Genomic DNA, 57671 nt, shown 5'->3' with positions numbered 1-57671 from the left:
AATTTGGATGTATTAAAGAGGTTACTACATCTTGTTTTTTTGCAATCGATAAATAGCTTGCTACTAAATCATTAAGCAATTTTTGTTTTACAGTAGGACTAGATTTCGGATTGATTGACTCATTTAATATAGCAGATAACATACTATCATTTTTTACCATAGAGTAATCCAACAGTCTTTGAACTGCTCTTCGTTTCAAATCAATCGGAATATGTTGATTTAATGCGAATTCAATCGCTTGTAATTTCGAAAAGTTAGGATCGAATCTTCCCTCATCTAAGCCTTCTCCTTTAAACCATGTTGGCGATAAGATGAAAACGAACTTTTTGTCTTTTAAATAAGGCTGTACTGAAGAAAGGCTTAAAAAATGAATAAGTGATTGAGTTCCTCCACGTCCAATTAAATAAGGAGTATATTGACTATTTTGACTTTTGAAATAAACTGACGGATGAAACTCGTCAAAACGTGACAATTCGGATGAACCGTAAATTGGTAAAATGTTCTTATCTTGCATAATCTTTTTTTGAATAGCAACACCCTGGAATATCGTAGGGTTTAAAGATGCCTCAGTCTGAGAGACTGTTTTTTTCGTGACCAGATTTGATAGCTTGTTGTTAGGTAAAAATAAAAGGATGACTGCAAGTACAATAGCTAAAATAATCGGGCCGAATTTTGGGTTTTTCATGTTTACACCCCTAAAAACGTATAATTGTTGTCTCTAAATTACAAAAAAAATTAAAATAATCTACCTGAGAAAATTAAAAATCCGAAACAAATAAAATGGAATGTTATTAAAATTGCAAGAGCATCAGTAAACACTGAACTTTTAATCCATTTTTTTGATTTTATTTTTCGTTCATATAAATCGTAGCTAATGATTAAAACAGCTTGGTAAAGTCCATAAACAATATAATGTAACGCTAATCCATGCCAAATTCCCATTAGTAAAAAAAGTGAAAGATAACCTATGTAAGAGATAGTATAACGATTTTGAATCCATTTCTTTTTTCGTATTAAAAATACTAATCGCATGAACACATAGTCTCTAAACCAAAAGGATAAAGTCATATGCCATCTATTCCAAAAATCTTTAATATTTTTACTTAGGAAAGGTTTATTAAAGTTTGGTGGCGTTTTAATACCAAGTAGATAGCTAACTCCGATTGCGAATGCACTGTATCCTGCAAAATCAAAAAATAAATAAAAACTGTAAGCATACATATAGATTAATTTGTAAATAAAAAGATTTTCATTTAAATACACATTTGAAATCACATACACATCCAGTATATGTGCAATGATATATTTATAAAAAAAGCCTCTAAAAATTAACTGGATAGCTGTATATAAAAGCTCTTTATACTCACCCTCTACATAGTGTTTCTCCACATCTTTTTCAAACCTTCTAAAGCGATCAATCGGTCCAGAAGTAAAAGTTGGAAAAAATAAAAAGAATCTTAGGAACTGTAAAGGGGTCATGTCTTTAATCTGGCCATCTCTCATCTCAATCAAAATTTGAACCGTTTTAAACGTCACATAGGAAATACCTAAAAATCCAAATAATGTAAAGGAAAATAAGTAAGGTTGAATTTTTGTTAATATAAGAGGAAGTAGGGCTAACAATATGACAGAGTAGAAAGTAACGGACTGATTCTTATGTACGCGGTATTTTTGATAAAATAAGACTAAACCTAATTGAAAAACCGTAAAACATAAAAAGAAAATTAGTTGTGTAGTTTGATTTACAAATATAAGTATTATAAGAGCCCAGCCAACGATTGTACTATATATTGGTAATTTCTTTCCTTTTAAACCATAAATAACAATCGGTAAAAATAAAACTGCTAACATTAAAAAATATAATAAATTTCCATACGGTGTCATAAATGTACCTCGATTAATAAAATCTACAAATTTTAAAATTCATTGTAAATAAAGGTTGATGAATTTCCAGTATTGCACACATAAAAATAAATCAGTAAAAGGATAACCAATAAATAATAGCTCGTTTTTGTAATCCATTGGGTTATTGGATGTTGAAAAAATTTACGAACTTTTCCTATTAACACACATGCCCCCTCCTTTATAAAAGACTTAAGAGTCCCAATCATCTAAATTATAGTAAAATGATACATAAGTAAATATAAAATAATATGAGAACAATATGAAAAGCTCTTAATGTAATTGAATTTCATCTGCTATAGTTTAGAACGCTTAATAGACTCTGTAATTTAGTTTGCTCAAGATTACTTTGTTAAAATAGAGTATCATGAAAAAAGTTGCAAAATTATTTTATAATTCTAACTCAATTTAGTATAATAAAATTAGTTATGATATACAATGGTTGGATTACCAACTATTGCATTTTAGTTAACATATTGATTAATTAGAGAATCGTAATTGTCGAATTTTGTCGTATCCTAAATGATAAATTTCAGATTAGCTTATGATAAAATGATTAGGTAGAAAGTGGTGATTAAATGAAAAAATTTTATACATATCCTAAATGTGGAACTTGTCGTAAAGCGACTACTTGGTTAAAAGACCATAATGTTGATGTACAAGCTATCGATATTACATTAAACCCACCTTCTAAGGAAGAATTAAAAGAGATTTTAAAAGATAGCGGTTTAAGCATTAAAAAACTTTTTAATACAAGCGGTGTAAAATATCGTGAGCTTGGATTAAAAGAAGTTATACCAACTAAATCAGAGGATGAGTTATTAGAGCTTTTAGCATCTGATGGAAAGTTAATTAAAAGACCATTATTAACAGATGGAAAAAATGCTACAGTTGGTTTTAATGACGAAGTGTTTGAAGAAGTTTGGTTACAAAAATAACCTAAATATATAACTATACATAGGAGGAACTACAAATGGCAATTCCAAAAGAATTACGTTATTCAGAAGAACATGAATGGGTGAAAGTTGAAGGAAATAAGTATTATATTGGTATTACTCATTTCGCTCAATCAGAATTAGGTGACATTGTGTTTGTTGAGCTTCCAGAAGTTGGAGATGAACTAACTGTAAATGAGCCTTTCGGTAGTGTTGAATCTGTAAAAACAGTTTCTGAATTATATGCTCCAATTAGTGGTAAAGTTATTGAAGTAAATGCTGATTTAGATGAAAATCCAGAATTTGTTAATGAATCACCTTATGAAAAAGCTTGGATGGTTGTTGTTGAAGCAACTAATGCATCAGAGTTAGACGAATTAATGACAGCTGATAAATATGAAGAAATGATCAAACAAGACTAATAAAAATGAAACAGAAAAGTGTCCTTTTTGGGCACTTTTTTTACAAAAGCTGATTTATTAAAGGCTCTTTTCTTAAAGATTGTTGTTATTGAAAAGATTTTGATAAAGAATATATAGTTGATTGGAACGGAAGGTGCGAGACTCCTGTGGGAGCAGCGGGACAGGTGAGACCCCGCAGGAGCGATAGCGACGAGGAGGCTCACCGCCCGCCCCACGGAAAGCGAGCATCCTGAAGTGGAAATCAACTTATCACTTTCTTAAATAGCGACAAAGTATACGGAAAATGTCTAAATTGACGATTATTTTTATAGAAAAGGAAATTACAACGTAAAATAGAATATACTATCTATAATATAAAGTGTTTCATAGTCCATTACTATTAGGTGATGTCCAGTGAATATAGATGAGCAAAAGAAAGTTATAATTGTTGAAGGTACAACTGATAAAAGAAAAATTCAATCCATTATTAACGAACCAATTGATATTATCTGTACAAATGGAACAGTTGGAACGACAAAACTCGATGAGCTTGCAGAGTTACTTGATTATCGTGATGTGTACGTCCTTGTTGATGCAGATGATGCAGGTGAAAAGTTACGAAAACAACTTAAGAGAGAGTTTCCACGAGCTGAACACTTGTATATAGATCGTAGTTACAGAGAAGTTGCTACGGCACCAAGCCAGCACTTAGCAAGTGTCCTTTTAGGGGCAGATATATCTGTATTTTCTACGTTTTTGCGTTCGAATTAATGAGGTAAAATATGCAACAGTGGACAAGAGAAGAACTGACAAAACAAATGAGTTTAAATCAAACAACAATTGTATACATTTACACTTCTTTGTGTGGTACATGCCAAGTAGCATCTAAAATGCTAACAATAATAGAAGAGTTATTACCAAATCTTCCAATTGGTCAAATAAATGTAAATGATATTAAAAATGAAGTGCATAACTGGGAAGTTGAAAGTGTTCCTTGTTTATTGTTTTTAGAGAATGGGGAAATGATAAATAAGATTTACGCGTTTCATTCAGTTCCATATTTAATGGAATTACTTAAACCATTTGAAATTAAAAATTCTTAAACATAGCCTTGGGTGGCTATGTTTTTTTGTTTTAAAACAAAACTGTTTGGTTTTATTTACCATTTAAAAGTGTGCTGTAAAAAGGTTCTTTTCTACAAAGTTAGTGTTTGACGGACAAATTTCTCAGGAAATAAATTTGTGAAATGGAGCATTGTTAGATAATTTGTCAAACAATCAATTGAATTGTCGATAATCAATTAAAGGATGAATATCTCTTTTATGGAATAGGTTAGAAAGATGAAATAAAGAGGTGTTTATTCATGCAAATGATGGAGTGGATTGATAAAGCGAACTATTTTTTTAATAAAAAAGATCACATAAATTTTATTTTGCCGATCGAAGAACGATTTGTTGAAATACGTATGTTAGATGAGCAAATGAAGCTTAAAATTTCGAACCACTATCCTTTTTTCACTCCTATACTAGGAGAATTTAACCCTCAGTTAAGCATTCAGTTTAGAGAGAATGCTTGGGAATCAATCATAAATGGGACAAGAAGATTGAGTTTGCTTCATAAATTGAATGATGTAGTTTATCAAGGGAATTATCGCTTGTTTTTACTACTTGAAACAATTTTTCAATATACTAGTGTAGAAAAAAATGAAATTTGTTGTTGACAGTTTGAAATTATGAATGTAATATCGTAACTATATTAACTGAATATAAACGTTTTTTATAAACGGCTCTTATCAAGAGAGGTGGAGGGACTGTGCCCTGTGAAGCCCAGCAACCGTCAACGTCAATGTTGAAATGGTGCTAATTCCTGCAAAGCGTATGCTTTGAAAGATGAGAGAGAGGTCACTTCGATATGTAAACCTTTCTGCTCATCATGCAGAAAGGTTTTTTTGTGTTAATAGGGCTTACTTTAGGAAGCTCATGATCATTACAAAAGAATTAAACTAAGTGGGAGTTTATATAAAAACAGGAAAAGAAAGGAAGAGGCCCGTGATTGAAATACAACAGATTAGTAAAACTTATAATGGGAAGAATGGTCAAGTTCATGCAGTGAAAAATGTATCATTAACAATCAGAAAAGGCGAAATATTCGGTATGATTGGCTATAGTGGTGCTGGGAAAAGCACACTACTACGAATGCTGAATGGATTAGAGACACCAACTGATGGTGAGATTGTGATTGATGGAGTTTCAATCAGTAAAAGTAAAGCATCTCATTTGCGAAAAGAAAGACAAAAAATCGGAATGATTTTTCAACATTTCAATTTATTGTGGTCAAGAACGGTATTAGAAAATATCTTATTTCCATTAGAAATTGCTGGTGTTCCAAAAAAACAGCGTGTTGATCGAGCAAAAGAGTTAGTACGTTTAGTTGGATTAGAAGGAAGAGAAAATGCGTATCCATCTGAATTAAGTGGTGGACAAAAGCAGCGTGTAGGTATTGCAAGAGCATTAGCTAATGAACCAAAAGTGTTGTTATGTGACGAAGCAACATCTGCGTTAGATCCTGAAACGACTGATTCGATTTTAAGTTTATTAACGGATATTAATCGCGGGCTAGGTATTACGATTGTTTTAATCACTCATGAAATGCATGTGATTCAAAAGATTTGTCAGCGTGTAGCAGTTATGGAAAATGGCGAAGTAGTTGAGCTTGGAGCAGTTCTAGATGTGTTTACAAATCCTCAGCAAGATATAACGAAAAAATTTGTTAAACAAATTAAAGGGTCAGAAGAATTTGTTACTGAGTTGACTCGCGATGCAAGTTCGAATGGCAATACAAAGAAACTGACATTTACACAATCTCATGTACAACAGCCACATATTTCCGAAGCAGTAAAACTGTTTAATATTGAAATAAATATTTTAAACGGAAAAATTGTTCAAACTTCTGAAGGATCATATGGTACGTTACTTGTCCAAATGATTGGTAAAACAGAGAATATAGAAAATGCAGTAAGCTACTTGCAATCACAGCAAGTAGAAGTAGAGGTGGTTTAATATGACAAATCTTTTTCCAAATGTAGATTGGGATATGATGTTTACCGCAACAAAGGAAACGTTATATATGACAATTATTTCTCTCATAGCGACATTTGTTTTAGGTTTAATTCTAGGTCTATTACTCTTTTTAACTGGTAAAGATGGATTGTTAGAAAATAAGTTTTCAAATACTTTTTTAGCAGCATTTATTAATATATTTCGTTCCATTCCATTTATGATTTTAATTATTTTATTAATTCCTTTTACAACGATTATCGTAGGATCAATGCTTGGTTCAAATGCGGCATTACCGGCGTTAATTATTGGGGCAGCTCCTTTTTATGCACGTATGGTTGAAATTGGATTACGTGAAATAGATAAAGGAGTTATTGAGGCAGCAAGAGCAATGGGAGCAAATACTTTTACAATTATTCTTAAAGTATTAATTCCAGAAGCGCTTCCAGCAATTCTATCAGGCATTACGGTAACAACCATTGCGATTGTAGGTTACACGGCAATGGCTGGAACAATTGGTGGTGGTGGACTTGGTAACCTTGCTTTTATGGAAGGTTATGAACGCGGAAATAATGAGGTTACATTTGTGGCAACTGTCATCATATTAGTCATCGTGTTCGCCATTCAAATTGTTGGTGACATTTTCACAAGAAAAATAGATAAAAGAGGATAAAGAAAAGGGAGGAAATCAAAATGAAATTCAAAAAAATTGCCGCGATTATCACTGCAGGAGTTGTTGCATTATCTTTAGCAGCATGTAATGCAGCAAACAAAGCTGACGCTAAAAACAACAAACAATTAGTAGTAGGTGCATCAAATGTACCCCATGCAGAAATTTTAGAACAAGTTAAACCGATTTTAGCTAAAGAAGGTATTAACTTAAAAATTGAAAAATTCCAAGATTACGTTTTACCAAATAAAGCTCTTGCTTCAAAAGAGTTAGATGCTAACTACTTCCAGCACATTCCATATTTAAAAGCACAAATGAAACAATTCGGCTACAAATTTGAAAATGCTGGTGGTATTCACATCGAACCAATCGGCGTGTACTCTAAAAAATATAAAAGCTTAAAACAATTACCGAATAAAGCAACGATTATTATGAGTAATTCAGTAGCTGACCATGGTCGTATGCTTACTTTATTACAACAAGAAGGTTTAATTAAATTAAAACCTGGTATTGATACAACAACTGCAACAATTAAAGATATTGTAAGTAATCCAAAACACATACAATTCCAAGCTAATGTAGATGCAGCTCTTCTGCCAAAAGTTTACAAAAATGGTGAAGGTGACGCAGTTTTAATTAACACAAACTATGCAATCGATGCTGGTTTAAACCCATTAAAAGACGCAATTGCTCTAGAAGGTAAAAACTCTCCATACGTTAACATTATAACAGTACGTAAAGGTGACAAAAACAAACCAGAAATCAAAGCACTAGTTAATGCATTACATTCTAAGCAAATTCAAGATTGGATCATTAAAAAATACAAAGGTGCAGTTGTACCTGTGAAGTAATTGGGTGCCTGTCAAATTTCAAAATGTGAATATATTGTGAATAAAGTCGTGGATAAAACCTCGGCTTTATTTTTTTGTCAAAAAGGAAGATACTAATTAAATTACATTAACTCATATAAACCGGGATACTCATCCATACTATTCATGAAATAATTATTATTTATATTCAATCATATGTATATATTTATGACGTACATATAACTTAATAATTCATATAGTCTTGGAGGTATTTACTTGAAAAAAATAGTATTGTTCATCTTGATGTTAATGTTAAGTATTAGCCCATTTTTTTCTAATGAAGTAAAAGCAAAAGCTCACCAAACAACCAAACTTTCTCAATTAGCACTTACTAAAAAAGCTGTCATTTACGAAAAACGGATAAAAAATTCACCAATTTTTTATCCTCAAATAAAAGGACTAGCAAATCAAAAAGCACAAAGAAAAATAAACGCTACCCTTTTAAAGGAAGCTCAATCAGCAAATAAAAACCGTTTAAAACTACTTGAAGATGAAAGAATTGCTAAGAAAGATTGGAAATCAAGTCTGGGGCCATGGCGTCCTTATGAGTATAAATTTACTTATAAGATACCTTACAACGATAATAATCATTTGTCTGTCATCTATTATCAATATATTTATACAGGTGGGGCACATGGGAATACGAAAGGTAGAGCGATTAATTTTAATACATCGACAGGAGAGGTAATTCCTTTATCAAAAGTGATAAATGGAAAGCAGAAAGTAATTCAAAACTATGCATACAACATTTTGCAAAAGAAATATAAGGGATACACACTAATTCATTCAGCAAATGAAATTGCACTTTCTGATCAAGATAGATTATGGGTTTTTGATAAAAGTGGAATTAAGTTAATCTTTAATGAATATGAAGTAGCTGCTTATGCAGCAGGAATGCCTGAGGTTGTAATTCCTTCTCCTATATATAAATAGCAAAAAAAGACATGATTAGTTGAAAAATCATGTCTTTTTTACTGTAAATTTTATTAGTCAATTGCGACTTTTACATTTGAAGGAACTACATTTTTATGAAACCATTCATTTGAAACGCCATCATAAATATAGTCTTGTTTCCATTCATCTATGTTTTCACATATAGAGCGAATTGCTTCTACAATTGTTTCTACTTCTTCATCTGTTGTTGTTGGGTGAAGAGAGATGCGAATCCAGCCTGGTTTTTGTGATAAATCACCACTATTTAATTGGTCAGTTATAGATTTGGATACTTCTCGTTCAATTTGAAGTAAGTAGTGACCATATGTACCTGCACAAGAACATCCTCCGCGTACTTGGATACCGAATCGCTCATCCAACAAACGAACAACTAAGTTATGATGAATATTTTGTAGATAAAGAGAAATGATTGGTAATCTTTCAAGGTGACGATTATCTAAAATGACGACTTGATCAATCGATGATAATCCGTTCCATAATTGGTCAAGTAATACTTGTTCTCTTTCGTGAATTGATTTAACAGTCATTTTTTCTTTCAATTGAATAGCTAAAGATGTACGGATGGTTTGAAGGAATCCTGGTGTTCCACCGTCTTCACGGATTTCAATATTTGAGATATAGTTTTTCTCGCCCCATGGATTCGTCCATAAGACTGTTCCACCACCTGGATGATCAGGTACAGTATTTTGATACAATGCTGAATCAAATAGTAAGATTCCATTTGTTCCTGGTCCACCTAAAAATTTGTGTGGAGAGAAGAAAATAGCATCTAATTTTTCAAGTGGATCAGTAGGGCGCATATTAATTTCGACATATGGAGCAGAAGCTGCAAAGTCTATAAAACAAAGTCCATCATTTTCATGCATGACACGAGCTAATTTATGAAAAGGAGTCATTACACCTGTCACATTGGAACAAGCGGTAAATGAACCAATTTTTATAGGGCGATCGGAATACTTACGAACTTCTTTTTCCAATTGAATCGGACAAACTAGACCTTGCTCATTTGGTGGCACAATAACGACATCCACTAAACATTCGCTCCAGCTAATATGATTGGAATGATGTTCCATGTGAGTGATAAATACGACAGGGCGTTCGTTAGTATCAAACTTTATTAATTTTTGAAGTCGTTCAGGAGCACGAAGTCCGAGTAAACGTTGTAATTTGTTAATTGCACCTGTTGCGCCTGTTCCAACAGATAAGATGACATCTTCTTTGGAGGCGTTTACATGTTTCTTAATATGAGAAAGGGCTTCATGATACAATTTCGTCATTTTAGCACCTGTTGTATTGGATTCTGTATGTGTATTCGCCACATAAGGGCCAATTTCGTTCATCATTTTTTCTTCAATCGGACGATACAAGCGTCCACTTGCAGTCCAATCAGCATATAAGATAGGCTTTTGGCCATAAGGCGTTTCAATAGTATGGTCAATACCAATGATTCCTTTTCGAATAGAAGTTAAACAATCAATAGTCAATCTAACCACTCCTTAAAATAAAAACTAATTTATTAGAAATGTGTCTAATTTCTGAAAAATATACCCCTATAAGTATTTTAAACCATTACTAATAAAAAAACTATTCAAATTAAAATGAAGTGGTCGATTTTGGGTAAAAATGGTTCTATTTTAATAGATTGTTGAGTTGTAGAGATAATTTTGTCTTATTAATAGGCCGTTTTCTAAAAGATTTTTGTTTTTATTAAGGTTTTTTAAGGAACTTGATAATGAAAAAGATTGGAACGGAAGGTGCGAGACTCCTGTGGGAGCAGCGGGACAGGTGAGACCCCGCAGGAGCGATAGCAACGAGGAGGCTCACCCCCCCCTAAGGAAAGCGAGTATCCTGGAGTGGAAATCAACGAATCTTTTTATATAGCAACAAGGTCGCTCAGGGAACTTGATTGGCTCGTTTTACGTAGAAGTCTCACAGATTTTATTTCAAAACGCACTTATCTTCTCCCAGTACTCTCTTTCAAGATAAGAGCATAAAGATCCTCTACTCGTTCTCCCATGAAGCGTTGTGCATCTGAGATACCTTTGTTGTAAAACATTGGCCCAATTTTCTCAGTAATGAAATCTAGTAACAGCATGCCAGCAAGATCAGTTAATTCTTCATCACGCTCCTGCTCGAAATAGTGCTGTAGTTCAGCTATAGCATCCTTTTGTTGTTCAGGTGAAAGTTGAAGTGTTTTTTTCATAAAAATTCTCTCCTTTTTAGTATCATTTACCATAAAAAATACATCTTAATATAATGTAAGGGAAAGCACGTCTGCTGTAAATCACACTTAATATAAGTTTACTTAGCAAATGTAAAATGTAACATGTATTTTTAAGAAAGGCTCTTTTAAAAGATTTTTGTTTTTTTAAAGTAATAAAGTTGATAATGAAGTTGAATGGAACGGAAGGGTGCTCGACTCCTGTGGGAGATGCGGGAAAGCTGAGACCCCACAGGAGCGTATGCGACGAGGAGGCTCAGCTCACGCCCCTAGGAAAGCGAGCATCCTGGAGAGGAAATCAACTTACACATACTAAAATAGCAACAATGTATACCCAAACAGCTTAAATAAAAAATTTAAAGTAAAATTGTACAAAAAAATTAGTTTCTACCTATTAATATGTATTTCAAGAATCTCGAATTGAAAATGTGTCTAAAAATTGTCGGCTTGAAAATACTTTTTAATTGCTTTAAGATTAGAATGAGAATAAAATGAGAATGAGTGAAAATAGCTAGTTCTTTTCATATAATATCATTTTTACTGAATATGGAGGGTATAGAATGGGAGCTTCTAAATTAACGATAAAAGACCTTGAAGTTGCAATTGATGGTAAACAAATTTTAAAAGGTGTAAACCTTGAAGTAAAAGGTGGAGAAATCCACGCAATCATGGGACCAAATGGTACAGGTAAATCAACTTTATCTTCTGCTATTATGGGACATCCAAAATATGAAGTAATTGGCGGAAGCATCGAGCTTGATGGTAACGACGTTCTTGAAATGGAAGTTGATGAGCGCGCTCAAGCAGGTTTATTCTTAGCTATGCAATATCCAAGTGAAATTAGTGGGGTAACAAACGCTGACTTCTTACGTTCTGCTATGAATGCACGTCGTGAAGAAGGCGATGAAATTTCTTTAATGAAATTTATCCGTACATTAGATAAAAACATGGAATTCCTTGAAATGGATCCAGCAATGGCACAACGTTACTTAAACGAAGGCTTCTCTGGTGGGGAGAAAAAACGTAACGAAATTCTTCAAATGATGATGATTCAACCAAAAATTGCGATCTTAGATGAGATTGACTCTGGTCTTGATATTGACGCATTAAAAGTTGTTTCAAAAGGTGTTAACGAAATGCGCGGCGAAGAGTTTGGCTGCCTAATCATCACTCACTACCAACGCTTATTAAACTACATTACTCCTGACTTCATCCACGTTATGATGAACGGTCGCATTGTAAAATCTGGCGGACCAGAATTAGCACAACGCTTAGAAGCAGAAGGATATGACTGGATTAAAAAAGAGTTAGGTATTGAAGACGAGACAGTTGAGCAAGAAGCTTAATCGGACAGGAGGGTTATGAATGACAACTGGTACGACAATTCCATTTAGTCAAGAAACAGTAAAGCAGCTTTCAGCTCTACGTAACGAGCCAGCTTGGTTCGAACAATTCCGTTTAGATGCACTTGCGAAAGCTGAATCACTTTCACTTCCGAAGCCTGATAAAACGAATATCTCAAAATGGGATTTCTTCGGAAAAGAATTTGATGCAACAACTGGTAACGTTCCAACAAAAGAACAATTACCAGCTTCTGTTACTTCATTAGTAAATGAAGAAGCAGATCAAACAGTATATGTACAATATAATGGCTCACCTGTATTCTATGCTTTATCAACCGAAGCGAAAGAAAATGGTGTCATTTTTACAGATCTACACACTGCAGTAAAAGAACATGCTGAACTTGTTAAAAAGTACTTCATGACTGAAGCTGTAAAAGTAGATGAGCATAAATTAACAGCACTTCATGCAGCATTAGTAAACGGTGGCGCATTCTTATATGTTCCTAAAAATGTTGTACTAACTAAGCCAATTCAAGCTATTTTTGTAATTGATGGCGAAAAAGTACCTGCATACAACCACGTTTTAGTTGTAGCAGATGCAAACAGTGAAGTTACATACGTTGAAAACTACGTATCTACTTCTGCTGATCTTGAAGGTGCAGTTGCAAATATCGTAACAGAAGTTATTACATTAGATAATGCAAAAGTTCGTTACGGTGCAGTTGATACACTTGCGAAAGGTGTAACAGCTTATGTGAACCGTCGTGGGATTGCTGGCCGCGATAGTAAAATTGAGTGGGCTCTTGGTTTAATGAACGATGGTAACTCTGTATTTGAAAACATTACACACTTAGTGGGTGATGGTTCATTTGGAGACATGAAAATGGTAACTGTTGGTCGTGGTGAGCAAACTCAGAACTTTACGACAAGCATTATCCATCATGGAAAAGGATCTGAAGGATGGATCTTAAAACATGGTGTAGCGAAAGATGCTGCAACATCAATCTTTAATGGTATTGGTAAAATCGAACACGGTGCTTCTAAATCAAATGCACAACAAACTTCACGTGTGTTAATGCTAAGTGAAAAAGCTCGTGGTGACGCTAACCCAATTCTATTAATTGATGAAAATGATGTTATGGCTGGTCACGCAGCGTCAGTAGGTAAAGTGGATCCAAATACACTTTACTACTTAATGAGTAGAGGTATTCCGAAGAAAGAGGCAGAGCGCTTAGTTATTCACGGGTTCTTAGCGCCAGTCGTTGCGGAATTACCGATTGAAGAAGTTAAAAAACAGCTTGTTGACGTGATCGAAAGGAAAGTTAAGTAATGGATATCAAATCAATCCGTGAAGCCTTTCCGATTCTACATCAGCAGGTAAATGGACATCCTTTAGTCTATCTTGATAGTGCAGCTACTTCTCAAAAACCTATTCAGGTGATTGAGGCATTAGACAAGTACTATCGCGAATATAACTCTAACGTTCACCGTGGTGTGCATACACTAGGAACAAAAGCGACAGATGCATATGAAGGAGCGCGCGAAAAAGTTCGCAAATTTATCAATGCATCATCAATTGAAGAGGTTATTTTTACTAGAGGAACAACAACAGCAATTAATACAGTTGCAGCTAGCTATGGTCTTACGAACGTAAAAGCTGGTGATGAAATTGTGATTTCTTACATGGAGCATCACAGTAACATCATTCCTTGGCAGCAAGTTGCGAAAGCGACAGGGGCAACACTTAAATATATTCCATTAGAAGAAGATGGAACAATTAGCATTGAAAGAGCAAAAGAAACAATCACTTCAAACACAAAAATAGTTGCGATTATGTATGTATCAAACGTACTAGGCTCTATTAATCCTGTTAAAGAGATTGCAGCGATTGCTCATCAAAATGGTGCAGTAATGTTAGTTGACGGTGCACAAAGTACACCACATATGAAAGTGGATGTACGAGACTTAGATTGTGATTTCTATGCATTCTCTGGTCATAAAATGTGTGCTCCAACTGGAATCGGTGTACTTTACGGTAAAAAAGAACTTCTTGAAAACATGGAACCAATTGAATTCGGTGGGGAAATGATTGATTTCGTTGACTTACAAGAATCTACTTGGAAAGAGTTACCATGGAAGTTTGAAGGTGGTACACCAATTATTGCAGGTGCGGTTGGACTTGGTGCTGCAATTGATTTCTTAACGGAAATTGGTCTTGAAAACATTGAAAAGCATGAGCATGAGCTTGTGAATTATGCAATGGAACAGCTTTCTACAGTAGAAGGCATTACAATATATGGTCCAAAGCATCGTGCGGGCTTAGTTACGTTTAATGTGGAAGATGTTCATCCACACGATGTAGCAACAGTTTTAGATGTTGAGGGCATTGCGGTTCGTGCAGGCCATCATTGTGCACAACCGTTAATGAGATGGTTGAAAGTGTCTGCTACTGCTCGAGCAAGTTTTTATCTGTATAATACAAAAGAAGATGTAGATGCTTTTGTTAAAGGACTAGTAAAAACGAAGGAGTATTTTAGCAATGTCTTTTGATCGTAATATAGATTTAGATGCGCTATATCGTCGCGTTATAATGGATCATTATAAAAACCCTCGTAATAAAGGTGTTGGAAAATTATCCGATCATGACTTGACGATTAATATGAATAATCCTACTTGTGGAGATCGCATTGAGCTAAGAATAAAAGTTGAAGATGGCAAAGTAGCTGAAGCTCGTTTTGATGGCGAAGGTTGTTCAATCTCAATGAGTTCAGCATCAATGATGACACAAGCAATTAAAGGGTTAGAAGTTGAAAAAGCATTACAAATGGCAACAATTTTTTCTAACATGATGCTTGGAAAAGAATACGACGATTCATTAGATTTAGGTGATATCGAAGCACTACAAGGTGTAGCGAAGTTTCCAGCACGTATTAAATGTGCAACATTAGCGTGGAAAGCGATGGAGAAGGGCTTGAAATCAGAGGAGTAATTCTCGGATAGAAGGCCCCACTCTTCTAAGAGAAGGGAGAATGAAGGATGTCTACGAATTTGCCAGATATTGGTGATTACAAATATGGCTTTAAAGACCGCGACGTATCAATCTTCCGTTCAGAGCGTGGTTTAACGAGAGAAATCGTTGAAGAAATTTCAAACATGAAAAACGAACCACAATGGATGTTAGATTTCCGTTTAAAATCTTTACAGCATTTTTATGATATGCCAATGCCACAATGGGGTGGCGACATGTCAAGCTTAAAGTTTGATGAAATCACTTACTATGTTAAGCCTTCTGAGAAAACAGAAAAGTCTTGGGATGAAGTACCTGAAGAAATCAAAAATACATTTGATAAATTAGGTATTCCTGAAGCAGAACAAAAGTACTTAGCAGGTGTTTCTGCTCAGTACGAATCAGAAGTAGTTTATCATAGCATGAAGCAAGATTTAACTGATCTTGGTATTCTATTTACAGATACAGATACAGCATTACGTGAGCATGAAGAAATTTTCAAAGAGCACTTTGGAAAAGTAATCCCACCAACTGATAACAAATTTGCTGCGTTAAACTCAGCTGTTTGGTCAGGTGGATCATTCATCTACGTACCAAAAGGTGTTAAAGTAGATACGCCTCTTCAAGCATATTTCCGTATTAACTCTGAAAATATGGGACAATTTGAGCGTACTTTAATTATTGCTGACGAAGGTGCACATGTACACTACGTTGAAGGTTGTACAGCTCCTGTTTATACAACAAACTCACTTCACTCAGCGGTTGTTGAGATCATCATTAAAAAAGATGCTTACTGCCGTTACACAACAATTCAAAACTGGGCGAATAACGTATTCAACTTAGTTACGAAACGTGCTGTTTGTGAAGCTAACGCAACAATGGAATGGATCGATGGAAACATTGGTTCAAAATTAACAATGAAATATCCAGCAGTTATCTTAAAAGGTGAAGGCGCTCGTGGTCTAACACTTTCTATTGCAATTGCAGGTAAAGGACAACACCAAGATGCTGGTGCGAAAATGATTCACTTAGCACCAAACACTTCTTCTACAATTGTTTCGAAATCTATTTCTAAACATGGTGGAAAAGTAACGTACCGTGGTATCGTACACTTCGGGCGTAAAGCAGCTGGATCACGTTCAAACATTGAGTGTGATACATTAATTATGGATAACGCATCAACTTCTGATACAATTCCATATAACGAAATCTTAAATGACAACATTTCTCTTGAGCACGAAGCAAAAGTTTCAAAAGTGTCTGAAGAGCAATTATTCTATTTAATGAGCCGTGGTATTTCTGAGCAAGAAGCAACAGAAATGATCGTAATGGGCTTCATTGAACCATTTACAAAAGAACTTCCAATGGAATACGCAGTTGAAATGAATCGTCTTATCAAGTTCGAGATGGAAGGTTCAATCGGTTAATTTCAAGAAAAACTCGGTCTATCGTACCGAGTTTTTTTATTTAAAAATCTGTTATATAGTAGAATAAGTATGTAGTTATATAATTCCTTAAATAAAAACTTCACAGTAGCTTAACAATTTTTATGATGAATTGATTTAGAATGATATTATAACTATTGTTAGATATTAACGTTATCATGGTGTATTTTTTACATAGATTCTACTGTTTAAGGGGATGAGAGTTTGGCATTTATAGCATTGAAAATATTTATTATCGCAATATTCGCGGGTACACTTGGAGCAATGCTTGGACTTGGTGGAGGAATTATCGTGACTCCTGCACTTACGTTATTGTTCGGAGTAGACATCAATACTGCAATTGGGGCAAGTATTATTTCAGTAATCGCAACATCAAGTGGATCAGCAATTGCTTATCTTCGAGATAAAATAACAAATGTTCGAGTAGGTATGTTCCTAGAGATCGCAACGACAACAGGTGCAATTACAGGAGCGTATATTGGAGGGTTAATAAGTCCGCACTTTTTATACATGATCTTTGGATTGCTCTTATTGTATACAGCACTCACAATGATCAAAAAAGTAAATGTAGAACTACCTCAAGATGTACCAAAGGACCCTCTTGCTACAAAATTAAATTTACACGGGAAATATTATGATAAAGCATTAAAAAAAGAAGTAGAATACAACGTAGACAATGTAAAAGCTGGATTTGGCGTCATGTATGGTGCTGGTGTTATTTCCGGTCTTCTTGGAATTGGTAGTGGGAGTTTTAAGGTAATGGCAATGGACATGTTTATGAAGATGCCACTAAAGGTTTCAAGTGCTACTAGTAACTTTATGATGGGTGTAACAGCCGCTGCAAGTGCTACCGTTTATTTTCTACGTGGGGATATTGATCCTAAAATTTCAGCCCCAGTTGCGCTTGGTGTATTAATTGGAGCAAGACTTGGTACGAAAGTAATGCAAAGATTAAAAAGTAAAACCATTCGGAAACTATTTATCCCTATACTTGCCTTTGTCGCAATAAAAATGATTTTACAAGGATTGGGGTGGTAGTAGATGGTAGATTCAACGAATGAACTAACAAAAGAACATCAAGGAATTGAAGATGTTGAACTAGCTGTCAGTAAATTACTACGCATTGGTGTTCTAATAAGTGGCACAATCATTACAATTGGACTTATTTTATTTTTAGTAACCGGTAAGAGCGGTTACCCTGGCCATTCATTTCCGACTAGATTTGGTGACATTCTTCATGGTCTGTTTGCTTTAAAATCTTATGCAATTATATTAACAGGTTTATTTTTATTAATTTTGACACCCGTCTTTCGTGTATTTGTTTCAATTTTTGTCTTTTGGAAAGAAAAAGACAAACTGTATGTTGTCATTACGATAATTGTATTTATTATACTAATGATCAGTTTAGCTTTAGGAAAAGCAGGATAATATAAATGTTACTTAGACTAACAACAATAGGGAATTTTCCTCTATTATTTGTTAGTTTTTTCTTTTGAGCTGTTTGATGATATGATGAGATAAAATAAGAATAATAATAGGAAATTAAGTAGTTCACTATTTCTTTTTGGTTCTTTTTTTAAGATTGTTGCTAAAAGGCTTTGTAACTTTAAAGACAGAAGTTGATTGGAACGGAAGGATGCTCGACTCCTGTGGGAAATGCGGGAAGGCTGAGACCCCACAGGAGCGTATGCGACGAGGAGGCTCAGCTCACGCCCCTAGGAAAGCGAGCATTCTGGAGTGGAAATTAACTTACGCATTCTAAATTAGTAACATTGTATCCGAAAACAGCCTTCTTTTTATATGAATTAAATGTCCAGAACATTTCCGTGTTAGGGGAGAGAAAGATGGAGCAATACACAACAGTAGATCCAGTAACGATTCGCGTTTTTCATACGAACGATGTACATAGTCATTTTGAGACGTGGCCAACATTAGTAGCATGGCTAGAACAACGAAAAATGGAAATGAAAGAGCGAGGAGAAGCGTCATTAACATTTGATATAGGTGATTTTATAGATAGATTTCATCCGATTTCTGAAGCGACACTTGGAAAAGCTAACATAAAATTATTAAATGAAGCGAAGTATGACGCTGTAACGATTGGTAATAACGAAGGAATTACACTTTCCTTTGAACAATTAAATGAATTATATAATGATGCTGATTTTCAAGTATTAGTTGGAAATCTATTTTATAAAAATGGGGAAAGACCGTCATTTTGCGGGCCTTACCAACTATATGAGCATAGAGGAGTAAAAGTTGGTGTAATTGGCCTAACTGTTGCTTATCCACAATATTACGATGTGCTTGGTTGGTTAATTGAGGATCCATTTGAGCATTTAGCGCATTTATTGCCAATTGTAAGGCAACAGTCAGATGTAGTGATTTTACTATCTCATCTTGGTGTAAAAGATGATCAAAAGATTGCAGAACGTTTTGATGGAATTGATGTCATTTTAGGAGCGCATACGCATCATTTATTTCCAGAGGGAGAGTATGTTGGAAACACATTACTGTGTGGAACGGGAAAACATGGAAATTATATCGGAGAATTAAGTATAACGGTTGATCCAATAACGAAACGGATCCTTCAACTAAATGAGAAAGTAATTGATTTACACGCAATAAAAGAGTTGGAAAATCCAATAGTTAGTCATCATCTTGATCAACTTATGAAAGATAGTTTGATGATCTTAAATGAACCAGTTACATATCTTCAGCATCCTATCGAAGTGAATTGGTATCAGCCTAGCCCACTTCCACAATTACTAGCAGCTGCGCTAAGAAAATGGACTAATTCAGAAGTGAGTTTTTTAAATGCTGGCTTATTACTAGAAGGGTTGCCAAGTGGTTTGATTACAAAAGGACATATTCACAATATTTGTCCACATCCTATTAACCCTTGTGTTGTGTATTTAACGGGTGCCGAACTGTTGACCGTCATGAATAGAGCTGAAGAAGATGAAATGATTCATATGCAAGTTAAGGGCTTTGGATTTAGAGGAAAAGTAATGGGGATGATGATCTATGATGGACTTACGTATTTGAAATTAGATCATTATGAATCTATTCTTCCAGAGAATGTATGGATAAATGGCTCTCCACTTGAGTTAAATCGCCGATATCGAATTGGAACGATTGATATGTTTACCTTTGGTCATTTATATCCGACTATACATAAAGTTACAGAAAAAGAGTTTTATTTGCCAAAGTTTTTACGTGACCTTTTACAATGGGCTCTTACAACAGGTAATTAATCTGTTTAGACAGGTTCATTTTCCTCCTTTTTTTCATACTGTAAAAAAGAAAGAAAGGAGCGTTGAACTTGGTTACATTAACACCAATTACGATCGATAATACGACGTTTACAGCTGTAAGTGTTGAATTGCCAAAAACAAATTTATTAGCTGTATATAACGATAAAGGCTATATTATGTGTGGAGCGTTGGACGTGGGGCTTTTAAACGAACGTCTGCGTGATCGACAAATTATTGCAGCAAGAGCGGTAGGTGTCCGTACGATTCAACAATTATTAGACGCACCATTAGAATCCGTAACATATGAGGCAGAGCGGTTAGGAATTACAAAAGGGATGATAGGGAAAGACGCACTATTAAAGATGATTTGACAAAAAGCCACTAATTTTTCATTAGTGGCTTTAAATTTTTACAAATTTTCCGTTATTAATAGTATAATGTACTTATAAAAATATTCTTAATTTACACTAATTAGTATAGGGAGAATTATATGAGAATAGTCGTGACATCAACCCTTGTCCCAGGCACTAAATTAGGAAAGCCTATTTACAATGAACAAGGTAAAATCCTAGTCAATGCGAACGTTCCTCTAACTGAGATGATGATTAATCGTCTTCATATTCTAGGAATCTCCTTCGTGTACATCCAAGATCCCCTTACAGAAGATATACAGATTGAAAAAACAATTTCTGATGAACTAAGAATTGAAAGTACTAAGAAAATTGAAGATACATTTTTAAAATTTCAAAATGAAGAGTCGCATTTACGTTGGCTCTCCTTAGAAAAATCTACATCTCAATTGAAAGGGATTATTTCATCCCTGCTAAAAGAATTAAAAGAAAACAAAGATATGTTGTCGCTACTTGCTGATGTAATTTGTTATGATGAATATATTTTTTCTCATTCTTTAAACGTTACAATGTATGCTTTATCAATTGGAATTAATTTAGGCTTTAGTCAAAAACAACTTGATTTATTAGGGTTAGGTGCATTATTACATGATGTTGGAAAAATGGTCGTTCCTCTTTCAATCTTAGAAAAGCCAGGCAGATTGACTGATGATGAGTATGAACAAATTAAACTTCATACTACTGCAGGGTATGAAATACTTAGAACGGTACCAAATATTCATTCAGTTGCAGCAATCTGTGCCTTACAGCATCATGAACGTCTAAATGGTAGTGGATACCCTCATGGGATTTCAGGGAAAGAAATGCATCAATACTCAAAAATTATTGCGATTGCCGATGTATTTGATGCCGTAACATCTAACCGTGTCTATAGGCAGGCTATGTTACCTCATGAAGGTCTTGAATTATTATATAGTGGAAGTGACAAATTATTTGATTCTTCCTTGATACAAACATTTAGAGAGTCTTTATCGATCTATCCAACAGGATTAACCGTTAAACTGAACGATGGTAGGCAAGGAGTTGTTTGTAGACAAAATCGAATGTCATCTGATCGTCCAGTAGTTCGAATTCTAGAGGAAAATGGCGGTAGTGTATCTATTCCTTATGAGCTCGATTTGTATGACAATTTAAATTTTGTCATAGTTGAATGTGATACGACATTTAAACATCGAGTTGCCCAATTTTAATTGAATGAACATGGCCCCCTTAGCATATCCATTAGCAAGGGGGCTTGTTATGGTTAAACGATTTAAAGGAAGAACGATAAAAAGAAAAAATACTTATTTTAAAAAACCTTCTTCATCTAGCTATACGCATTCACCTAGTATCTATCACGGACGTAGGGAGAAAAAATCATTACTAAATAAATTTATGGTGACTTCTTTTTTGATTGTGGCAGTTTTGATTTTTTTATTTTGGCAGTTAGATCGAATATTTTCACCAACGATTATGAATTATGCTGAAATGCAATCAAAACGGATCGCTTCGTTAATAATAAATGACGCTTATCAGGAAGCAGCAAAAAATTTAAAGGATCAGACAATCTTACAAATTGATCATGATGCAAATGGGAAAATTACTTCGGTAGGTTATAATTCTTATGCAATCAGTGACATCGTATCGAAAACGACGAAAGCGGTTGAAAAAAATATTGAACGAGTGCAAAGAGGAGATCTGTCTTTTTTGTCTCTTTCACAATCTGACCTAGAAAAAATGAAAAAAGACAAAAAAGGTTTTTATTTCGAGGTACCCCTTGGAATTATAACGAATACAGCATTGTTAAGTAATAGTGGGCCAACGATCCCAGTTCGATTTTCCGTTATAGGTGATGTGCAATCAAACGTTCATGAAGATGTAAAATCGTATGGCATAAATAATGCACAAGTAAAGGTTGTGATGGATGTGGAAGTTAATTTACAAGTCATCATTCCTTTTAATACAAAAATAACGACTGTAAAGGTTCAAGTGCCGCTTGATACAAAATTAATACCTAGTGATGTACCGAATTTTCTTCCTTATGGATCACAAAATCTGTATCCAAATAATTCCTCAAAATAAAAAATAGGACCGCTTTCTGCGATCCTATTTTTTTCGATTGATCCGTTCTTGTCTTTCCCACATCCGTAGTCGTGGATATGGATCAAATGACCATTCAGTATAGCCATTATCTTTATATATGCCATAGTGTAAATGAGGAGGAAATTTACCAGAAGTTCCTGGAGGTCCATAACCAGAGCTACCTACATACCCTATGACTGTTCCAGGTTCCACAATTTGTCCCTGCGAAATCTCTTTATTAAAGCCACCTAGATGTGCGTAATAATGATAGTTATTTTGTAAATCTCGGATTCCAATACGCCATCCGCCAATACGATTCCATCCTTTTGTCTCAATAATGCCATAGCAAGTAGCACGAACAGGAACACCGTAATGAGCAAAAATGTCTGTTCCTTCATGGATTCGTCTCCCGCCAAAGCTTCGAGGAGCTCCCCATGTACTTTGGTAACTATGGTCACTGCGGAGTGGAACAGGGAATGCATTTCCTTCGATAGTTAACTTTCCATATTTTTCATACATACGGGCATAGCCCATAATCATCTCAACAGTTTTCGAGCGTTGGTAATAATCCCATAACATCATTTTTATATATGATCTACTTGGACCGTAATAGTGGAGACGGTTTATATAAGTATATAAAATATCCTCGTCATTTGTACTATTTGCTCGTCCATCACCATTTCCATCCATTCCAATTCCACCGAATAAATGAATGGTTGGTAGATAAGAATCATTTTGAACGGGATTGCCTAAACCACTCCAATCCTCTGGTGAAATATAAAATGATAATACTCCATCTGTTCGTTTTGGTATATCTTTACGAGCCAGTCGAATATTTCGCTCATATGTATCAATTGCTGCAAAATAATACCAAGGAATAAAAGTTAAAGCTTCTGCTTCAGAATATAGTGACATTCGTTCGCGATCTAACGTTTCTTGATTTTGTACTTCCCCATATACAAATGATGGTGTAAGAAGAATCACCATACAAAAGATACTTAACCACTTTTTCAAAACCATCATCCTTTTATCTGTAAATTTTTATCCCGCTATTCGCGGGCAGTAAGACCCTTACCTCAAGATTGAGAGAGGCGAAGAAGATAGGTGGGGGATAACTGCCCGTAAAAGCCCGATTGGTTTAACTAACCATCAGTGGGGTTAAAGCCCCCCCACTGATGGATGTTTCACTGTATATTCTTTAAACTGATTCTTTCTTAGTTTGGTTTACTGGCTATCTTTCATAAATAGGAATTATTGGAAAAAAAGATGATTGTTTTATTCTTTTGCAATTTTGTAGTATAGTAATGGATAGTAATTCGTATGCAAGCAACATCATAGGAGGGCTTATAATTGGCAACCAATGAATATTTAAGAAAACCAGAATGGCTAAAAATAAAGCTAAATACAAATGAATCTTACACAGATTTAAAGAAAATGATGCGCTCAAAGAATTTACATACAGTTTGTGAAGAAGCTCGTTGTCCAAATATTCATGAATGCTGGGCTGTCCGTAAAACAGCTACATTTATGATTTTAGGTGACACATGTACTCGTGCATGTCGCTTTTGTGCGGTAAAAACTGGACTTCCAACAGAGCTTGATCTTCAAGAACCAGTTCGCGTAGCTGAGTCTGTAACACAAATGGGGTTAAAACACGTTGTTATTACTGCAGTTGCACGTGATGATTTACGTGATGGCGGTGCGTTTGTATTCGCTGAAACAGTTAGAGAAGTAAGAAAAGCAAATCCATTTACAACAATTGAAGTATTACCTTCTGATATGGGTGGTAAGTTAGAAAATCTTCAAATGTTAATGGATGCAAAACCAGATATTATGAACCATAATATTGAAACAGTAAGAGAACTAACTCCACGTGTACGTGCTCGTGCGACATATGAACGCTCACTAGAGTTTTTACGTCGTGCAAAAGAAATAAACAGTGATATTCCTACAAAATCAAGCATTATGGTAGGTTTAGGGGAAACTGTTGAACAACTATACGAAGCGATGGATGATTTAAGAGCAGTTGGAGTTAATATTTTGACGCTTGGCCAATATTTACAGCCAACAAAACATCATTTACCAGTTAAAAAATATTACACTCCACAAGAGTTTGCAGAATTAAAAGAAGTTGCTTTACAAAAAGGATTCTCACACTGTGAATCTGGTCCACTTGTTCGTTCTTCTTATCATGCAGATGAACAAGTTAAATCAGCTCAACAAGCGTAAATAATAAAACTGCCTATCTATGTTTTGAAAAAAGGATAGGCAGTTTTTTATTTTGTTGCTTACTTTGTTATAACATTCTTATCTACAGGCGCCCCTGTTTGAAATGAAGTCTCTAAGCTTTTTAAATAAGCTTCTACTTTATTATTTGATAATGTTCCTATATTTTGTATTTCCATTATGGCATTAATATCTTGTAATTTATTTGATGTATATACTTTATAGAAACGAGGTACTGTAACTAGCGAAGTGTCACGAACTTGCGAGGCAACTAATTTATTATTTCCGTTAGTTTGGTACGCAACGAATACTTCTGCATCTGTCACAAGCGTTGCGGCATCTGTCACATTTGGTAAATTAACAACAAGGTATGAAATAGATCGAGCAAGCTTTTGTTTATCAACCTTGGGTAAATATTCATGTTGTTTTCCTGAAATATCTTGCTTTTGTAAGCGAGAAAAGCCATAATCTTTGTAAGAGTGCATATCTTTAACTGCTTGATCAGAGAGTTGATTTTTTGTTGAAACATTCGTTAATGATGGTGGGTTCTTGCTGGACATGTTGGTAGCATTAAATTGTTGTGACTTACTATGACCAAATGAACAAGCACTAAGAAATAGTATAAAAATTATAGGGATAAGGGTTTTATTCATTTACGAATCTCCTTTAGGAAATAATGTAATGATAGTATGCCCAGCCTTTTCAATATCATTTAAAAAGAGAACTAGTGGGAAAGGAGCAAAAAGATGGTTTGTATTCAAAATACTTGTTATGAAATTGTTGAAGATTTTCGAAATGGATTTAATGAAGAAGCTTTTAAAGCGAGATATGCAGACATTTTAACGAAATATGATTACATAGTTGGTGATTGGGGCTATGATCAACTTCGTTTACGTGGTTTCTTTGAGGATCATCATAAAAACGTACCTTATGACTCAAAAATAAGCACATTAAGAGAATACATCTACGAGTATTGCAATTTTGGTTGTCGATATTTTGTTGTAAAAAAAGTGAAGGCATCATAATCTTTTTTTAAAATTATCCACAAGATTCTATAAAGCGTTTACAAAAAATATGTGGAAAAGTAATGAAGTTTCAGACTGTTATGTGAATAAATAGAAACTTACGCACAAAAAGAGTGGACAACTAAAAAGTTATCCACTCTTTTTGTGTATTATTTCGGTTATCCACAGTTAAACGACTTCATATAAAAATTCAGTCAATTCAGCAGCTACTTTTTCAGATAGGCCAAATGCATATTCTAAATAACCTTCTTCATTTAGATCGTCAGCACCAACAATAGCAAACTTATTACGTTGAATATCTAATACAACAGCTTTTCCGTAATAACGATCAGAATACATAATTGCTAAATCATGTCTTTCCTCATCACCCATAAAACTTATAAAGCGTGTTTTTGTTTCAACCGTATCATCGTATAAGAAAAATCTTTCTCCCATCTGTTAACTCCCCTTACTTGTTTTAACTTTAATCGTTGCATAAAATTATTTTGTTTCGCTCTTGAAAGAATGAACGATTCTTTACTTTTAAAAACCTTAAGAGCTAGGTGGTCGATTAATGATACTATCATTGTTTCTTCCGCTATTTATTACTATAACAAAAAATAAAGAGAATCGCTTGTAATCCTGTCGATTTTTCGTCATTTTATCGTTAAAATATAGTTAGAGTAAATTTATTTTAAATTCTATTATTGGTAGAGGGTGTGACATCATGTATTTTGTAGATAGAGAAAGTATTATTGGAAGATTGAATGTATTAAATAACATGATTACTTATTTTGAAGAAACAACTAAACCAAGTAACATAACTGAAACTTTAGCATATGAGCGCATGGTTCATCTTATTATTGATAGCGTTTTAGATGTAGGAAATGCGATGATAGATGGATTTATTATGCGCGACCCTGGAAGTTATGATGATATCATTGATATTTTAATGGATGAAAAGGTTATTTCGGATGAGGTAGGTTCACAACTAAAAAAACTGATCCCATTACGCAAACACTTACTACAAGATTATACAGAAACGATTATTGATAAAATGGTTGCTACAATGAATGAAACAATCCAATCAATAAAAAGTTTTCCAGTTGATGTAAATAGTTACTTAACGAAGGAGCTAGGACCTGTAAACGCGTTTAGTAACGGAAAGTAAGGGGAATAGAAGTTGATAGGAGAAACGAGTCAACAGATTGTTAATGCGCTAAAGAAAAATGGAATGCAGTCTGTTCAAGAGCTTGTTCATGCGGTTGGATATACAGATATGGCAATACGACACCATTTGCAAACTTTAGAGACAAGCGGGGAGATTACTTACAAATATGTAAAAAGTAACAATGGTCGTCGGACAAAGGTATACATGCTTACAGAAAAAGGTGAATCCCGATTTCAAAAGGATTACATTCCTTTTTTAGTCAATATGATTCAAGACATGAAGGGAAATAAAGAGGATCCCTTTTTAATGGAAATTGTTAGAAGGTATCAGGATAGACTGTATTTCTCAATTGATATTGCCTTATCTTATAAAGACCAAGTAAATACTCAAAGTTTTATTGATGTATTGAATGATAGAGGGTGTATGATGGAGCATGAACAAAAAGGGGAATTAGTCATCCTTCATCAGCATAATTGTCCATTACAGGAAGTTGCGAAAATCTTACCTGAAATCTGTGAAGCTGAACGTCAAACTTATGAGAAGTTATTGAATGTAGATAATTTAGAGTTAGTTTCTAATGGGAATGTAGATGGAAAATCGTGTACATTTTGCTTTAAGTCGAGTAACCTATCACAAGATTGAAATTAAAAAAAGCACTCTCTAAGTTGAAAAAACTTAGTAGAAGTGCTTTTTTATTGTAAGAAAAAAATAATTAGCTATTATTATTATTATTATTATTTTTTTTGATGATCTTCATTTCGATGTGCAGCTCTATGAGCTAGTCTACTTGAAGCAGCGGCTGCTATTGCACCAACAATATCATCTAAAAATGTATTTACAAGACCTGTTGATTTATCATTTAATCTTTCAAGGATACCAGGCTTTAATTTATCAATGTAGCCATAATTCGTAAATCCAATCGAACCATAGACATTTACAATTGATAAGGCAATTGTTTCATCAATCCCATAAAGTCCTTCATCTTTTTTGATGATCGATAACAATGGTTCCTCGATTAAATTTTTCTCGGCCAGAATATCTAATTGAATTCCAGTAACAACTGCATTTTGAATTTCTCTTTTAGTAAGTACTCTACGCACATTATGAAGACACTCGTCGATGGTTAAATTTTCGTGGTATTTACTTTGTAAAAAATAGACTAAGTCTGCAATATCTTCTAATCTTACACCTCGTTGCTCAAGTAATGCTAATGAAGATTGTTCTATATCATGATTTAAAAATTCCATACCGTCACCTGTTCTTTCATAATTTTTATAGAATTTTATACGTTTAGTACTTACTTTGTTTTTGTTGGGGGAGCTGTTTGTTTTGTTTTAATGTCTGTCAGAGGTGCCCAATCCGCCTCCGCTTTTCTATACTGTCCAGCTACAGCGACTAGCTCTTCGGTCATTTCACAAAAACAAAGTGAAAGGAAAAATCGCCTTTCTCTTTGTTTTTGCTCCAATGCCTGTCAGAGCTACCAAGTCGCTTCCGCTTTTAATATTGTCCAGCTCCAGCGGATACCTCCTCGGCCGTTTCACAATAACAAAGTGAAGGGAAAAAGCACCCTTCTCTTTGTTATTGCTCCAACGTCTTTCGGAGGTGCCCAATCCGCTTCCGCATTTCTATATATATACGTTATTTTCCCCTAGTTTGTGAAAGGTCATTCGAGAGATTGTGGATTATTGGTAAAAAGTCGTACAGGTTTTTGGATTTGTTACATATAGTTTAAGTAGGAGCAACTTAAAGGATGTGAAAAAGTTGTTTAATCGTAATGAAGATATTAGTCAGGATTTGTTTCATCATTATCAGATTCAGCCGGCTGAGTTAATAAAGGTAGATTCTTATTATTTGTTTTGGCAGCGAAATCGTGTTTATTTCGTTGTGCCGGTTTCTCAGTATAAAGAAGAAGAATTACAGGAAATGAAGAAACTTAGTGATTATATGCAAAGCTTGGGGGATTTATCTGTAGCAACATTTGTTCAGAACACGCAAGGTTATTTTGTTAGCCGAATGGCTAATTCGAATCATGCATTGTTTAGGTGTAATCGGCAATATGAAAGAAATAAAAGCATCGGAGAAGAGTTTGCTATTTTTCATGCAAGAGGAAAGAAGTATGCTGAGGATGTAGTTGAATTAAATCGTATTGGTCAATGGAAAACTCTTTGGGAAAAGCGATTAGAACAGTTAGAAAGGTTTTGGCAAAGTAAAGTAAATAGTCACCCAGAAAATTATTTTGAACAAATCTTTGTTGAATCATTCCCTTACTATTTAGGCTTAACAGAAAATGCAATTCAATATGTTGTAGATACAGAGTTAGATACAAAACCAGAATTAGTAGATGCTGCTACAATTTGTCACCAAAAATTAAATATCCGTCATTTAAAGTCAATTTATCATGCAAAAATACCAGTAGAATGGACGTACGATCATTTTAGTCGAGATTTAGCTGAAGTGATACGTGAACATTATTTTGAATACGGTGATCAATGTATGGAGCATATTTTAACGTTTTTATATGGGTATGAGAAAAGAAGTCCTTTATCCTCATTTTCATGGAGATTACTTTATGCAAGATTGATCTTTCCGGTACATTACTTTGAAACAGTTGAAGGGTATTATTTAACGAAAACTGATGACGAACGAAAACAAAGAGAACATGAATTAATTTATCACCTTGAAACAGCTGAAAAGTATGAACAATTTTTAGGAACTTTCTTTGAAAAGATTGGGCTTCCAGTAGAAAAGTTAGGTATCAGAGAATTAAGCTGGTTAAAGAAGTAATCATTTCTTGGTAAAAAAATAGACAGCAAACTATTTTGCTGTCTACGTGGTTATTAGAAAACTTGTTCTACTTCAACTACACCAGGTACTTCTTCTAAAAGAGCGCGTTCAATACCTGCTTTTAATGTGATTGTTGAACTTGGGCAACTACCACATGCTCCCATTAAACGTAGTTTAACGATACCGTCTTCGATGTCAACTAATTCGACGTCTCCACCATCACGAAGTAAAAACGGTCTTAATTTATCTAATACTTCTTGTACTTGTTCATGCATTTCCATTGTTATCGACTCCTTTCACTATTTTTATTATAATCAGTTAGAGAGAAAAAATCTATTACATCGCTTTGTGTGAATTATTTATTTTTTACTGTGACATAAAACGAGTGTTTAAGGGGTGGGAAGAATGAATAAAGATATTATAGTGGAAGTTTTTGGTGCAGAAGTAATCTGTGCAAGTTGTGTTGGTATGCCTTCATCAATTGAGACATTTGATTGGCTTCAGGCAGCATTATCACGAAAATTTCCAGAAAAGAAATTTAATTTCCAATACATAGATATTTTCCGTGTAGAAAACCAAGAGAAAGAAGAGTTTGCCAAGCGAGTTCGAAATGATGAATTCTTTTATCCAGTTGTGCTTGTAAATGGAGAAGTAGTTGGAGAAGGGAATCCTAAATTAAAAGATGTCTATGTAGCAATTGAAAAAAGCTAATGCTAATAGCTGTCCCGTAAGAATGTGTTCAAGGGACAGTTTTCTATTTGTTAAAAGAATGTAAATATTTACCAATAAATTTTTAATTTTCATGATATGATAGAGTAAAGTAACAAAGTTTACAACTGTAAAGAAAGGATGTGATACTTTGCTTGCAGTAAGTTTATTCGTCATTGGGGTCATTTTAGTTATTATTGAAATGTTCACTCTAACATTTGTATTGTTATGGATAGGAATTGCCAGTATTATTGCATCAATAGTAGAGTATTTTAATCACTCATTTTTCTTGACCTTTGGAACCTTTTTTATCAGTGCGATTGTATTGTGGTTAAGCACGAAAAGATTTGCGAAAAGAGTTAGTAGTAGTAAATCAATTAAAAATGGTGTTTTTGCACTTGTTGGAAAAGAGATTGTTGTGACAACGGTATCCGATCAAGATACAACAGCAGGTACTAGCAAGGTTTATGGTGATGAATGGCCAATTAAAGCAAACCATTCAATTAGAGTTAATGAAAAAGTAAAAGTTCTTCGTGTAGAAGGAACAACTTTATACGTTGAATAAAAAAATTAAGGAGAGTGTAAAATGGTTGGTGGCATAATTTTAGGTGTTATCGTACTGTTTATTATTTTATTATTATTATCCAGTATTCGTATTGTTCGTCAGGCTGAAGTGTATTTAGTCGAACGTTTAGGAAAGTTCCATCGTGAATTAGATAGTGGGATTCATATATTACTACCGTTTATTGAACGTATTTCTGCTAAAAAGAATCTTCGTGAACAAGTAGTAGATTTCCCTCCACAACCCGTTATTACAAAAGATAATGTTACAATCCAAGTTGATGCCATTGTTTATTTTCAAGTTACGGATCCAATCCGTCATGAATACGAAATTGCAAATCCAATCGGAGCAATTAATAATTTAACTGCTACAACATTACGTAATTTAATCGGGGAATTAGAGCTGGATCAGACATTAACTTCACGTGATACTGTAAACAGCAAACTTCGTGTTGTACTAGATGAAGCAACAGATAAATGGGGTATGAAGGTAAATCGTGTTGAATTGAAAAACATCATTCCTCCTTCTGATATCCAACAAGCGATGGAACGTCAAATGCAAGCTGAGCGTACACGTCGTCAACAAGTATTACAAGCTCAAGGGGAAAAAGAAGCAAAAATCCTTAAAGCTGAAGGGGAAAAGCAATCAAAAATTCTTGAAGCTGAAGGGGAACGTTTAAGCCAAATTGAACGAGCTAAAGGGGAAAAAGAATCCCGTATCTTAAAAGCTGAGGGTGAAGCGAGTGCAATTCTAAAAATTGCAGAATCAAAATCATTAGGTGAAAAAATGATTTTAGATGTATGGAAAGAAAATAACCCTACTCAAGCAATGATTCAATTACGCTCAATGGAAGCACTAGTTAAAGTTGCAGATGGTAAATCTTCAAAATTAGTTATTCCAACAGATGCTACGAAATTATTAGGTATGGTAGAAAGTATTAAAGAAGTAGTTCGCAGTGATCAGAAAGAAGAATAGGAATAGAAAAAACCAAGCCAATTTGGCTTGGTTTTTTTAACCGTTATGATACTTATACATCCAAAGGATTCCAGATTTAATTAATCTTGGTACACGGCCAATTAGTGGTCTTTCATTAAATAAACCAAAGCCATGTTTCTTACCAAGAGAACCCATGACGCCTTTTAATTTAATTTGTGGCATTGTTTCAGGTAGCTCTTCGTTTTTCCAACGCGCTTTAAGTATCGTAACAATTTGTTCAGCTTGCCCTTCAGCTAATTGAGCGGATGGAGCATGTGGTAATGCTGCACAATCTCCAACAACGTATACGTTTTCATGTGTTGGAATGTGATGATATTTTGTAACAGCTAAGCGTCCAGAGTTGTCTTTTTCAACAGGTATGTCTCTAACGACTTTAACTGGCTGAATTCCAGCAGTCCATATAATCGCATCACTTTGAATTTCTTCGTCATGGTTATATAATATATTTTCTTCTACTTTTGTAATATTTGAATTACTGATTAATTTAACATTGTGATCATCAAACCACTTTTGAACATAATGACTTAGTTTTTCAGGGAACATAGAAAGAATTCGATCACCACGATCAAATAAGTAAATCGTTAAATCGCTACGGCTTTCTCTTAGTTCACTTGCAACTTCAACACCACTTAGTCCTGCACCAACGATACTTACAACAGAATTAGGAGGTAAGCTATTTACACGTTCATAAGCAACACGTGTGTTTTCAATAGATTGGATACTAAACGTATGCTCCATTGCTCCAGGTACATTATGGTATTTGTCTTCACAACCTAATCCAATGACTAAGTCATCGTAAGATACCGGTTCATGATCTTTTAAGATTACTTTTTTATTTTCAATATCAATTTTTGTAATCTCACCATAAACTTCAGATAATCGATCATGAGTTGGAAATGGAATACGGATATGCTGCTCAGGAACTGTACCTGCTACAAGAGCATAGTATTCAGTTTTAAAACAATGATAACTGTTTCTATCGATTAATGTAATATGCACATCTTCTGGTAAACTAGAAGGCAATAATCGGGATAGAATACGCATGTTTCCGTATCCGCCACCTAATAGGACAAGGTTTTTCATTGCTGTTAGCCCCCTTTTTATAGTAATTTTAAGTGTATAAACTAATAGTAATTTTTATAATTTTCGACATAAAATATTATATCTATTTTGTGAACAAATAACAACGGAAAGTTAGAAATGTTCGTTATGACCGTGATAAGACACATTCGTATTTGTCGATTTACTTCTTAAAAAAAGTAAAAAATCTGCGTCCATTCGACATCCGCTATCGAAATATTGACGTACATACAAAAAAAAGGTAATTTGTGAATGTAAGGGGTGAATTTATGAGACCATTAGTCGAATTTTGTGTAAGTAATTTAGCAAATGGAGCACAGAAAGCACTTGAACAGCTTGAACGTGATCCTAATATAGATGTTTTAGAGTATGGGTGTTTAGGGTATTGTGGCATTTGTGCCCAAACTTTATTTGCCGTTGTTGAAGGCGAACCAATAAAAGGTGAAACACCTGATGAATTGGTTAAAAATATTTACAGCTTTTTAGAAGAAAATATGTTAATTTGATCCTTCTAAAGTGCCATAGATTCATTTCTATCTTATGAATTAGTATAGAAATAGCATATGGCACTTTATTTTTTTTATCCATCTATTTGAACAATTTTTGCTTCTTCTCGTGTTATATGCCATTGTTCTCTAGCTTTTTCTACAATTCCCTTTTCCAAATGTCCATTTGGATGTGAGATTACTTTTGAAAAGAAAGAAATGGCCTGTTCGAATTCATTAAGTCTTCTAGCAAGTTCGCCAATAAGGTAAATGATTCGGACTTCGCTCATTTCTGAACCTGAATAATCTGCAAGATCATAGCTTTTCTTGTATGTTTCATATGCTTTTCTTATAAAACGTTCCTCTTGTTCTATATTATTCATTTTTCGATAAAGCCAACCCAATCTTAGTAATAAACCCGCAAGCATATAAAACTTTTCGTTCTTTATAATTGAAGTATAAACAGCTAATTTATATACAGTAATGGCATCCTCTAAAGAACGCTTGTTACCAAAAGAGCGTGGAGTCCAGTTGATTGAAATTTTTTGTTGTATGACTTGGACTGAGTCTCTGTTTAATGGTTGACTATTTTTGGTGTAGGCATAACCACAACTTTCACAAACATTTACATAATATAGGTAAGGACTATTTACTTCATCTTGATAAGTTACACAAAAATCAGTACTAATATCATGTGTTTTAGGATAAGAAATCCTGACATTTGTAGTAGGAAACGTGCTTGTACACGCTGGACATTTCATATTTCGTGTGAATATAGGTGATTTTTCGTTCATAATTTCAACTTCCTTGATTAGTGAATTGTTACATATTTCTCCTCCTATATATCGGCTCATAAGAATATAGAATTAGTAATTTTTGAGAGAAAAAATAAAAAATAGGTAAAAATAATTGGTGAGTTTTGGAGGTTTAAGTAATTATGTAATACGATTAAATGGAAATAGAAGGTTAACAAGTAAAATCAAAGAAATAAATAGTTCAAAAGAACCGGTAATAAAAAAGAGCTTACAATTTTATTGTAAGCTCAACGAATGTTTCTATATCGAGAAACGGGGGATGTTATTATTGTGTTCACTTGAATGAAAATTTATACTATATAAATAAGAAAATATTTTTAGGAGTAATGACTATGAATTCTTTTCGTTACACAAAAATGCATGGACTTGGAAACAATTATATATATGTCAACATGTTTGAAGAACAATTAGAAGAAGCAATGTTACCTCAAATTGCAATACAAGTTTCAAACATTCATACGGGGATAGGTAGTGACGGATTAATTTTAATTTGTCCTTCAACAATAGCCTCAGTAAAAATGCGTATCTTTAATAATGATGGATCAGAAGCTAAAAACTGTGGGAATGGTTTACGTTGTGTTGCAAAATATGCATTTGAACATGGTCTTGTTCAATCAGAATCTTTTACAATTGAAACAATCTCTTGTATTGTAGAAGCAACGGTACACATACAACAAAATAAGGTTGACCAAGTTACAATCAATATGGGAAAACCAATCTTTCAGCGTTCGCTCATTCCGATGACTGGACAAGAGCAAGAATTTGCTGAAGACAACATAGAATTTGAAGAAAAAGAATATCACTTCCAAGCTGTTTCAATGGGAAATCCGCATGCAGTTATTGAAGTAGAAGAGATTTCAAAAGCACCTTTAACAACACTTGGACCAATTTTAGAACAACATGAATGGTTCCCTGAACGTGTAAATGTAGAATTTATTGAATTTTTGAGTGAAAATGAAATTAACTTCGTCGTTTGGGAACGAGGATCGGGAGTTACTGAAGCTTGTGGTACAGGTGCATGTGCAGCTGCTGTAGCAATGATCCAAAAGGGAAAATGTAAAAAAGATGAACCAATTACTGTCCACTTACAAGGTGGAGATTTAGAAATAACCTGGGCGTCTGATGGTAACGTTTGGATGAAAGGTCCAGCTGTTACGATCACAGATGGCATATACTATTTATAAGGAGTGAGAAAAATGATTACTGTTACTGAGCAAGCAGCACTTAAAATTAGTGAAATGATGAAAGAAGAAGGAAATGAAAATGCATTTGTACGTCTAGGAGTAAAAGGCGGAGGTTGTTCAGGACTTTCTTACGGCTTAGGTTTCGATATAGAAAAACAAGAAGACGACACAGTAGTAGAACAAAATGGTGTAAAAATCATTATTGATAAAGAGAGCTTACCGATTATTAAAGGTGTTGTCATTGATTATAAAGAATCAATGCTTGGTGGTGGCTTCACGATCGATAATCCAAATGCAATTGCTTCATGTGGTTGTGGTTCAAGCTTTAGAACTGCTACAAATGCTGGAACTCCTGAAGAGTGCTAAATTAGAGAATAGATGTTTAGTGCTATTAATTAAAAGCCTTCTCGATAGTCAATGTCATAAACATTACTATTTGGGGAGGTTTTTTTATGGTATTAACCAAGAGAGTAAAACGAAAGCCAGTTTGGAGAATGTCTAACCAACAGGAGTATTCAAAAATTACAATGGAACAAACAATAGATTTGGAAAAGTAGTTTGCACCGGATGAGTACTAATAGAAAAAATAAAAACAAGGATTACTAGTTTGTTTTTATTTTTTTGGCACTTTTTTTAAAGATTGTTGCTTTCCGGTTTTGTAATTTTAAAGACAAAAGTTGATTGGAACGGAAGGGTGAAGGGCTTCTGTGGGAAATGCGGGAAGGCTGAGACCCCGCAGGAGCGTATGCGACGAGGAGGCTCAGCTCACGCCCCTAGGAAAGCGAGCATCCTGGAGTGGAAATTTACACATAGTTAAATAGCAACATTGTATACAAAACAGCCTATTGTTTTAATTTATTCCCCCAAAAAAAAGGTCAAATCATTGAAATACAACGATTTGACCTTTCCAATTACTAATTAAAACATTGAAGAACTATGACCTGGTTGAACTTTAGCATTTGGATCAATATAAGCTTTTGCATTATTAACTGCAGTTGGTGCTTCACCAAATCCAGCAGCAATTAGCTTAACTTTTCCATCATACGTACAAATATCACCAGCAGAATAGATACCAGGAATGTTTGTTTCCATACGAGAGTTAACAACGATATTGTTCTTTTCGATGTTTAATCCCCAGTTTTTAATTGGTCCAAGTGAAGAAACGAATCCGTAGTTAATGATTACATCATCAACTTCGATTTCTTCTCTTTCTTCAGTTTTTGCATTTTCAAGAATAATTTTTTCAATGCGATCTTCTCCAACAATCTCAACTGGAACCCACGGAGTTTTCACTTCAACTTTAGATTCCATTAAGTTTTCAACACTGTGTTCATGTGCTCTGAATTTATCACGACGGTGTACTAATGTTACTTTTTCTGCAATTGGTTCTAGCATTAATGACCAGTCAACAGCAGAATCTCCGCCTCCAAATACAACAACACGTTTACCAGCAAATTTATTCATATCGTCAACGAAATAATGAAGGTTTGCTTTCTCGAATTTTTCTGAACCTTCAATTTCTAATTTACGTGGTTGGAAAGCACCATTTCCAGCTGTAATAATAATTGCTTTAGTGTAATGTTCATTGTTGTCATTACAGATAATATGGAACGTACCATCTTCTAGTTTATTTACTTCTTGTACAGCTTGTTCTAGACATACTGTAGGTTCAAATTTTTTCATTTGTTCTTTTAAGTTATTTACTAATTCTTGTGCTCTAACTTTTGGAAATCCTGCAACATCGTATATATATTTTTCAGGATAAAGCGCAGATAATTGTCCTCCAAGTTGTGGAAGACTTTCAATTATTTTAACACTAGCTTGTCTCATTCCACCATAAAAAGCTGTAAAGAGGCCTACAGGTCCCCCACCGATAATTGTAATATCATATACTTTCTCATCTTTCATAAACGGATTTCCTCCTCAAAGATCAATCATTTCTTACATATCACATAATAACATATTTTACTTAAATGGTTTATAAAAGCGCATACAAAATTGTAAAAAAATATAATTTAAACAAGGGTGTAAATTGCGAATTTTGAAAACACTTACATTTTTACTATTTTTATAGTCTATGTTCGTAAATAACAGGTGAAATAGATTGATTATACTTGAAATCCTTATCAAAAAACCGTACTATTGTAATAGATTAATTGTTAACATTTTGTGAAAATTATTTTAATATATAATTTAATTAAAGTGAAACAATTAGGAGAATTGTGATTAAAAGTTTATACATATAATAGTTTGCTCACTATTGCACTTTCATATTTTAGTTTGCTCACTATTGCACTATTGTAAAAAGTCTTAGAACTTATTCTTATGTTGTTTGAAAACAATTTATTAGATTAAAGGATGGTAAAAACAGATGAACAAGCCAAAAATTCTTATTTTAGGTGCAGGTTACGGCGGAATTATCACTGCAACTCGTCTACAAAAAACGTTATCTGCAAATGAAGCAGAAATCACTTTAGTAAACAAAAATAGTTACCATTATCAAACTACATGGTTACATGAAAATGCAGCAGGTACTTTACACCATGATCGTACTCGTATTCAAATTAAAGACGTAATTAACCCAAATAAAGTTAACTTCATCCAAGATACTGTTGTTGAAATTAAACATGAAGAAAAGAAAGTTGTATTAGAACACGGTGAGTTAGAATACGATTACTTAGTACTTGGTTTAGGTTTTGAATCAGAAACATTCGGAATTAAAGGCTTAAAAGAGCATGCTTTCTCAATTGCAAGCATTAACCAAGCTCGTGAAATTAAAGAGCATATTGAATATACTTTCTCAAAATATCATACTACACCAGCTGACAAACGTGATGAGTTATTAACGATCATTGTTGGTGGAGCTGGTTTCACTGGTATTGAGTTTGTTGGAGAGCTAGGTAACCGAGTTCCTGAGCTTTGCAAAGAATTTGATATCGATCGTGAAAAAGTAAGAATTATTTGTGTTGAGGCAGCGCCAATGGTATTACCTGGATTTGATCCAGAGTTAGTAGAATATGCTGTTTCTGCTTTAGAGAAAAAAGGCGTAGAATTTAAAATCGGTACTGCAATTAAAGAATGTACTGAAGAAGGAATCGTTGTTGCAAAAGGTGATGACGTTGAAGAAATTAAAGCTGCAACAGTTGTTTGGGCTGCAGGTGTTCGAGGAAGTGCTTTAGTAGAAGAAGCTGGATTCGAAACTATGCGTGGTCGTCTAAAAGTAACAGAACATATGCGTGTTCCTGGCCATGACAACGTATTTATCGTAGGTGATTCTGCGTTAATCATTAACGAAGAAATTAATCGTCCATACCCACCAACTGCACAAATTGCAATACAACAAGGCTTTAATGTTGCACATAACCTTGCTGTATTAGTTCGTGGAAAAGGTGAATTACAAGAATTTAAACCAGATCTTAAAGGTGTTCTATGTTCATTAGGTCATGATGATGCAATTGGTGTAGCATTTGATAAAAAATTAACAGGTTGGAGTGCTTCATTTATGAAAAAAATGAGCGATAACCGTTATTTATTCATTTTAGGTGGATTAGGCCTAGTACTTAAAAAAGGTAAATTCAATATTTTTTAATGCATAGTATAAGTAGTAAAAGCTCGGCAATTTTGCCGAGTTTTTTTGTGTCTAATGAAATAATCAAAAAAGATTACTCATCTCAATATGTCCATACATTTCGAACATTCTAAATATATGTTACTATATTTGTATGATGAAAAAGGTGAGTGACAAAAGGTGAGTAAACGGGGAAATGTCTGGATAGCAGTTGGTGGATTAGTTAAGGATGAAAAGGGAAGATGGCTAGTTGTAAAAAAGAAATACAGTGGACTAAAAGATATGTGGTCATTGCCAGCAGGGTTTGTGAAAGAAACTGAAACGGTTGATCAAGCTATTCTAAGGGAGATCAAGGAAGAAACCGGTATTGAAGCGAAAATGATTGGTCTGATGGGTGTTCGAACAGGAGTCATTAAAGGAGAAATTAGTGATAACATGTTGTTATTTTTATTAGAAACAGATCAGATAGTAGTGACAATACAAGAGAAAGAATTGTCTGAGGCAAAATTTATGACCGAACAAGAGCTACTACAGGATAATAGCTCATCTTTATTGATTCGTTATTTAATTGAAAATCCCCCTATGAATAAGATGGAAATCATTAAGGGGTTAGATCCAGGGGATCACTTTAACTATACAACGTATCATCTAATAAAATAAGTATGTCCAATTCGAACCATCTTTAATTTGACGATTGTTTCTAGACGTTTTACACTAATTGGAGAGAGAAATTAAGGGGTGTTATTTATGGGGATGAGTATACCAATATTATTAATTTCAATGTTGCTAGCAATTGTACTAGCATTTGGAATAGGTTTTTTGGCGAATATGTTGTTTCGAACAACTTGGTTTATGGTTGCGATTTATCCAATCATTTTAGTAATGATTATTGATAAAGTGAGCACGGTAGAATATTTCACAAAGACTAAAGAGGCTTTTTCTTCATTAGTTAAAAATATTGAATTACTAGGATCTGCTGATATTATTATTCTTTCTAGCGGATTGTTTGGAGCAATTTTATCAGGGGTTGTTATCAAATCACTTCGCAAGAACGGATATCAAATGTTTTAATCAACTGTTTTCAAAACTAAGTGTAAAATTCACTAAGTTTTGGAACAGTTTTTTTCATATCTTTTTTATTTTTGGGCATCATGTAAAAATGAAAAGGAGTGAAAAATAAGATTGAAAATTCGACAGAGACGCATTTTTCGTATCGGGATTACAATTTTACTTTTAGTAGCAGTCTATTCTTCATTTAGTTTGCTCCATTTATCAGGGGTAATTGCTGAAAAGATTGGTTACTCAGGAACATTGAGAAGTAGTCACACAAAAATAAATAACCATAATAATGAAATTCGATTTAAGCAAATCGCAAGAAATATTGAAAATGAAACGAATTTAAGGGAATATCCATCTTTTTCAGTAACAGCTACTGGTTATACAGCTGGAGTTGAATCAACTGGAAAAAGACCTACTGATAAATCGTATGGGATAACCTATTCAGGTGTTAAAGTAAAAAGAGATATTTATTCGACAATTGCAGCAGATTTGAAGATTTTTCCATTAGGTACGATACTATTTATTCCAGGGTATGGATATGGTGTCGTTTCCGATAAAGGATCTGCTATAAAAGGACATCATATTGATTTATATTATAATACCGTAAGTGATGTTTATGAGCATTGGGGTAAGAAAACAGCATTAGTATACTTAATTAAGAAAGGGAATGGGACTCTTTCAGAAAGTGATCTAAAGATATTAAATGAGCACCAATCAATGCAGGTGTTTCGTCAACAAAATTAAATGGAACAGTTAAAGTAACCGTATAAAAATATAGAAGGCACCCATAATATTCATTATGAGTAGCCTTCTTTTCCTTTTTATTAAGCTGACTTATTTGAATTTCTTTGTTTAGATACCATTGGGTTAATCGCTTTATAAATAGAAGGAGAAATTGATGCTGCGATAAAAGTGAATACAACATCTTTTAATGCAAATGGTGCCATTCCTATCCAAGCAGTTGCGTAATTCATTTTTGTTGAAAGGATCATATACATATAGTTTGTTCCAATAAGATAAATGCTAATAATCCCGATAGTTGCAGCAATCAAAAAGTGAATATAATTAGGTTGTTGTTTGTTTTGTAAGTACCAGCCTGCTAAAAAAGCTGCGATTGGAAAGCTGAAGATAAAACCTCCAGTTGGTCCGATAAGAGCAGCGGGTCCTGAAGAAAATCCAGCAAAAACTGGAGCACCTGCTAAACCAACTAACAGATAACCAACCATTGAAATAAATGCTACTCTTCTTCCTAAAAGTAATCCTGCTAAAACAGCAAAAAATGGTTGTAATGTTAGTGGTACACTACCGATAGTTAAAAATGGTATCCAAGAAACGATATTTGCTCCAATTGCCATAAGTGCAATAAACATTGCCGAAAATGTAATATCTCGGACAGAAAAAAATGATTTATTCATAATTGTTAACCTCTCTTTTGTAATTGGTTAACAATATAATAAATTGTTAGTTAAATTGTGTCAATACATTAATTTAGACCATTTAAAGACTTTCTAATTGTTAACACATACATATTTAATAAAATTGTTGAGGAAATAAATCGTCAAAAATCTAAATACAAAACGCTTTCAAAATTCGAATTACTTCTGTAAACTTGGAGGTACAGACAATGGTTTCGACTTAAAAAAGAAGGAGGAAATTCGATGTTTGAAGAAAAAATGACATTAATGAAGGCTCTTGGGATGACCCTCGAATCGGTTGAAGAGGGGAAAGTTATCATGAAAATGGAAGTAACTGAAAAAGTCCATCAACCATTTGGTTTTTTACATGGTGGTGCTTCAGTAGCTTTAGCAGAATCTGTTGCGAGTGTTGGGACTTTTTCAATGATTGATCAAGAGAATCAGCTTGCATTCGGTTTAGAAATTAACGCTAATCATTTACGTTCTGTAAGAGAAGGAACTGTTACAGCTATAGGAACGGTTTTGCATAAAGGAAAGTCAACGATGGTGTGGGACATAAAAATTTGCTCTGAAAAAGAAGAATTAATTTGCATTTCACGTTGTACGGTAGCGATTAAAGAGAAAAGAAAATAGGATTATCAAAAAGCTGTTCAAAAGTGATATACTTTTAGAACAGCTTTTTTAATAAGATCCATATAGTTATAGAAATAGATATATATTTGGGTTTTCGAAATAACAGTTCTATTCAAAAACTTCACTCATGATGAGAGCAATTAAATCCATTCATTGCCTCTCGGTTAAAAATGATACATAAAGGATAATAACTGAATTTAGGTCATCTATATGTTACAATAGTGAGTAAACTGCTTTTGAGAGTCATTAATAATTTAATCTTCTAATCTATTCTCTTTATTATAATTAGTAGATAAAAATGTACTAGAGCTATAGATTATACTTTTGAAAGGAGACGAACTCTTGAAGAATATTTACTACACTAGTTTTTTTGGACTATTTTCCATATTGTTTTTTGGAATTTCATTTACACTCTACTTTTTTCAATTAGCGATCAACTTTATATCGAAGTTGGGTATGCTAGAACCTTTAAAGGGAATCATGCCAGAAAAAGATATACGGATATTACTATTTATTGGTATTTTATTTGTTATTTTTGCGATATTTTCGGCATTAAAAATACTTGGACAAACAATTTGGGAAATGGGGCTTTTATTTTTTTCTAAGGATGAAGCAGGGGCGGATCTAATTGTTTCCAAGAAAATTTCTTATCTTTTTATTATTGGTGGACTAATTTCAGTACCATTAAATAGCTCAATTTTATTAAGTGTTTCTGTACTAGGTGCCACTTTTATTGCCTATTTGATCTATTTCTTAATTAAACAATCTAAATCATTTTCCGTAGTAGGGATGTTTGGATTTGTTCTTTTTCAAGTAATCATTTGGGGATCAATCGTAAGTGGAATTGCATATATTTATTTTACATTAGTTAGTACATATCTAAAAAATATACCATTTTAAAAAATCTGCATGCTTTTGAGAGCATGCATATTTTTTTAGTTATGCAGAGAGTCTGCTTCACATTTCTTGTTTGTCCAGCTACAGCAACCATCACCTCGGTTGTTTCACAATAAGCAATTGAAGTGAAAAAACGCACTTCATTTGCTTATTGCTCCAACGCCTGTCGGAGATAAACGGGTTGCTTCCGCTTTTCTAGTTGTCTAGTTACGCAGACTAGCTCCTCGGCCATTTCACAATAACTAAGTGAAGTGAAAACCGCACTTCTCTTAGTTATTGCTCCAATGTCTTTCGGAGCTAAGCAAGTCTGCTTCACATTTCGTTCTATCTTAATCCACTATCTACAACGATATTTTTCCAAATAATCTGTGGTGGTGGTGTTTGATATGCTTTAGGAATTGGTTTATTTGGTTTAACATTTCCAATCCATGTGCCAATTGTATAATTTGAAGTTAAACCAACGAACCATAAGTTAGTGTTATTGTTCGTTGTACCTGTTTTTCCTCCAATATAGTCGAGTCGCATGTAAATATTACGTGCAGTACCCTCTTTGACAACAGAATTTAGCATGCTTCTAATATACTCGTTGGTTTGATGACTATAAACTCTAGTTGGTGATGGATTGTTTTCGTACAAAACAGTCCCATCTTTAGAAGTAATTTTCCGAATAGCTCCTGTTTCGTAATAATTGCCGTCATTGCCAAAGGTAGAATATGCACTTGTCATTTCGAGTGGAGACATTCCGTTCGTAAATCCACCAAGTGCAGCAGTCAGATTATGATCTGCTCGAACAACCTTTTGGAAATGAAACTTATCTAAATATGAAAATCCTACGCTAGGTGTCATTTGTTGGAATAAATGAAGTACAGCGGTATTATAAGAATATTTCATAGCTGTTCTGAATGTTACATTGCCGTATACTTTTCCACTATCGTTTTTAGGGCAGTGTTCTTTACCGTTACCTAGTTTAATACAAATCGTATCAGTGCTAACGATTGAATCTGGGGTTCCTCCCATAGAATCAAAATAAGGTGCATAAACTAACAATGGTTTAATCGTCGAACCTGGTTGACGATAATCTTGAAATGCTCTATTTAAATTAAATGGTTGATAATCACGTCCACCAACAAGAGCAACTATTTCGTGAGTATTGTTGTCAACAACTACTGCAGAGCCTTCCGTATTCGTGGAGGCAGTTCCATTATAGACAGAATTTACAGCTACTTCTTGAACACCTGGATTTAGGCTAGTGTAAACTTTAAGTCCTTGATTTTGTAAGTAATCCACTTTATCTTCTGTTGTTTTTAGTTCTCTGAGCTTATTTTGTTGAGCTTTTGTTAGTTTACTAGTTTGGAAGTTTCCTTTTTCTCCAGATAAAATTTGTTTTAGTTCATAATCCACGTACGTATAGTAATCGGGGAATTTTTGAATCTTTTTCCCTGGAGTTAGTTTAATCTTTTCTTTCATTGCAGTTATGTACTGTTGATTTGTAATTTTACCAGATTCTTTTAAGATACCTAAAATTCTCTCTTGGCGTTTTTTTGTATTATTAAAATGTCTAATTGGATCGTATAACGACGGGTTATTAGGTATTGAGCAAATAAAAGCAGTTTGAGCAATACTTAAATCTTTTATAGATTTTCCAAAGTAAGCTTCACTTGCTGCTTCGATTCCGTAATTTCGATTTGCAAAATAAATCGTGTTAATGTATTGTTCTAATATTTCATCTTTTGAATATTGCTTTTCTAACTGTAAAGAAATTTGTATTTCTTTTATTTTTCGTTTAAAAGACTTTTCATTCGATAAGTAAAGATTTCTAGCAAGCTGTTGTGTAATTGTACTTCCACCTTGTGCTAATTCACTATGTCTAGCATTTACTTTGAATGCCCGTGCAATCCCTACAATATCAATACCTTTATGTTTATAGAAGTTTCGATCCTCTGTTTCTATAAAAATATCCTTTACAACTTGAGGTATGTCGTTGCTTTTAACATAAATACGATACTCTCCAGAACCAGGCATATAAAATGGCGTGTCGTTTCGATCATAAAAGATACTATTTTGTGATAGAGAAACAACTGGGAGCGCTGGAGGTGATTTTTTAGGAATTGTCTTAGAAGTCTCATACGCTAAAAAAGCATTCTTATATATGAAATAAAAGACAATAAAGCCTATTATAATAAGAATAAAACCAAAATATTTTTTCATACTTTTCCTCTACTATACTTTTATTTTCATTTTACGAATGTGTTCTTATAAAGAACTTCTATTATTTTACCATGTTTAGCATGAGTAATGGTAAAGCGAGGTGTAATTTTCCGTTTAGTTCTTTTGTAAAAAGGCTATGTTGTATTTTATCAGAGCCTACGAAAAATAAATAAATATTCATGAATATCTAACACATTACTTGAATTCTATTCTGTCTTATAAGAAAATAGATAAAAAGTCAGAAAATTAATGATTATTGGAGGTGTGTGAATGAAAAAACAGTTATTATTTATTGATTTCGAATTTACAATGCCTGAAGGGAAGAAAAATGGAATAAAATTTTATCCAGAAATTATTGAAGTTGGATACATTTCAGTAATTGATGATAAGATTACTGAAACTTTTTCTTCTTTTGTAAAACCAAATTTATTTCCAATTTTAACAGAACGTTGCAAGCGTTTTTTGAACATCTCACAAGATAATGTCAATCAAGGAATATCAATACAAGATTTAGGTAAAAAATTACATGAAGCAACAGTGTTGCATGATACTAATGTTATTACTTGGGGAAATATGGACATGAAGGTATTAAAGCATAATTGTGAAGCGATGAAGATTGATTTTCCGATTACAGGGAAATTTCGTGATCTAAGTCTTGAATATAAAAGCTTTTTTGGAAATCAAAACCAAACAGGACTATGGAATGCTTTAAAGGAATATGGAAAAGATGGGACTGGAAAGCATCATAAAGCATTAGATGATGCAAAAACAACCTATCATATTTATCAACTAGTAGAAAAGGATAAACAATATATGGAGAAACCAGAACCTGCAAAAATAGGGGATTTAGTAGATTTTTCAAAGCTGTTAAATAAAACTTCTGCAATTTAAAAACCAATTGAGATCATTGCTCGGTTGGTTTTTTATTTTTTTTGCTGTTTTCGTTTACATTGTTGCTATTTCAGTATGTGTAAGTTGATTGGAACGTAGGGATGCTCGCTTTCCTAGGGGCGAGAGCTGAGCCTCCTCGTCGCATACGCTCCTGCGGGGTCTCGGCCTTCCCGCATCTCCCACAGGAGCCCTTCACCCTTCCGTTCCAATCAACTTCTGTCTTTTAAATTACATAACCTAAAAGTAACAATCTTTAAAAAAGAGCCATATTTTAGATTTGATTGCTACTCATATTGTAAGAGTATTGCTATAATTCTTAATAGAGGGGTGAATGATGATGGATATGGGTTTTTTGTACTTTCCAAAAAATAAGGCGGAATATATTCCAGCAGTTATCACATTAGTTATATTTTTCATCGGGGCATTTCTTACTTTCAATGCGATTAGAAAAGCATCAAGAAGAGAAGAGAAAAGATTAGAGATGCTAGAAATGAATCAAAATAATCAAAAGCATAACCATTCTTAAAAAATGCCCATGAGGGCTTTTTTTTATGTTCTGTTCTTTTATTTAGTAATTTGTTTAAGTAAAAGTGTTTTTCCAGTTGTAAATCCACTTTTTCTTAATTTAGTTGAAATTAAAAATTTTTAAAATTTATCACATTTTCATCACATTTATGTTCTATGATTTATTTTGGAGAAAAAAAGTGGAGGGATAGGCATGAAAAAATATTTTATGTGGATAGCAATTGTGGTTCTTCTTGCAGCAGTTGTCTTTATTTATAAAAATAATGATCAAGGTCAAGCTAAAGACGTATCGAATCAACCAATCGATGTTAAAATTGAATTGCCAAATGGACACATTAAAGCAAATGAGCAAATTACGATTAAAGCAAAGGTTACTCAAGGTGGACAAGCAGTAAAAGATGCTGACGAAGTAAAGTTCCAAATTGGGGAAAACGGACAACAAAACTCAGAAATGCTAGATGCTACTAATCAAAAAGATGGAACATATTCTGTTAACTATACATTTAAACAAGATGGCAATTATTATGTAGTCGCTCATGTAACAGCAAGGGATATGCATATGATGCCAAAAGAATTAATTACTGTAGGAAATCCAACTACTACAGTACAACCAGCTCAACATCAACATGGTGAAGAACATCATCATGGTGATGCAACCATCCACGTAATGGGTATTGAAAATATTGTTGCAAATAAAGAAAATATGTTTATGATCCATGTGCAAGATAAACATGGACAACCAATTTCTAAAGCGAATGTAAGATTAGAAAGCTGGCAGGATGTTAATGGAAAACATGAATTTATTGATGCGAAAGAAGTAAAAGCTGGTGAATATGAAGTAAAAGAAACTTTTACTAAAGCTGGTAAATACTCAATTAAAGCTCATGTTGAAAAGCCAGGCATACATGAACATACTGTTCTAGAAATTACTGTTAAATAAAGTGAACTTAATCTGTTTCGATATAATATTGTGATTGAAGCTGATTTTTTTCTTAAAGGTTCTTTTCTAAATAATTGTTGTTATTAATAAGATTTTGTTAAAGCATATTTTTAACAATGAAGATGATTGGAACGGAAGGAGCGAGACTCCTGTGGGAACAGCGGGACAGGTGAGACCCCGCAGGAGCGATAGCGACGAGGATGCTCACCGCCCGCCCCACGGAAAGCGAGCATCCTGGAGTGGAAATCATCATTAGCAACAAACTTTACAATACATCTTTCTTAAAAGATTGAATTTAATTATCATATTTTTTAGGCTATCCTTAGAGTAAAGGACTTCCTACTGAGATTATGTAGTAATCGTAAACTCGGAAGGAGAGGTACAATCCTTTTATAAGGATAGCTTTTCTATATATTTTTTTAATTGGAGATTGTTTGAAAGGAGTTAGCATGTATAAAAAAATAGTATTTTTACTTATTGCTCTTTTCTTATTCGTTTCAAGCTGCCAACTTCAAAGTTATGATCATATTCCGGAAAATAAGGATGTTTTAATTTCCGTAAATAAAAAAGCAGGGAGTTTAACATTTCTTCAAAATGATACTTTACGTAAACTATCTGAATGGGACTTACATCGTAACGTTAGCGGAGCAGTATTAATAAAAAATGGAAGAGAAATTGTTGTTTATGATCATGAAGATCCATATGTAGATACATATGTCTTATCAAAAGGGAAAAAACAACATTCTTGGAAATTAGGTAAAGGGATTACAAATATTATTACTCTACATAATGATAAGCTAGCCGTTGCGAATGGAAAAAAGGGTACTGTTCAAATTGTAGATTTTAACGGAAAGATTATATCGACGATTAAGATTGGAAAAACACCTATCTCAATGATAGAGGATGCAAAGCGCGGTTTATTATATGTGTCAGATTTTGATCAAAATCAAATCGTTGTAATTAATTTAGTGAATAATAAAAAGCTAAACTCCATAACAGTTCCCCTTACGACATTAGGGTTGTTTCTTACAAATGATGGAGAACGTCTTTTAGCTGGTGGACATGGTAATGGTGAAAACGAAAATGATGAAGTCCGAATCTATTCTACGAAAACGATGAAACAGCTTTCGGTTCTAAAAGTACCACTAATGCCTGTCAACTTCTTTAGTAATGAAGATGGAGTATTCGCTATCGCTCACGGTACAAACCAGATTTACAAATTAGATCCAACTGCTCAAAAACAAACTCAATTTATTGAAGTAGGTTCTAATCCATATGCAGGTGTTGGTGATCATCATACTGCTTATGCTACTAGCTATGATTTGAATAAATTATATAAAATAAATTCGCAGAAAATGGTTGTTGAAAAAGAGATTTCAATTGGAAGAGGTCCGTTTCAATTGCTTTTAAGAGAAGGAGAAAAACATGAGTAGCAGGAAGATTTTAGTTGTCGATGACGAACAAAATATATGCCAGCTGGTAGGTATGTACTTACAAACAAATGGTTTCGTATGGAAAAGTGCAAATGATGGAATTGAAGCACTTGAACTATTAGCGAATGAAGTTTTTGATTTGGTCATTCTTGATATCATGATGCCAAACCTAGATGGATGGGCTGTTTGTAAAAAAATTCGTGAAACATCACAAATACCTGTTATTTTCTTATCAGCAAAGGGTGAGGAGTGGGATAAAGTAAACGGATTAAAAATGGGAGCTGATGATTATATTATCAAGCCATTTAGTCCAGGTGAATTAATTGCCCGAGTAGATGCAGTTCTTCGTCGATCGATTGGAAATCAAGAACCATCAAACAATCTCACTCAAGTAGGAATCATTAGAATTAATAAAAGTGCAAGAGCGGTTAGTATAAAAGATACACCAATCAATTTAACATTGAAGGAATTTGATTTATTATTATATCTTTGTCTTCACCAGGGCCAAGTGTTTACGAGGGAACAAATCCTTGAACAAGTATGGGGTTACGATTATTTTGGTACTGCACGTACAGTTGATACTCATATCAAAACCCTGAGATTAAAGCTTGGAAATGATGCTGATTATATCAGTACTGTCTGGGGAGTAGGTTACAAATTTGGAGTTCAAGAATGAAAAGAATTGTAACAGGGTTATCTTTCTTACAAAAATTATGGCTGACAATCTGTTTCATTGTTCTTTGTACAGTTTTATTCTTTTTTCTAATGTTTCAGTTTGCATATAAACAATTATATGTTTCGTATGTACAAACTACTTTGATAAATGAAGGAAAAGGTTTGGTTGAGCGTTATCATAATCTAGGAGACAACAAAAAATTTATCGAGTTTCTGAATAGTTATGATAAAGTTTCAAATGCAAGCGTACTATATATTAGTAACCCAAGAGACTTAAGTGCTTGTCTCCCATATAATGTTCACCATGAATCTTTTATTACTGAGGATGATCGTGAAACGTTATTAAAAGATAAAGTTATTTCCAAGACTGGATATGTGGATCGGTTTAAACGAAATATTGTTGGCGTTGTAGTTCCGATTTTAAAAGGTGAAAATTTAGAAGGAATAATTTATCTTAGCGTACCATTAAAAAGTATTACTGAATTAGTGAATCAATCCAAATGGTTATTAGTTTTTAGTACATTCTTCTTTTCAACAATTGTCTTATTGATTGGAAGGCGAATTATTCAACAAATGATTAAACCATTGTCTAAGATGGAGCAAATTTCATATAAAATGGCCAAAGGTGATTATTCAGAACGAATGACATCAATCACAGGAGATGAAATTGGTAAACTAGCTTTGGCTTTTAATTCAATGTCTGACTCATTGCAACGAGAAGATGAAAATAGAAAAGATTTTTTAGCAAATGTATCACATGAACTTCGTACTCCGTTAAGCTATGTTAGTGGATATAGTGAAGCAATTCTCGATGGTGTTGTAAAGGAAGATGAGCTAAAGCACTATGTTGGAATTATACATAGTGAGGCAAGTCGAATGCAGCGGTTAGTAAGAGATTTATTAGATTTAGCAAGCCTAGAAGGTGAGCAATTTCCACTTCAAAAGGCACCAAATGTACTTTCACAAATTATCGAAGAGGCAATTACCCCATACCTAAATAGTTTAAAAGAGAAACAAATTACAGTAATTAAAAATATAGATGATTCAATCATCGCAAATTTAGATGCAGATCGATTCTCACAGGTTATTCATAATGTAATTTCGAATGCGATACGTTATTCTCCAATCGGAAAATCTATTTATGTCACATTAAAGGAAACCGATTCTATTTACATTGAGATTCAAGATGAAGGTAAAGGGGTACCTAAAGAACAAATAGAACATTTGGGTGAGCGATTTCATCGGGTAGAACAAGCTAGATCCCGAAAAGAAGGTGGCACTGGATTAGGACTCGCGATCGCAAAACAAATTGTTGAATTACATGATGGCAAAATACTTTTTACAAGTGAACCTAATCATGGTTTGAAGGTTTTAATTATATTACCAATTTTTGAATAAGAAAGAGGATGAACTTAGTTCCATCCTCTTTTTAATCGTTTGATCTTATTAACCATACGTCAAAATTTTCATTCTCATATATTCAAATCGATTTCGAAATGTTGTATCTTCCAATTTAATATAGTTACTTAGTTCAAACAGTATTTCTAACCGGTAAGGGCTATATTTATCAGGGGTAATGAATGGTTCCCAATATCGCAACCATAACATCCCGATTTTATCATCTATTTGAACTTTTACGGCAATACATTCATTGTCAACCAATTCCGCATGTAAAACAGTAATGTCTTCTCCTGTTGTATGGTTTAACATTTTTGTAAATCCTCAAGTTTCTTTTTTTGCCCATTATATAACAAAATTACATTTCGTTTAAATTAGAAGGCTCATCGTACGCCCTAAAGCGAGCATCCCTACGTTCCAATCAACGCTAATTATAATATCAACAGTATTCTTTCGCATGCCTATCCAATAAACGACATAATATTTTCATAGATTTTGGAAGGTATTTCTTCGGGTATTAAATGTCCTGTTTTTGGATATGAAATAAATAATGAATTTTGTAAATCACTGTGAAGTCTTTTTCCGACTTCAATTGGGATTATTTTATCTTCCTCACCCCAAATTAATAAAGATGGAACTGATATATTTCGTACTTCTTGTGGACTTAAGTCACCTTCTCGATCTCGAATCATTTTTGTTAATGCACGGAAAATTTCATTATTATTTGTAAAAGGCTCTTCATATCCTTGCTTCATTTGATCATCAATTAAAGAACCATCATAAACAACGTCAGTAAGGGATTGCATGACACCTTGTTTAGCAAATTTTCGTTTTACAATTAAATAAAAAAAGGGAATATACGAAGACCATAAAAGATGTCTTTGTGCTTTTCCTAAGTAGCCTGAACTACATAATAGAATAATTTTATTTACTAAGTGTGGAGCTTTCTTAGCAACATAAAGTGAAATTTGTCCGCCCATTGAATGTCCAACTAAATAAATATTGTTAAAATGAAAATGCTCAATCAGTGAAATCACAATGTTAGCGAAGTTATTATATGAGTAAGTGTAATTTAACCCTTTACCACTTTTTCCAAATGGAGGCAAATCAACTACTAAAACGGTACCTTCCTTTGATAGCAAAGGAATCAAATGTCTGAAACTAAAGCAAGATGATAAAAATCCGTGGATTAAAACAAATACCTTTGTCTGATTGTTGTCTCTCTGCTCATGTGAATGATTATAGAGTTCGTAGTAGACATCATGGCCTGCAATAGAAAAAGTTGAATAAATTGGGTTTAATTGCGAGCACATTTTGAACACTCCTCTCTACTTTCTGATTATTATGTCCAAGCTATGTAATAAAATTCGGAGTAGAGAAATGGCAGAAAATAAAAAAGAGACAAAGTAAAATTTACTTTGTCTTAAAACAGGGGGATATAAGAAAGCCAATATCATGATTAGATGATACTGAATACAGTTTATCCTAAAAAAAGGAATGTATACATTCATAAAAAAAGAAAAAGAACAAAAAATAACTGAACTAACACAACCTTTATAAAGACTATAATGTATTAAATAGGAGATTTCGTTTTGGTTTACATATCAAAATAATGAATATGAACGGTAGTGTTAGAATTGTATGACTTTTAAACTGAATAGTATTATGTTAAAATTTAGTTAAGTTTATGAACGTGAAATTAGGAGTGTTCCTTATGCCAGAAAACTACAAAATTGGAAAAGTATACAAAGGGAAAGTGACTGGTATTCAAACGTATGGCGCTTTTATATCCCTAGATCAACAAACGCAGGGCTTGGTTCATATTTCAGAAATTATTAATGGGTATGTTCGTGATATTCGGGATTATATTTCAATTGGTCAAACTGTAAACGTAAGGGTATTATCAATTGATGAAATGACTGGTAAAATTAGCCTTTCTTTAAAATCTGCAAATGATGTAGGGCTTGATAACGGTGAGAATAATATGAAGCATACCGCAAGATTACTAAGAGAATTAAAGCCTGATGGATTTGAAACACTCCGAAGAAAACTGAAAGAATGGATTTCTTTAGAAATGAAAAATGAAAATATGACGAAATAAAAGAGGATTCCCCATTAACTTCCAAGTTGACAATTGGACTTTGGGAATCCTCTTTAATTTCATATTTCCTTAATTATAAGGAAAGTAATCGAATGGATTATCTTACATCTCTAACTTCAGGATTTGTACCAAGTTCTTCAGAAGGTTTGAATACTAGTCCAAGATTAATTAATCCTGAAATACCTACAATGCCAAAGATAATTCGTGAGATAATTGTATCAGCACCGCCGAAGATTGCTGCAATTAGGTCAAATTGAAAAAATCCAATTAATCCCCAATTAATTGCTCCTATAACTGTAAAAATAAGTGCAATTCTTTGTAAAGTACTCATTTGGCTTTTCCTCCTTTTCTGTACCTTCACAAATAGCTTTTCTAATTTTGATTAGAATATGTATCGTTAAAAAAAATTTTTCTGCACAAAATACAAATAAATGAAAAAGACTTTAATGCTATATGCGTTCAACTTGATTTGTTGTTAGTATTTCTGTACATTGAAAAAGTATAAAAGAAAATAATATAAAATAACTGGAGGTATATCATGGCTTCGCATATAAAATTTGATTACTCAAATGCGCAACCCTTTGTACAAGATCACGAAATAATGAATATGAGAGATGCGGTAAAGTTATATCACCATACTATTCGTGAAAAAACTGGGGCTGGAAATGACTTTTTAGGCTGGGTAGAATTACCTGATACATATGATAAAGAAGAATTTGCTCGTATCCAAAAAAGTGCAGAAAAAATAATATCAGATTCCGATATTTTATTAGTAATCGGAATTGGTGGTTCCTATTTAGGTGCTCGTGCTGCAATCGAAATGCTTCAACATTCATTTTTTAATGTAGCTTCAAAAGAAGATCGAAAAGCTCCGCAAGTTTTCTTTGTTGGAAATAATATTAGTTCAACTTATATGCATGACTTAATGGAAGTCTTAAAGGATAGAGATTTTTCGATTAATGTGATTTCTAAATCAGGTACGACAACAGAACCTGCTATTGCATTCCGTATCTTTAGAAAAATTTTAGAAGAAAAATATGGCGTTGAGGAAGCAAAAACTAGAATCTACGCTACAACTGATAAAGCCCGTGGTGCTTTAAAATCATTAGCTGATGAAAAAGGATATGAAACTTTTGTGATTCCTGATGATGTAGGTGGACGTTACTCTGTTTTAACAGCGGTAGGATTACTTCCGATTGCAGCTGCCGGAATTGATATTGAAGAAATGATGAAAGGTGCTGGGGCTGCCTTTACAGAATACGATACTGCTGAATTAGAGGACAACCAAGCTTACCAATATGCAGTTGTTAGAAATGCTCTTTACAACAAAGGGAAAACAATTGAAATGTTAGTGAACTATGAGCCATCACTTCAATACTTCGGTGAATGGTGGAAGCAATTATTTGGTGAAAGTGAAGGGAAGGATCAAAAAGCAATTTATCCTTCTTCAGCTAACTTTTCAACTGACTTACATTCTTTAGGACAATATATTCAAGAAGGTCGTCGTGATTTATTTGAAACTGTTCTAAATGTGGAAACTCCAAGACATGAGTTAACAATTGAATTGGAAGAAAATGATGCGGATGGTTTAAATTATTTAGCTGGGAAAACAGTTGATTTTGTAAACAAAAAGGCATTTGAAGGAACGATCTTAGCTCATGCTGATGGAGGAGTACCAAATCTTGTTGTAACTGTACCTAAGTTAGATGCATTTACATTCGGATACACTGTTTACTTCTTTGAATTAGCTTGTGCAATGAGTGGCTATTTACTAGGTGTAAATCCATTTGACCAACCAGGTGTAGAAGCATATAAGAAAAATATGTTTGCGTTATTAGGAAAACCTGGTTTTGAAGAATTAAGAAATCAATTAGAAAAAAGATTGAAATAATGAGAAAAAGTCGGCTACCACAATGTTAATTGTAGCCGACTTTTTAAATTTAACAATTCTTTGTGCTTATTTTTGTACAATTGTGATAAGGAAATCGTCTCTTTGGATTAAAAAATCATCTTTTGGATATAGAACTGTTTCATATCCACGAATAATTCCGAGGATAAGCAATTGTTTCTGTAGTCCGTATTGTAGTACTTCTTTAAACGATTTTTGGTTTAAATGTTCTTCCACTTCTTCTAAATGTAAACTGTTATTTTCTTGATTAGCTAATGCTAGAAAAACATTTGTCACTCCACGATATAAAATTGCACTCGACATAACGTATGAAGTTAGAAGATGAGCTCTTATTATTTCGGTTGCTCCTGCTCGAATAGCATTACTAACATGCTGTGAAGTAAGTATTTCTGCTAGGCATGTAATTTCTTTACATACCCCTTTAGCAGCAAGGATTGTAAGAATGGTCTGCATATCTGCGTCGTATTCGTTTTTATTTTGATCTGCAGTTATTAAGATTGTATTTGCTTTACACAAGTTTGCTTTTAACAAAATTTCATCATTAGTAGCACTACCTTTAACAAAAAATATATTTTTATAATGTAAAGGAATTTCATTTAGACTTTCATCTATTAATACAATCCTCTGATATGGAGATAACGTTTGGAGTTGTAATATGACATTTCGTACTCGTTCATTCCATCCTACAATTACAATATGATTCGTTTCTTTAAAATTAACTTGACCTCTTGAACGAGCAATTTGATTTTTAAAGGCTTGTGTTGAAAATGAAACCATATAATATGATCCAAACCCGGTTCCGAGTAAGATTAAAATAACAGCAAAAAAACGACCTGCTGGTGATACTGGGACAAAGTCGCCATAGCCAACTGTAAAGGTTGTGACCATTGCCCACCATAAACCATCCCAAATGGAAGGGAAAGTATAGGGTTCTGCCACATGGATAATGACACCAAAAATAAAGATAATAACAAAAATAATGCAAGTGACTTTAATTAATGTATACGTCTTTATATAGGTTGGTACGCTTCTTATTGATTTCAACCTGAAGATACCTCCATTACATTCTTGTAATGGGTAGTTTATCCAAATAAGATGTATTCTTACGTAAAACTAAAATAAGCCTCCAACTTTGTTAGAGGCCAGTGGAATTAAATACTTTCGATTTCAATTCCTTTTATATTATCAATTTGCTGAATGTCATAATAAATTTCTGTAGTTCTTCGTTTATTAAAAACAGATATCTTCACTTGGATATAGTGTTCATTGTCTTGTAAATCTTTAATTTTTATATTTTTAACTGTAATATCTTGAGATGTAATCTGATCGATGACACTTTTGATATTCTCGATTCCTTTAACAGTTATTTTTAAAATTAATTCTCTTTCTTTTAATCGCTTTGGTCCGAGAATATTAATTAGAATAGGAATTAGCTCAACACTAATAATTAAAAGAGTAACCCCAACTAATGCCTCTACATAAAAACCAGCACCTACTGCAATACCGATTCCAGAAGCTCCCCAAATCATTGCTGCTGTTGTTAGCCCGACTATTGTATCATTTTCTCTCCTTAATATAACCCCAGCACCTAAAAAACCAATACCTGACACAATTTGTGCAGCAAGCCTTAGTGGATCCATTGTTATATTTAAAAATTCACTGCTATGAAATAGATAAGCGGATTTAATTGATACAATTGTAAGCAAACAACTTACTATTGAAATTACTAAACAAGTTTTTAAACCAATAGGTTTTCGTTTCAATTCTCTTTCTAGTCCAATTATAGAACCTAATATTGCTGAAATAAGTAATTTAATAATAATGTCTATATCTAGATGTAGAACCATTTTGTTTCTCCTCATTTTTCTTTTTCTTTAGGCTATGATATACAAGATTGTTGATATTCGATAAAATCCACTCACTTTCTGCGGACGAACCACTGAGCCTCCTTGCTCGTACCTATCTCATGGGTATCGGCTGTCTGTTTTTTACGCATGAGTCTTGCGGATTTTATCTCAAAACTCGGTTATATTAATTATCAACAATATATTTAAACAGTGACTTTCTATGATAATAATATCGACATTTCGTGTATATTTCCTATATAAATTTAGAATATCTTACATTTTATAAAAAAATATTTAAAAAGGGCTTGTCATATAAAAATAATAATGTTATATTTATATCCGTCGCCAAGACAAAGGCGGAAATGGTAAAAAAAGTAATTAAAGAAAATGTTGACACTCCTTAGATGAGATGTTAATATGAAGAAGTCGCTCCCGAGCGGCAGAATGAACTTTGAAAACTAAACAAAACATGAAGTAAACGTCAATTATTAGTTTTAGAGCACAAGATAAACAATCTATTATGGAGAGTTTGATCCTGGCTCAGGACGAACGCTGGCGGCGTGCCTAATACATGCAAGTCGAGCGGACTTGTAGGAGCTTGCTCCTGCAAGTTAGCGGCGGACGGG

65 protein-coding genes, 1 rRNA gene and 1 riboswitch (1 of these 67 running past the window's edge) are annotated in these 57671 nt (G+C 33.6%); of the genes, 46 read left to right on the top strand and 20 right to left on the bottom strand.

Features of this window, described 5'->3' with window-relative positions; translation table 11 throughout:
- The 3 genes in view from dltD to dltX are tightly spaced (at most 50 nt apart) and all read right to left on the bottom strand, a layout consistent with a single transcriptional unit that may run on beyond the window.
- Positions 1-685, bottom strand: partial view of a D-alanyl-lipoteichoic acid biosynthesis protein DltD gene (dltD, locus tag J5Y03_RS10750; protein ID WP_209405439.1) — the 5' portion only. It extends 491 nt beyond the left edge of the window; the window shows 685 of its 1176 coding nt (coding positions 1-685); it begins with the start codon at positions 683-685; the stop codon falls past the left edge of the window.
- Positions 686-735: 50 nt separating this feature from the next.
- Complete coding sequence (dltB, locus tag J5Y03_RS10745; RefSeq protein WP_209405436.1) at positions 736-1884, bottom strand: D-alanyl-lipoteichoic acid biosynthesis protein DltB; 1149 nt, start codon at positions 1882-1884, stop codon at positions 736-738.
- Positions 1885-1916: 32 nt separating this feature from the next.
- Complete coding sequence (dltX, locus tag J5Y03_RS10740) at positions 1917-2111, bottom strand: teichoic acid D-Ala incorporation-associated protein DltX (RefSeq protein WP_209405434.1); 195 nt, start codon at positions 2109-2111, stop codon at positions 1917-1919.
- A gap of 369 nt (positions 2112-2480) precedes the next feature.
- On the opposite strand from dltX, the gene J5Y03_RS10735 reads away from it, so the two are divergent.
- From J5Y03_RS10735 to J5Y03_RS10695, 9 genes are all read left to right on the top strand, one after another.
- Positions 2481-2840 (top strand): arsenate reductase family protein, encoded by a 360-nt coding sequence (locus J5Y03_RS10735; protein ID WP_209405432.1) that lies wholly within the window; start codon positions 2481-2483, stop codon positions 2838-2840.
- A 35-nt stretch (positions 2841-2875) separates the two neighbouring features.
- Positions 2876-3259: a glycine cleavage system protein GcvH gene (gene gcvH, locus J5Y03_RS10730; RefSeq protein WP_209405431.1), complete on the top strand. Its 384-nt coding sequence runs from the start codon at positions 2876-2878 to the stop codon at positions 3257-3259.
- Positions 3260-3658: 399 nt separating this feature from the next.
- Positions 3659-4009 carry a toprim domain-containing protein gene (locus tag J5Y03_RS10725; protein ID WP_209405737.1) on the top strand — a complete coding sequence of 117 codons (351 nt, stop codon included), beginning with the start codon at positions 3659-3661 and terminating at the stop codon, positions 4007-4009.
- A gap of 11 nt (positions 4010-4020) precedes the next feature.
- Complete coding sequence (locus tag J5Y03_RS10720) at positions 4021-4341, top strand: thioredoxin family protein (protein WP_209405429.1); 321 nt, start codon at positions 4021-4023, stop codon at positions 4339-4341.
- 260 nt (positions 4342-4601) lie between these two features.
- On the top strand, positions 4602-4958 hold the full coding sequence (locus tag J5Y03_RS10715; RefSeq protein WP_209405427.1) for a hypothetical protein: 357 nt from the start codon (positions 4602-4604) through the stop codon (positions 4956-4958).
- A 66-nt stretch (positions 4959-5024) separates the two neighbouring features.
- Positions 5025-5134, top strand: a riboswitch (SAM riboswitch).
- A 152-nt stretch (positions 5135-5286) separates the two neighbouring features.
- Positions 5287-6297 carry a methionine ABC transporter ATP-binding protein gene (locus J5Y03_RS10710; protein ID WP_209405425.1) on the top strand — a complete coding sequence of 337 codons (1011 nt, stop codon included), beginning with the start codon at positions 5287-5289 and terminating at the stop codon, positions 6295-6297.
- 1 nt (position 6298) lies between these two features.
- Positions 6299-6967, top strand: a complete 669-nt coding sequence (locus tag J5Y03_RS10705) for a methionine ABC transporter permease (protein WP_209405423.1) — start codon at positions 6299-6301, stop codon at positions 6965-6967.
- A 20-nt stretch (positions 6968-6987) separates the two neighbouring features.
- On the top strand, positions 6988-7815 hold the full coding sequence (locus J5Y03_RS10700; protein ID WP_209405421.1) for a MetQ/NlpA family ABC transporter substrate-binding protein: 828 nt from the start codon (positions 6988-6990) through the stop codon (positions 7813-7815).
- A gap of 234 nt (positions 7816-8049) precedes the next feature.
- Positions 8050-8766 carry a DUF3298 and DUF4163 domain-containing protein gene (locus J5Y03_RS10695; protein WP_209405419.1) on the top strand — a complete coding sequence of 239 codons (717 nt, stop codon included), beginning with the start codon at positions 8050-8052 and terminating at the stop codon, positions 8764-8766.
- A gap of 53 nt (positions 8767-8819) precedes the next feature.
- Here the strand turns inward: J5Y03_RS10695 and J5Y03_RS10690 are convergent, their stop codons facing one another.
- Positions 8820-10271, bottom strand: coding sequence for an aminotransferase class V-fold PLP-dependent enzyme (locus J5Y03_RS10690; RefSeq protein WP_209405417.1), 1452 nt, complete (start codon positions 10269-10271; stop codon positions 8820-8822).
- Positions 10272-10741: 470 nt separating this feature from the next.
- Positions 10742-10990, bottom strand: a complete 249-nt coding sequence (locus J5Y03_RS10685; protein ID WP_209405415.1) for a DUF2164 domain-containing protein — start codon at positions 10988-10990, stop codon at positions 10742-10744.
- Positions 10991-11568: 578 nt separating this feature from the next.
- On the opposite strand from J5Y03_RS10685, the gene sufC reads away from it, so the two are divergent.
- The 11 genes from sufC to yunB all read left to right on the top strand — a co-directional run bounded on the left by sufC (position 11569) and on the right by yunB (position 22531).
- Positions 11569-12354: a Fe-S cluster assembly ATPase SufC gene (gene sufC, locus J5Y03_RS10680; RefSeq protein ID WP_209405413.1), complete on the top strand. Its 786-nt coding sequence runs from the start codon at positions 11569-11571 to the stop codon at positions 12352-12354.
- Positions 12355-12373: 19 nt separating this feature from the next.
- Positions 12374-13681 (top strand): Fe-S cluster assembly protein SufD, encoded by a 1308-nt coding sequence (sufD, locus tag J5Y03_RS10675; RefSeq protein ID WP_209405411.1) that lies wholly within the window; start codon positions 12374-12376, stop codon positions 13679-13681.
- Positions 13681-14901 (top strand): cysteine desulfurase, encoded by a 1221-nt coding sequence (locus J5Y03_RS10670; protein WP_209405409.1) that lies wholly within the window; start codon positions 13681-13683, stop codon positions 14899-14901. The genes sufD and J5Y03_RS10670 overlap by 1 nt, the downstream gene beginning before the upstream one ends.
- Positions 14891-15340, top strand: a complete 450-nt coding sequence (gene sufU / locus J5Y03_RS10665) for a Fe-S cluster assembly sulfur transfer protein SufU (protein WP_209405407.1) — start codon at positions 14891-14893, stop codon at positions 15338-15340. The genes J5Y03_RS10670 and sufU overlap by 11 nt, the downstream gene beginning before the upstream one ends.
- Positions 15341-15387: 47 nt before the next feature.
- Positions 15388-16785 (top strand): Fe-S cluster assembly protein SufB, encoded by a 1398-nt coding sequence (gene sufB / locus J5Y03_RS10660; protein ID WP_209405405.1) that lies wholly within the window; start codon positions 15388-15390, stop codon positions 16783-16785.
- A gap of 222 nt (positions 16786-17007) precedes the next feature.
- Complete coding sequence (locus tag J5Y03_RS10655; RefSeq protein WP_209405403.1) at positions 17008-17841, top strand: sulfite exporter TauE/SafE family protein; 834 nt, start codon at positions 17008-17010, stop codon at positions 17839-17841.
- A gap of 3 nt (positions 17842-17844) precedes the next feature.
- Entirely contained in the window at positions 17845-18231 is a 387-nt protein-coding gene (locus J5Y03_RS10650; protein WP_209405401.1) for a DUF1634 domain-containing protein, read from the top strand.
- Between the two features lie 416 nt (positions 18232-18647).
- The gene (locus J5Y03_RS10645) at positions 18648-20060 is read left to right on the top strand and encodes a bifunctional metallophosphatase/5'-nucleotidase (RefSeq protein WP_209405399.1); all 1413 of its coding nucleotides are present in this window, start codon (positions 18648-18650) and stop codon (positions 20058-20060) included.
- Positions 20061-20128: 68 nt separating this feature from the next.
- Positions 20129-20431, top strand: a complete 303-nt coding sequence (locus J5Y03_RS10640; protein ID WP_209405397.1) for a YunC family protein — start codon at positions 20129-20131, stop codon at positions 20429-20431.
- A gap of 119 nt (positions 20432-20550) precedes the next feature.
- Entirely contained in the window at positions 20551-21660 is a 1110-nt protein-coding gene (locus J5Y03_RS10635; protein WP_209405395.1) for an HD-GYP domain-containing protein, read from the top strand.
- Positions 21661-21709: 49 nt separating this feature from the next.
- Positions 21710-22531 carry a sporulation protein YunB gene (gene yunB / locus J5Y03_RS10630; RefSeq protein ID WP_209405393.1) on the top strand — a complete coding sequence of 274 codons (822 nt, stop codon included), beginning with the start codon at positions 21710-21712 and terminating at the stop codon, positions 22529-22531.
- Positions 22532-22555: 24 nt separating this feature from the next.
- Here yunB and J5Y03_RS10625 read toward each other — a convergent pair whose 3' ends face one another.
- On the bottom strand, positions 22556-23551 hold the full coding sequence (locus tag J5Y03_RS10625) for a M23 family metallopeptidase (protein WP_209405391.1): 996 nt from the start codon (positions 23549-23551) through the stop codon (positions 22556-22558).
- Positions 23552-23881: 330 nt separating this feature from the next.
- Between J5Y03_RS10625 and lipA the strand changes: the two genes are divergently transcribed.
- Positions 23882-24760 (top strand): lipoyl synthase, encoded by an 879-nt coding sequence (gene lipA / locus J5Y03_RS10620; RefSeq protein ID WP_209405389.1) that lies wholly within the window; start codon positions 23882-23884, stop codon positions 24758-24760.
- A gap of 59 nt (positions 24761-24819) precedes the next feature.
- Here lipA and J5Y03_RS10615 read toward each other — a convergent pair whose 3' ends face one another.
- Positions 24820-25410 carry a YhcN/YlaJ family sporulation lipoprotein gene (locus J5Y03_RS10615; RefSeq protein ID WP_209405387.1) on the bottom strand — a complete coding sequence of 197 codons (591 nt, stop codon included), beginning with the start codon at positions 25408-25410 and terminating at the stop codon, positions 24820-24822.
- Positions 25411-25503: 93 nt separating this feature from the next.
- Between J5Y03_RS10615 and J5Y03_RS10610 the strand changes: the two genes are divergently transcribed.
- Positions 25504-25782 (top strand): YutD family protein, encoded by a 279-nt coding sequence (locus J5Y03_RS10610; RefSeq protein WP_209405385.1) that lies wholly within the window; start codon positions 25504-25506, stop codon positions 25780-25782.
- Positions 25783-25950: 168 nt separating this feature from the next.
- Here J5Y03_RS10610 and J5Y03_RS10605 read toward each other — a convergent pair whose 3' ends face one another.
- Positions 25951-26217 (bottom strand): DUF3055 domain-containing protein, encoded by a 267-nt coding sequence (locus tag J5Y03_RS10605; RefSeq protein WP_209405382.1) that lies wholly within the window; start codon positions 26215-26217, stop codon positions 25951-25953.
- A 325-nt stretch (positions 26218-26542) separates the two neighbouring features.
- On the opposite strand from J5Y03_RS10605, the gene J5Y03_RS10600 reads away from it, so the two are divergent.
- Complete coding sequence (locus J5Y03_RS10600; RefSeq protein ID WP_280850081.1) at positions 26543-26932, top strand: DUF86 domain-containing protein; 390 nt, start codon at positions 26543-26545, stop codon at positions 26930-26932.
- A 12-nt stretch (positions 26933-26944) separates the two neighbouring features.
- Complete coding sequence (locus J5Y03_RS10595) at positions 26945-27574, top strand: helix-turn-helix transcriptional regulator (RefSeq protein WP_209405378.1); 630 nt, start codon at positions 26945-26947, stop codon at positions 27572-27574.
- A gap of 92 nt (positions 27575-27666) precedes the next feature.
- On the opposite strand, the gene J5Y03_RS10590 is transcribed toward J5Y03_RS10595, so the two are convergent.
- Positions 27667-28179 carry a phosphatidylglycerophosphatase A family protein gene (locus J5Y03_RS10590; RefSeq protein WP_209405376.1) on the bottom strand — a complete coding sequence of 171 codons (513 nt, stop codon included), beginning with the start codon at positions 28177-28179 and terminating at the stop codon, positions 27667-27669.
- Between the two features lie 514 nt (positions 28180-28693).
- Here J5Y03_RS10590 and yutH point away from each other — a divergent pair.
- Positions 28694-29716, top strand: a complete 1023-nt coding sequence (yutH, locus tag J5Y03_RS10585; RefSeq protein WP_209405374.1) for a spore coat putative kinase YutH — start codon at positions 28694-28696, stop codon at positions 29714-29716.
- Between the two features lie 53 nt (positions 29717-29769).
- Here the strand turns inward: yutH and J5Y03_RS10580 are convergent, their stop codons facing one another.
- Positions 29770-29997 (bottom strand): NifU family protein, encoded by a 228-nt coding sequence (locus J5Y03_RS10580; protein WP_209405372.1) that lies wholly within the window; start codon positions 29995-29997, stop codon positions 29770-29772.
- Positions 29998-30121: 124 nt separating this feature from the next.
- Here J5Y03_RS10580 and J5Y03_RS10575 point away from each other — a divergent pair, with 124 nt between their 5' ends.
- The 3 genes from J5Y03_RS10575 to J5Y03_RS10565 all read left to right on the top strand — a co-directional run bounded on the left by J5Y03_RS10575 (position 30122) and on the right by J5Y03_RS10565 (position 31961).
- Complete coding sequence (locus J5Y03_RS10575; RefSeq protein WP_209405370.1) at positions 30122-30427, top strand: YuzD family protein; 306 nt, start codon at positions 30122-30124, stop codon at positions 30425-30427.
- A gap of 148 nt (positions 30428-30575) precedes the next feature.
- On the top strand, positions 30576-30989 hold the full coding sequence (locus J5Y03_RS10570) for an NfeD family protein (protein WP_209405368.1): 414 nt from the start codon (positions 30576-30578) through the stop codon (positions 30987-30989).
- 21 nt (positions 30990-31010) lie between these two features.
- Positions 31011-31961, top strand: coding sequence for an SPFH domain-containing protein (locus tag J5Y03_RS10565; RefSeq protein ID WP_209405366.1), 951 nt, complete (start codon positions 31011-31013; stop codon positions 31959-31961).
- 36 nt (positions 31962-31997) lie between these two features.
- Here J5Y03_RS10565 and J5Y03_RS10560 read toward each other — a convergent pair whose 3' ends face one another.
- Entirely contained in the window at positions 31998-33065 is a 1068-nt protein-coding gene (locus tag J5Y03_RS10560; protein WP_209405364.1) for an NAD(P)/FAD-dependent oxidoreductase, read from the bottom strand.
- 266 nt (positions 33066-33331) lie between these two features.
- Between J5Y03_RS10560 and J5Y03_RS10555 the strand changes: the two genes are divergently transcribed.
- Positions 33332-33568: a YuzB family protein gene (locus tag J5Y03_RS10555; protein WP_209405362.1), complete on the top strand. Its 237-nt coding sequence runs from the start codon at positions 33332-33334 to the stop codon at positions 33566-33568.
- A gap of 74 nt (positions 33569-33642) precedes the next feature.
- On the opposite strand, the gene J5Y03_RS10550 is transcribed toward J5Y03_RS10555, so the two are convergent.
- Positions 33643-34341 carry a DUF2225 domain-containing protein gene (locus J5Y03_RS10550; RefSeq protein ID WP_209405359.1) on the bottom strand — a complete coding sequence of 233 codons (699 nt, stop codon included), beginning with the start codon at positions 34339-34341 and terminating at the stop codon, positions 33643-33645.
- Between the two features lie 353 nt (positions 34342-34694).
- Here J5Y03_RS10550 and dapF point away from each other — a divergent pair, with 353 nt between their 5' ends.
- Together dapF and J5Y03_RS10540 are read left to right on the top strand one after the other, a co-directional pair.
- Positions 34695-35546: a diaminopimelate epimerase gene (dapF, locus tag J5Y03_RS10545; protein WP_209405357.1), complete on the top strand. Its 852-nt coding sequence runs from the start codon at positions 34695-34697 to the stop codon at positions 35544-35546.
- Positions 35547-35558: 12 nt separating this feature from the next.
- Positions 35559-35912 carry a HesB/IscA family protein gene (locus J5Y03_RS10540; RefSeq protein WP_209405355.1) on the top strand — a complete coding sequence of 118 codons (354 nt, stop codon included), beginning with the start codon at positions 35559-35561 and terminating at the stop codon, positions 35910-35912.
- 552 nt (positions 35913-36464) lie between these two features.
- On the opposite strand, the gene J5Y03_RS10535 is transcribed toward J5Y03_RS10540, so the two are convergent.
- The gene (locus J5Y03_RS10535; RefSeq protein ID WP_209405353.1) at positions 36465-37454 is read right to left on the bottom strand and encodes an NAD(P)/FAD-dependent oxidoreductase; all 990 of its coding nucleotides are present in this window, start codon (positions 37452-37454) and stop codon (positions 36465-36467) included.
- Positions 37455-37917: 463 nt separating this feature from the next.
- On the opposite strand from J5Y03_RS10535, the gene J5Y03_RS10530 reads away from it, so the two are divergent.
- From J5Y03_RS10530 to J5Y03_RS10515, 4 genes are all read left to right on the top strand, one after another.
- Positions 37918-39135: an NAD(P)/FAD-dependent oxidoreductase gene (locus J5Y03_RS10530; RefSeq protein WP_209405351.1), complete on the top strand. Its 1218-nt coding sequence runs from the start codon at positions 37918-37920 to the stop codon at positions 39133-39135.
- A 159-nt stretch (positions 39136-39294) separates the two neighbouring features.
- Complete coding sequence (locus J5Y03_RS10525; protein ID WP_209405348.1) at positions 39295-39774, top strand: NUDIX domain-containing protein; 480 nt, start codon at positions 39295-39297, stop codon at positions 39772-39774.
- 93 nt (positions 39775-39867) lie between these two features.
- On the top strand, positions 39868-40185 hold the full coding sequence (locus tag J5Y03_RS10520; RefSeq protein WP_209405735.1) for a YuiB family protein: 318 nt from the start codon (positions 39868-39870) through the stop codon (positions 40183-40185).
- 111 nt (positions 40186-40296) lie between these two features.
- A complete protein-coding gene (locus tag J5Y03_RS10515; RefSeq protein ID WP_245208855.1) occupies positions 40297-40917 on the top strand; it encodes a 3D domain-containing protein in 621 nt (206 codons plus the stop codon).
- 80 nt (positions 40918-40997) lie between these two features.
- Here J5Y03_RS10515 and J5Y03_RS10510 read toward each other — a convergent pair whose 3' ends face one another.
- Positions 40998-41588, bottom strand: coding sequence for a biotin transporter BioY (locus tag J5Y03_RS10510; RefSeq protein WP_209405346.1), 591 nt, complete (start codon positions 41586-41588; stop codon positions 40998-41000).
- 243 nt (positions 41589-41831) lie between these two features.
- On the opposite strand from J5Y03_RS10510, the gene J5Y03_RS10505 reads away from it, so the two are divergent.
- Both J5Y03_RS10505 and J5Y03_RS10500 read left to right on the top strand, forming a co-directional pair.
- Positions 41832-42221: a PaaI family thioesterase gene (locus tag J5Y03_RS10505; protein WP_280849978.1), complete on the top strand. Its 390-nt coding sequence runs from the start codon at positions 41832-41834 to the stop codon at positions 42219-42221.
- A 342-nt stretch (positions 42222-42563) separates the two neighbouring features.
- Positions 42564-43121: a DUF5366 family protein gene (locus J5Y03_RS10500; protein WP_209405344.1), complete on the top strand. Its 558-nt coding sequence runs from the start codon at positions 42564-42566 to the stop codon at positions 43119-43121.
- A gap of 321 nt (positions 43122-43442) precedes the next feature.
- On the opposite strand, the gene J5Y03_RS10495 is transcribed toward J5Y03_RS10500, so the two are convergent.
- The gene (locus J5Y03_RS10495) at positions 43443-45326 is read right to left on the bottom strand and encodes a transglycosylase domain-containing protein (RefSeq protein ID WP_209405342.1); all 1884 of its coding nucleotides are present in this window, start codon (positions 45324-45326) and stop codon (positions 43443-43445) included.
- A 270-nt stretch (positions 45327-45596) separates the two neighbouring features.
- Between J5Y03_RS10495 and kapD the strand changes: the two genes are divergently transcribed.
- The 6 genes from kapD (at position 45597) to J5Y03_RS10465 (ending at position 51188) form a co-directional block, all read left to right on the top strand.
- Entirely contained in the window at positions 45597-46217 is a 621-nt protein-coding gene (gene kapD, locus J5Y03_RS10490; protein WP_209405340.1) for a 3'-5' exonuclease KapD, read from the top strand.
- Between the two features lie 337 nt (positions 46218-46554).
- On the top strand, positions 46555-46743 hold the full coding sequence (locus J5Y03_RS10485) for a hypothetical protein (protein WP_322099573.1): 189 nt from the start codon (positions 46555-46557) through the stop codon (positions 46741-46743).
- Positions 46744-46935: 192 nt separating this feature from the next.
- Positions 46936-47682 (top strand): FixH family protein, encoded by a 747-nt coding sequence (locus tag J5Y03_RS10480; RefSeq protein WP_209405338.1) that lies wholly within the window; start codon positions 46936-46938, stop codon positions 47680-47682.
- Positions 47683-48131: 449 nt separating this feature from the next.
- Positions 48132-49115 carry a YncE family protein gene (locus tag J5Y03_RS10475; RefSeq protein WP_209405336.1) on the top strand — a complete coding sequence of 328 codons (984 nt, stop codon included), beginning with the start codon at positions 48132-48134 and terminating at the stop codon, positions 49113-49115.
- Positions 49108-49791, top strand: a complete 684-nt coding sequence (locus J5Y03_RS10470; protein ID WP_209405334.1) for a response regulator transcription factor — start codon at positions 49108-49110, stop codon at positions 49789-49791. Before J5Y03_RS10475 ends, J5Y03_RS10470 begins: the two co-directional genes overlap by 8 nt.
- Positions 49788-51188 carry a sensor histidine kinase gene (locus J5Y03_RS10465; RefSeq protein WP_209405332.1) on the top strand — a complete coding sequence of 467 codons (1401 nt, stop codon included), beginning with the start codon at positions 49788-49790 and terminating at the stop codon, positions 51186-51188. The genes J5Y03_RS10470 and J5Y03_RS10465 overlap by 4 nt, the downstream gene beginning before the upstream one ends.
- A gap of 48 nt (positions 51189-51236) precedes the next feature.
- Here the strand turns inward: J5Y03_RS10465 and J5Y03_RS10460 are convergent, their stop codons facing one another.
- Both J5Y03_RS10460 and J5Y03_RS10455 read right to left on the bottom strand, forming a co-directional pair.
- Entirely contained in the window at positions 51237-51500 is a 264-nt protein-coding gene (locus J5Y03_RS10460; protein ID WP_209405330.1) for a hypothetical protein, read from the bottom strand.
- Positions 51501-51649: 149 nt separating this feature from the next.
- A complete protein-coding gene (locus J5Y03_RS10455) occupies positions 51650-52501 on the bottom strand; it encodes an alpha/beta fold hydrolase (protein ID WP_209405328.1) in 852 nt (283 codons plus the stop codon).
- A 401-nt stretch (positions 52502-52902) separates the two neighbouring features.
- On the opposite strand from J5Y03_RS10455, the gene yugI reads away from it, so the two are divergent.
- Entirely contained in the window at positions 52903-53289 is a 387-nt protein-coding gene (gene yugI / locus J5Y03_RS10450) for a S1 domain-containing post-transcriptional regulator GSP13 (RefSeq protein ID WP_209405326.1), read from the top strand.
- A gap of 97 nt (positions 53290-53386) precedes the next feature.
- Here the strand turns inward: yugI and J5Y03_RS10445 are convergent, their stop codons facing one another.
- A complete protein-coding gene (locus J5Y03_RS10445) occupies positions 53387-53620 on the bottom strand; it encodes a DUF378 domain-containing protein (protein WP_209405324.1) in 234 nt (77 codons plus the stop codon).
- Between the two features lie 207 nt (positions 53621-53827).
- Between J5Y03_RS10445 and J5Y03_RS10440 the strand changes: the two genes are divergently transcribed.
- Positions 53828-55180, top strand: coding sequence for a glucose-6-phosphate isomerase (locus tag J5Y03_RS10440; protein WP_209405321.1), 1353 nt, complete (start codon positions 53828-53830; stop codon positions 55178-55180).
- Between the two features lie 66 nt (positions 55181-55246).
- On the opposite strand, the gene J5Y03_RS10435 is transcribed toward J5Y03_RS10440, so the two are convergent.
- Positions 55247-56242 (bottom strand): potassium channel family protein, encoded by a 996-nt coding sequence (locus J5Y03_RS10435; RefSeq protein ID WP_209405319.1) that lies wholly within the window; start codon positions 56240-56242, stop codon positions 55247-55249.
- Positions 56243-56349: 107 nt separating this feature from the next.
- Positions 56350-57045 (bottom strand): MgtC/SapB family protein, encoded by a 696-nt coding sequence (locus tag J5Y03_RS10430; RefSeq protein WP_209405316.1) that lies wholly within the window; start codon positions 57043-57045, stop codon positions 56350-56352.
- 517 nt (positions 57046-57562) lie between these two features.
- On the opposite strand from J5Y03_RS10430, the gene J5Y03_RS10425 reads away from it, so the two are divergent.
- Positions 57563-57671, top strand: a 16S ribosomal RNA gene (locus J5Y03_RS10425); the annotation flags it as partial.

It is taken from the genome of Gottfriedia endophytica (assembly GCF_017814275.1).
In the GTDB taxonomy this organism is placed as follows: domain Bacteria; phylum Bacillota; class Bacilli; order Bacillales; family Bacillaceae_G; genus Gottfriedia; species Gottfriedia endophytica.
This window is presented reverse-complemented; position numbering and strand designations above follow the sequence as displayed.

Bases quoted from the DNA above. Each gene is read 5' to 3' on its own strand.
- J5Y03_RS10700 (WP_209405421.1), top strand. From the start codon at position 6,988: ATGAAATTCAAAAAAATTGCCGCGATTATCACTGCAGGAGTTGTTGCA.
- dltX (WP_209405434.1), bottom strand. From the start codon at position 2,111: ATGATTGGGACTCTTAAGTCTTTTATAAAGGAGGGGGCATGTGTGTTA.
- J5Y03_RS10560 (WP_209405364.1), bottom strand. From the start codon at position 33,065: ATGAAAAACCTTGTCCTATTAGGTGGCGGATACGGAAACATGCGTATT.
- J5Y03_RS10685 (WP_209405415.1), bottom strand. From the start codon at position 10,990: ATGAAAAAAACACTTCAACTTTCACCTGAACAACAAAAGGATGCTATA.
- J5Y03_RS10480 (WP_209405338.1), top strand. From the start codon at position 46,936: ATGAAAAAATATTTTATGTGGATAGCAATTGTGGTTCTTCTTGCAGCA.
- dapF (WP_209405357.1), top strand. From the start codon at position 34,695: ATGAATTCTTTTCGTTACACAAAAATGCATGGACTTGGAAACAATTAT.
- J5Y03_RS10460 (WP_209405330.1), bottom strand. From the start codon at position 51,500: ATGTTAAACCATACAACAGGAGAAGACATTACTGTTTTACATGCGGAA.
- J5Y03_RS10430 (WP_209405316.1), bottom strand. From the start codon at position 57,045: ATGGTTCTACATCTAGATATAGACATTATTATTAAATTACTTATTTCA.
- kapD (WP_209405340.1), top strand. From the start codon at position 45,597: ATGAAAAAACAGTTATTATTTATTGATTTCGAATTTACAATGCCTGAA.
- J5Y03_RS10475 (WP_209405336.1), top strand. From the start codon at position 48,132: ATGTATAAAAAAATAGTATTTTTACTTATTGCTCTTTTCTTATTCGTT.
- sufD (WP_209405411.1), top strand. From the start codon at position 12,374: ATGACAACTGGTACGACAATTCCATTTAGTCAAGAAACAGTAAAGCAG.
- J5Y03_RS10590 (WP_209405376.1), bottom strand. From the start codon at position 28,179: ATGGAATTTTTAAATCATGATATAGAACAATCTTCATTAGCATTACTT.
- J5Y03_RS10510 (WP_209405346.1), bottom strand. From the start codon at position 41,588: ATGAATAAATCATTTTTTTCTGTCCGAGATATTACATTTTCGGCAATG.
- J5Y03_RS10715 (WP_209405427.1), top strand. From the start codon at position 4,602: ATGCAAATGATGGAGTGGATTGATAAAGCGAACTATTTTTTTAATAAA.
- J5Y03_RS10720 (WP_209405429.1), top strand. From the start codon at position 4,021: ATGCAACAGTGGACAAGAGAAGAACTGACAAAACAAATGAGTTTAAAT.
- J5Y03_RS10505 (WP_280849978.1), top strand. From the start codon at position 41,832: ATGTTTGAAGAAAAAATGACATTAATGAAGGCTCTTGGGATGACCCTC.
- J5Y03_RS10600 (WP_280850081.1), top strand. From the start codon at position 26,543: ATGATTACTTATTTTGAAGAAACAACTAAACCAAGTAACATAACTGAA.
- J5Y03_RS10530 (WP_209405351.1), top strand. From the start codon at position 37,918: ATGAACAAGCCAAAAATTCTTATTTTAGGTGCAGGTTACGGCGGAATT.
- J5Y03_RS10485 (WP_322099573.1), top strand. From the start codon at position 46,555: ATGGATATGGGTTTTTTGTACTTTCCAAAAAATAAGGCGGAATATATT.
- J5Y03_RS10445 (WP_209405324.1), bottom strand. From the start codon at position 53,620: ATGAGTACTTTACAAAGAATTGCACTTATTTTTACAGTTATAGGAGCA.
- yunB (WP_209405393.1), top strand. From the start codon at position 21,710: ATGGTTAAACGATTTAAAGGAAGAACGATAAAAAGAAAAAATACTTAT.
- J5Y03_RS10705 (WP_209405423.1), top strand. From the start codon at position 6,299: ATGACAAATCTTTTTCCAAATGTAGATTGGGATATGATGTTTACCGCA.
- J5Y03_RS10565 (WP_209405366.1), top strand. From the start codon at position 31,011: ATGGTTGGTGGCATAATTTTAGGTGTTATCGTACTGTTTATTATTTTA.
- J5Y03_RS10520 (WP_209405735.1), top strand. From the start codon at position 39,868: ATGAGTATACCAATATTATTAATTTCAATGTTGCTAGCAATTGTACTA.
- gcvH (WP_209405431.1), top strand. From the start codon at position 2,876: ATGGCAATTCCAAAAGAATTACGTTATTCAGAAGAACATGAATGGGTG.
- J5Y03_RS10495 (WP_209405342.1), bottom strand. From the start codon at position 45,326: ATGAAAAAATATTTTGGTTTTATTCTTATTATAATAGGCTTTATTGTC.
- J5Y03_RS10550 (WP_209405359.1), bottom strand. From the start codon at position 34,341: ATGAACGAAAAATCACCTATATTCACACGAAATATGAAATGTCCAGCG.
- sufB (WP_209405405.1), top strand. From the start codon at position 15,388: ATGTCTACGAATTTGCCAGATATTGGTGATTACAAATATGGCTTTAAA.
- J5Y03_RS10615 (WP_209405387.1), bottom strand. From the start codon at position 25,410: ATGAATAAAACCCTTATCCCTATAATTTTTATACTATTTCTTAGTGCT.
- J5Y03_RS10650 (WP_209405401.1), top strand. From the start codon at position 17,845: ATGGTAGATTCAACGAATGAACTAACAAAAGAACATCAAGGAATTGAA.
- J5Y03_RS10535 (WP_209405353.1), bottom strand. From the start codon at position 37,454: ATGAAAGATGAGAAAGTATATGATATTACAATTATCGGTGGGGGACCT.
- J5Y03_RS10555 (WP_209405362.1), top strand. From the start codon at position 33,332: ATGAGACCATTAGTCGAATTTTGTGTAAGTAATTTAGCAAATGGAGCA.
- J5Y03_RS10610 (WP_209405385.1), top strand. From the start codon at position 25,504: ATGGTTTGTATTCAAAATACTTGTTATGAAATTGTTGAAGATTTTCGA.
- J5Y03_RS10605 (WP_209405382.1), bottom strand. From the start codon at position 26,217: ATGGGAGAAAGATTTTTCTTATACGATGATACGGTTGAAACAAAAACA.
- J5Y03_RS10625 (WP_209405391.1), bottom strand. From the start codon at position 23,551: ATGGTTTTGAAAAAGTGGTTAAGTATCTTTTGTATGGTGATTCTTCTT.
- J5Y03_RS10455 (WP_209405328.1), bottom strand. From the start codon at position 52,501: ATGTGCTCGCAATTAAACCCAATTTATTCAACTTTTTCTATTGCAGGC.
- J5Y03_RS10580 (WP_209405372.1), bottom strand. From the start codon at position 29,997: ATGGAAATGCATGAACAAGTACAAGAAGTATTAGATAAATTAAGACCG.
- J5Y03_RS10575 (WP_209405370.1), top strand. From the start codon at position 30,122: ATGAATAAAGATATTATAGTGGAAGTTTTTGGTGCAGAAGTAATCTGT.
- J5Y03_RS10735 (WP_209405432.1), top strand. From the start codon at position 2,481: ATGAAAAAATTTTATACATATCCTAAATGTGGAACTTGTCGTAAAGCG.
- J5Y03_RS10540 (WP_209405355.1), top strand. From the start codon at position 35,559: ATGATTACTGTTACTGAGCAAGCAGCACTTAAAATTAGTGAAATGATG.
- J5Y03_RS10670 (WP_209405409.1), top strand. From the start codon at position 13,681: ATGGATATCAAATCAATCCGTGAAGCCTTTCCGATTCTACATCAGCAG.
- J5Y03_RS10635 (WP_209405395.1), top strand. From the start codon at position 20,551: ATGAGAATAGTCGTGACATCAACCCTTGTCCCAGGCACTAAATTAGGA.
- J5Y03_RS10645 (WP_209405399.1), top strand. From the start codon at position 18,648: ATGGAGCAATACACAACAGTAGATCCAGTAACGATTCGCGTTTTTCAT.
- sufU (WP_209405407.1), top strand. From the start codon at position 14,891: ATGTCTTTTGATCGTAATATAGATTTAGATGCGCTATATCGTCGCGTT.
- dltB (WP_209405436.1), bottom strand. From the start codon at position 1,884: ATGACACCGTATGGAAATTTATTATATTTTTTAATGTTAGCAGTTTTA.
- J5Y03_RS10440 (WP_209405321.1), top strand. From the start codon at position 53,828: ATGGCTTCGCATATAAAATTTGATTACTCAAATGCGCAACCCTTTGTA.
- yugI (WP_209405326.1), top strand. From the start codon at position 52,903: ATGCCAGAAAACTACAAAATTGGAAAAGTATACAAAGGGAAAGTGACT.
- J5Y03_RS10470 (WP_209405334.1), top strand. From the start codon at position 49,108: ATGAGTAGCAGGAAGATTTTAGTTGTCGATGACGAACAAAATATATGC.
- sufC (WP_209405413.1), top strand. From the start codon at position 11,569: ATGGGAGCTTCTAAATTAACGATAAAAGACCTTGAAGTTGCAATTGAT.
- J5Y03_RS10465 (WP_209405332.1), top strand. From the start codon at position 49,788: ATGAAAAGAATTGTAACAGGGTTATCTTTCTTACAAAAATTATGGCTG.